The following is a 44691-nucleotide window of genomic DNA, read 5'->3' on the forward strand; positions in this document are numbered from 1 at the left end:
TTCTTTATCCCATCCTCAAAGCCTGCCGTAACGCCCTGCTCTTTTTGCTGGCCAAAAAACCATTGAAACACTCCTGACAGGCATCTCTTTGGTTTTTGCTCCAGGCATTCTGATTAACAACATTTTGAATTGCCTGTTTTTTGTTATCGCTTTTTATCTGATCAGACATCCGTTTTGCCAAGAAATAGCCTCCCCGGCCGCTTTTGTAACCTTGCGTAAGCCACGCCATTTTTGCCGTCATGCTTTGTTCATATCTACCCGTCAGCATCGGCGCGTTTTTAATGGGGGAGATCCTGATCATGTGGCGCATCTTTTTTCTCAGCATAGTGGCAACCCTGCTGGTTGCCTGCGGGGGCGGAGGGAGCGGCAGCAATAGCGCCCCGACACCCAACAGCCCGCAAAACCAAGCGCCTACGGGCAGCCTCACTGGCGGCAACACGTTGACGTCAGGCAGCAGTATCATTCTCCAGTTGCAGGCCAGTGATGAGGATGGCGAGGTCATCGACATCACCTGGTCCGTGGAAGGGCCGCTGACCATTGACGCCTCTACCGACGCGTTTATTCAGGTACGCGCCGATACGGTCAGCGCGAATACCTCCGCCACCGTAATCGCACTCCTGCGTGACGACGACGATGACACCACCAGCCTTCGCCATACACTGACCGTGACCCCGATCAGCACCGATGCGCCAACGGTGAACGCGGGCACTGATCAACAAGTGGAAGAGACAGCCACCTTCACGCTGCAGGGCACCGCCACTGCCACCGGCGGCAACACCATTCGACGCCTGCAGTGGACGCAGCTCGAAGGGCCTGCTGCCACCGTGGACGGGGCCAGCGACCAGAACCTGCTGACCGCCACAGCCCCACAGGTAGATAGCGATACCGACCTGGTATTTGAACTCGAAGCTGAAGACAGCGCGGGAAACCTTGGCCGCGACCCGGTGACCGTGACGGTCACCAACACCGTGAACAACCCCCTGCCCCTGGTTGATGCCGGCGCCGACCAGACCGCCACCAGTGGCGATGAGGTCATGCTGTCCGGCAGCGCCTCCGATGACGGTGCCATCGCCTCGGTGCTTTGGGAAGTTACCTCCGGCCCCGCCGTAACCTTCCAACCGGAGAGTGATCTGGACACCCGCTTCACCGCTCCCCAGGTAAGCGAGGAAACCAGCTTGGTATTGACCCTGACCGCCACGGACGACCTGGGTGCGCAAGCCAGCGACACGGTGACCATCACCCTGCTACCGCTACCGGACAATAGCGCGCCCACAGTGGACGGCGCCTATGCTGACCCCGGCGTGGCAACCAGCGGCGAGTCCATTCAGCTGATTGGTGAAGCCAGCGACCTGGAAGGCGATGCCCTCATGTACGTCTGGACGCAATTGGACAATGGCGCGCCGACCCTGGCCATCGCCAATGCCGGCGAGGCAACTGCCTCGGTAACGCTTCCCGAACTAAATATGTCCACCACCTTCGCCTTCCGCTTCACTGCCAGTGACGGCGCGCGGGATGCCCATCGCGACATCTCCCTGCAAGGCACGCCCACCACACAGCCGTCACCCAGTGTGTTGGAATGCCTGTTCCGGCCCCTACAAAGCGGCTGCCCACTGGCCATACTCGGCAACCTGTTGAACCCGGACAGCCTCAGCGCCTGTTTCAGTAACCCGGACTCGCCCAGCTGCCCGTTTTCCGGCCTGGCCAGCCTGGACGAAGACCTGGCTCATTGTTTTAAAAACCCCGCCGATGACGGTTGCACCAGCCTGCTGGGCAAAATCACCGACCCCTTATATGTACTGGAAACACTGCCCCCTCAGGCACCGGCCAATACCTGTACCCCGGCCTTCGACGAGCGCACTTTCGAGCAATATATCGGGGTACTGCATGCACACACCGGTTACTCCGACGGCGCACTCAACTCTCGGCCCGCTGATGTGTTCGCGCGTGTAAAAGCACAGGGGCTGGATTTCACCGGCATTACCGACCATTCCGATAATGTGCGGCTTCCCCTGACGGTGACCGGCGACTGCTTTTCCAAAGATTTTTTCCAGTGCCTAATTGCGGATGATGATGTGCCCTTCGATTCCTTCCGCAAGTGGGACGCTACAGCCGAACAGGCAGATGCCGCCAGCGATGAAAGCTACACCGCCTTCCGCGGCTTCGAATGGACCTCGGACCGTTTTGGCCACATCAACCTGTTCTTCGGAGACAACGTGATCAACGCCAAAACCGGCCCCGGCTATGCCGTTTCCATGGGTCTGTTCTGGCAATGGTTCAGCTACCCGGCGCAGTTCGGAGGGGGCGACGACGCTCTGCTGGTGTTCAACCACCCCGGCCGGGAGGACGCCATTGAAGGCATCGTGGAACCCCTGGGCGGCGACCCGGCCTACACCTTCAATGACTTCCGCTATGTGGCCGCCGCTGACCGTCGCGTGGTGGGGCTGGAAGTGTTTGGCAAGGGCTCCGAATACGATTCCGGTGGCCCCGGCGGCAGCTGGCTGTCCTACGCACTGGACAAGGGCTGGCACGTGGGCGCGGCCGGCTCGGAAGATCACCACGATACAGAATGGGGCGACCCGGACCTGCCCAAAACCGTACTGGTCGCCCGTTCACGCAGTCGCGATGATTTACGCGAAGCGATGCAGGCCCGTCGCTTCTACGCCGTGGCCCAGTTCTATAACGGCCTGCGCATGACCTTCACCGTAGATGACTCGCCCATGGGCAGTCGCCTGCGTCGTCCGGCGGGTAGCCAGCTGCCGCTGTCCGCCAGCCTGACCCGGGACGGGGGCGACTTTATCGGTGTGGTGGAAGTGGTCACCCGCAACAACACGGTGGTGGCGACCCTGACGGGCAGCCATGTGGAGACCCTGGTGCCGGTCACCGACGAGGAAAGCTACTACTTCCTGCGAGTACGAGATCCGCAAACCGGTCGCCCGGTGGCCTTCAGCAGCCCGGTATGGGTGATGCCCGGCGCCAACGCCCTGCCGATATGCGAGTCCATACTCTAAATCACCACAGTCAACGGATTAAAAAAGGCGCCGGAATATGGCGCCTTTTTTGACTCTTCAATAAACAGGCTACGACCCCACCCCCTCTCTTTAAAAAGTAGGTCGAATTAGCCTGAAAGGCGTAATCCGACACTCAACGGAAAAGGCAGCAGAAACCGCCGATAGTCTACGCATTAGCCGCTGATTCAGGCTTATTGCTCAAACAAACCTTTAATCAGCATCAAGTCTGGATATTCAGCCTGTTGTTTTTGCGCCTGGGCCTGGAACGTCAGCATCATGTCGTTGGGCCGGAACATGCCCGCCTGCCAGGTCGCCATGTATTTAAGGCTGTCTTCCACGCTGTGATCGCGGCTGAAATTGAGCATTTCCTTACAGCCGCTCACCGCCAGCGGGGAATTCGCGGCAATCTCAGCGGCAATCGCCATCACTGCCGTGAGCATGCTATCCGCATCATCGTAAACGCTATTCACCAGACCCTGCTCCGCCGCTTCCTGGGCACTGAATTTGCGCCCGGTGTAAGCCAGCTCCCGCACCAAGCCCTGAGGCATCAACTTGGGCAGGCGCTGCAGTGTGCCCACGTCTGCTGTCATCCCCAGCGGGGTTTCCTTGATGGTGAAAAACGCATCGCGGGTGCAATAACGGCTGTCTGCCGCACACACCAGATCCAGCGCACCACCAATACAGCCACCCTGAATGGCCGCCAGCACCGGGATACGCACCTGCTCCAGCACGCTCAGGCAGTCCTGCAACTGCAACACCACGCGGCGGAGGTTCTCTGCCATGCGCCCGGGATCGCCGCCCATGGGCACGCCATTGGGATCAGAGAACACCGCCAGATCCATGCCCGCAGAAAAATGCTTGCCGGTGGACGAAATCACTACCACGCGGGCGTCGGTACCGGTCTCGATATCACGAAGGCAACGCGGCAGTTCCAGCCAGAAGTCCTTGTTCATGCTATTCAGCGCTTCCGGGCGACTGAACTGCACATGGGCAATATGGTTTTCCACGACAACATCGAACGAACTGTATTCAGGTAATGCGGACACGGTGTTCTCTCCCATTTTTATAAGCACTCGCGGTATAAGCATCATTGCCGGCGTTTCCGGCATTTGCCTGACAGCCTTACCCAATCAGCCCACATTGAACAGCCCTGATCACGCACTAAACCATGCTCAAGACGACATACTTGCTCGGGGGTTTGCTGCTATCAGAGACACAACGCAACCTTGAAACAGCACACAGGCGCCTGGATCAAATAGACATAAAAAAACGGCGCACTGATGACAGTACGCCGTTTTTCTACCGTTTTCCTCTACAAGGATGAGACAGAATTACTTCAAATCAAAGCGTTCCAGCTCCATCACCTTGGTCCAGGCCGCCACGAAATCGTGAACGAACTTTTGCTGGGCATCGGCACAGGCATAGACTTCCGCCAAAGCGCGCAATACCGAATTGGAACCAAACACCAGATCCACTCGGCTAGCGGTCCATTTCACTTCGCCGCTTTTGCGATCACGCCCTTCAAACGCTTCTTCATCTTCAGAAACCGGTTTCCATTCGGTTCCCATATCCAGAAGGTTCACAAAGAAGTCGTTGCTCAGCGTGCCCGGTTTGTCGGTAAACACACCTTCCTTACTGCCACCGTAATTCGCACCCAGCACCCGCAGGCCACCCACCAGCACCGTCATTTCCGGCGCCGTCAGGGTCAGCAGTTGCGCCCGGTCAATCATCAGGTGCTCACCGCCCATGGAGAAACGGCTCTGCTGATAATTACGGAACGCATCGGCTTTTAGCTCCAGCGGCTCAAAGGACGCGGCATCAGTTTGCTCTTGGCTAGCATCGGTACGCCCCGGCGAGAATGGCACCGTGATTTCGACGCCAGCATCACTGGCCGCTTTTTCGATAGCAGCACAACCACCCAATACGATCAGGTCCGCCAGCGAAATCGCCTTACTGCCGCTGTTGAAGTCACTCTGAATTGCTTCCAGCGTTTTCAATACACGGGCCAATTGATCCGGCTGATTCACCTCCCAGTCTTTCTGGGGAGCTAAACGGATGCGAGCGCCGTTAGCACCCCCACGCTTGTCGCCGCCACGGAAGGTAGCTGCAGACGACCATGCGGTGTACACCAGCTCGCTAACGCTCAGGCCTGAGCCCAGAATTTTGCCCTTCAATGCAGCAATATCCTTGTCGTCCACCAGCGGGTGATCCACGTCCGGCACCGGGTCTTGCCAGATCAGCTCTTCACTGGGCACGTCCGGCCCCAGGTAGCGAGCACGAGGCCCGAGATCCCGGTGAGTCAGTTTGAACCAGGCACGCGCAAACGCGTCGGCAAACTGGTCCGGGTTTTCATAAAAACGCCGGGAAATTTTTTCGTACGCAGGATCAAAACGCAGCGACAGGTCCGTGGTTAGCATCATCGGCTTGTGCTTTTTGGTCTTGTCCTGGGCATAGGGCATTTGTGGCTCGGCATCTTTCGCCACCCATTGCTTGGCGCCAGCCGGGCTCTCGGTCAGCTCCCACTCAAAACCAAACAGGTTCTCGAAGAAGTAATGACTCCACTGTGTGGGCGTCTGTGTCCAGGTCACTTCCGGGCCACCGCCCATCGTGTCGTCACCCATACCTGAGCCCGTGCTACTGCGCCAGCCCAAGCCCTGCTCAGCCAAGCCCGCACCTTCAGGATCCTCAGCAACGTTCTCAGGATTACCTGCACCATGGGCTTTACCAAAGGTATGACCACCAGCAATCAGAGCAACGGTTTCTTCATCATCCATGGCCATGCGCGCAAACGTTTCACGAATGTCATGGGCAGCAGCGACCGGATCCGGGTCTCCACCTGGGCCTTCCGGGTTCACATAGATCAGCCCCATCATCGTGGCTGCAAGCGGGTTCTCGAGATCACGCTTGCCCGAGTACCGCTTTTCGTCGGTTAGCCATTCGGCCTCACGGCCCCAGTACACGTCCTGGTCTGGCTCCCAGGTATCTTCTCGCCCACCGGCAAAACCAAAGGTTTTAAAGCCCATAGACTCCAGCGCCACGTTACCAGTGAGGATCATCAAGTCAGCCCAGGAAATCTTGTTGCCGTATTTCTGCTTCACCGGCCAAATCAGTCGGCGTGCTTTATCCAGGTTTACGTTATCCGGCCAGCCATTGAGTGGCGCGAAACGCTGCTGGCCGCGACCGCCGCCGCCACGGCCGTCACCAATCCGATAGGTGCCGGCACTGTGCCAAGCCATACGGATAAAGAACCCACCATAGTGGCCGAAGTCCGCGGGCCACCAATCCTGTGAATCGGTCATTACCGCATTCAGATCTTTTTTTACCGCATCCAGATCCAGGCTGTTAAATGCCTTGGCATAGTCGAAATCCACGTTCATAGGGTTGGACAATGAAGAATGCTGGTTCAATAAATCCAGGCGGAGCTGGTTAGGCCACCAGTCCTGATTCTTGGTGCCTGCGCCCGCAGCATGCATCGGGCACTTGCTTGCGTCTGCCATGACTCTCTCCCTCTTATGAGTATGTGTTAGCTCTTGGTTATTTATATCCCTTAACCCTTGCTATCGACTAGTTGGGTTTGGCGAATGAACCGATAGCTTTTATCAAACACTACATTTGTAGTCATAGCTTGAATAGCAATATCCCGTTATCACTGTGTACAGCTACCCCCTCTCTCTACCCCCCTTGACTACCTCTTCACAACGTCATTCTCTCACCCCGTTATGGTGGTATGGTGACGATACACACGATAAAAAAAGGGAACCGGTTGCCACGCGTGGCGGCCTGCCACGGAGATTTCAGCCCCATGCGTTTCATTCGTTTTGGTTTGCCCGCCCTGTTTCTTGCTCTCACTGCCTGTGACGAGCCACCCGCCCCCGAAGCACCGCCCACGGAAGTATTTGTGGTCACCGCCAGCGAGCAGCCTTATCAGCCCGGGCGCACCTTTACCGCACGGATGGAATCGCGCAGCGACGTGAACATTACCGCCCAGGTGACCGGCAAGTTAGTGGCGGTGCATTTTCGCGAAGGGGATGTGGTGGAGGCTGGCGCCCCGCTGTTCGATATCGATCCGGCCCCCTACAAGGCGGCCCTGTCCCAGGCCAAGGCCGAACGGGACCGGGCTCGGGCCAATCTGAGTGAAGCCAACAGTAACCTGACCCGGGCCAGCAAACTGATCGACAAGGGCTACATCTCCGATTCCGAATACGACACCCTGCAATCGCGCAAGCAAGAAGCGCAAGCGGCGGCAAAATCCGCCGAAGCCGCACTGGAAAGCGCTCAGGTTGACCTGTCCTACACCCATATTGCCGCCAGCCAGGCGGGCCGGGTAGCGCGCTCGGTCGCGTCGGTGGGCGATGTGGTCAGCCCGTCTTTCGGCACCCTGACAACCCTGGTCGGGCAGGGCAACATGCAGGCGGTATTCCAGATTCCCGAACGCCTGCTCACCGAAGCGGCTACCTCACCCGATCAGCCCGAGCTTTCCGAAATCGAAGTGGGCCTGGTGATGCCCGATGGTAGTACCTACCCGCAAACCGGCAACATCGTCTACGTGTCCAACCGGGTCGCGATCAACACCGGCACGGTGGAAGTCCGCGCTGCCATGCCCAACCCAAACGACCTGCTGCGCCCAGGCATGTTTGTGCAGGCCCAGGTGCGGCTGAAGGAAAGCATTCAAGGGCTGATGCTGCCCCAGGCCGCCTTGCAGGTGGACCAGCAAGGCACCTATGTGTTCGCCGTGAACGAGCAGGACACGGTTATCCGCCTTAACCTGCAAACCGGCGAGCGCATCGGCGAAAACGTGTTGGTCGACGATGGCCTGCCGGCCGGCACCCGGGTCATTCTGCGCGGCATTCAGAAAGTCCGCCCCGGCTCTGTGGTGACCGCCACCGCATTCAAGCCTGCCACCCAGGCCCATGAGGGCTCACCGGACACCCAGGCAGCACAGGACGCAAAAGAAGGGGCAACCCCGTGATCAGCAGCACCTTTATTCAGCGGCCCAAGCTGGCCATGGTGATCGGGCTGGTGATCACCTTCACCGGCTTGCTGGCCATGAAACTACTGCCCATTTCCGAATACCCGGAAGTGGCGCCCCCACAAATTTCCATCAGCGCCAGCTGGCCCGGCGCCTCGGCGGCGATCATGGAAGAAGCCGTTGGCCAAGTCATTGAAGATGTGGTCAACGGCGTGGAAGGCATGGAATACATGTCATCCAGCTCGTCCAACAGCGGCAGCTACAGCCTGAACATTACCTTCGGGGTCGGCGACGACCCGGATATGGCGCTGGTGCGTGTCCAAAATCGGGTGAAACTGGCCGAACCCTCATTACCCGCCGAGGTGCGTGCCCAGGGCCTGACCATCGACAAGCGCTCCCCGGATATTTTGTTCACCGTTAACCTGTATTCCCCGGATGGCTCTCTGGATGAGCTATTCATCGCCAACTACAGCCTGCTCAATGTGCAGAACCCACTCAAACGCATCGAAGGGGTGGCCGATGTCAGTGTGTTCAGTGCAGCGGACTATTCCATGCGCCTGTGGATGGATCCGGCGCGCATGACCGCCCTTGGTATTACCGCCGATGACGTCAGCGCGGCCCTACGCGAACAGAACGTTCAGGCCCCGGCGGGCAAGATCGGCGCCCCGCCATTCGATGGCAACCTCAGCACTGAGTATGCCCTGCAACTGGAAGGCCGCCTGAGCAGTACCAGCGAATTTGAAGATATCATTCTTCGTGCCGACCCCGAAGGCGGCATGGTGCGCCTGGGTGACGTGGCGCGCGTGGAACTGGGCCAGCTTTCCTACAGCACCGCCGCCGATTTCGACAATCACCCCACCACGGTCATGGCCGCCTACCTGTCCACCGGTGCCAACGCCCTGGCCACCGGTGATGCAGTCAAGCAGGAGTTGGAGCGGCTTAGCCAGACCTTCCCCGACGGCCTCGCCTATGAAGTAGGCTACGACACCACCCGCTATGTGGAAGTGGCCATTTCCCAGGTCACCGGCTCCCTGCTGATGGCAGTGGGACTGGTGATCCTGATTACCTTTGTTTTTCTCGGCGACTGGCGCCCGACCCTGGTGCCCACGGTGGTCATTCCTGTCTCCCTGATCGGCACCCTGGCGGTGATGCTGGTGGCCGGCATGACCATCAATACCGTGACCCTGTTCGGTTTGATTCTGGCCATCGGCATCGTGGTGGACGACGCGATCCTGGTGGTGGAAAACACCGACCGACATTTGCAGGAAGACCCGGACATCAGCACCCGCGATGCGGTCACCCGCACCATGGAGGAAGTTACCGGCCCCATTATCGCCACCACCCTGGTGCTACTGGCCGTATTTGTGCCGGTGGCCCTGATGCCGGGGATCACCGGGGTCATGTATAACCAGTTTGCAGTGACCATTTGTGTGGCCGTGGTGCTGTCCTCCGTATGCGCCCTAAGCCTGAGCCCGGCAGTAGCCAGCCTGGTGCTTCGCCGCCAAGCAAAAACCCCGCGCTGGTACCAGTACTTTAACAACGGCTTCGACCGCATCACCCGCGGCTATTCCCGCATTGTCGGCGGCTTGCTGGGCCGCCGTACCCTGACCCTGCTGATTTATGCAGTGATCATGGTTGGGCTGTTTGTCGGTGCCCGCAGCATTCCTTCCGGTTTTGTTCCCATGGAAGACAAGGGCGTGCTGTTGGTGAATGTACAGCTACCGGACGCGGCCTCCATCAACCGCACGGAAGCCGTGATCGAGAAACTGCAGGCCATGCTGGAAGCCGACCCGGCGGTGCAATCCGCCACCATGATCACCGGCTTCTCCATGCTCAGCGGCGGCTTGCAGAGCAATGGCGGCACCGGCTTCGTGGTCCTCAAACACTGGGACGACCGCCCGGACTTCAAGGACATTTCCCTGGCCGTGGCGGCGCGGATTACCCAAAACGCGTACCAGCAAATCCCTGAAGCGGAAATTCAAGCATTCCCTCCCCCGTCAGTCCCCGGCATGGGCGCCGTGGGCGGGCTGGAAATGGTGCTGGAAGACACCCTCGGGCGTAGCCATGCGGAACTGGCCGGCGTCATGCAAACCCTGGCCGCCGCCGCCAATGAATCGCCGCTAGTGGACAACGCCTACTCCAGCTTCCGGGCCAATGTGCCCATGTACAAAATCGATATCGACCGCGACAAGGCCAAGTCGTTGCAGGTACCGCTGACCAACATCTTCTCCACCCTGCAAAGCCAGCTGGGCTCCAGCTATATCAACGATTTTTCCCTGTTCGGCCGCACCTTTCGGGTAATGATGCAGGCCGCCCCGGAATACCGCTCCGACCTGAAAGACCTGCAACGGCTCTACGCCCGCAGCAACAACGGCAACATGGTGCCGCTATCCACACTAATTAACGTGGAGCCAGTGCTTGGCGCCGATATCAGCACCCGCTTCAACCTCTACCGCTCCGCCATTCTGCGCGCCAGCCCGGCCAGTGGCGTGTCCAGCGGTGACGCCATTGCTGAACTGGAAGGTATTGCCGCCAAGACCCTGCCCGATGGCTATCAGGTGGACTGGACAGGGCAGAGCTACCAGGAGAAACAGGCCGGGGGCCAAATCGGCATTGCCTTCGCCCTGGCCATGGTCTTCATCTATTTATTCCTGGTGGCGCAATACGAGAGCTGGTCGATACCGTCCGCCATTATTCTGGTGGTGCCCATTGCCGTGGCCGGCGCCATCGGCGGCCTGCTGTTGGTTGGGCAAATCGGTATTCCACAACTGGGCGCCCTGGATTTATTTGCCCAGGTGGGGCTGGTGCTATTGATCGGCCTGGCTGCCAAAAATGCCATTCTGATCGTCGAGTTCGCTCGGGAGCGACGCGAAGAAGGTGGGCTCTCAATCATTGAAGCGGCTGCGGAAGCAGGACGACTGCGTTTCCGCGCAGTGTGTATGACAGCCCTGTCCTTTGTGCTCGGCATTCTGCCGCTGGCCTTTGCCAGCGGCGCCGGCATGTTCAGCCAACTGTCTCTGGGCCATACGGTCATGTGGGGCATGCTCGCCGCCCTGCTGATCGGCACACCGATGATCCCGGCGTTTTATGCGATTGTGCAGGCCCTTCGCGAAAACCTGAAAAGACGCATGAAAAGATAAGTCGCGGGCGGGGGTGAGGGATGCGTCAGCCCTTGCTCCCGCTTGGAGACAACGCATTCTTTTCTTTTTACGCCGGCAAGGAAAAGAGGCCGGCGCCCACTCCGTCACACATCCACCACAGCGACGACTTCACGGTGGCACCTGCACACATTTTCTCCTAGTATCGAAGAGGCTTGGCCTTGCGCTGAACCATACGCAACACAAGGCCCTACAATAAAGACAGGGGAGTGCAATATGAATAAGGATGTTCCCGGCACGCTGATGCCTGCCGCTTCGTTAGTGCGTTTCAGCCGATCTCTTCTCGCCCTTCCGCTCGCCGCACTGATTGCTGGCTGCGCCACCACCGCCACAGATACCCGCTCTGCCAATGAGCGCACGCTGGAATCACTCAAACAGCCCAGCGAGCAGCAGATCTGCTACGACCGCGAGGCGGAACCTTACACTCCTCTGGTCGACGCCCATTTCCACCCCCGTCCCTTTGGCGGGCCGGCAATTCCACCGGAAAAACTGCACGCCATGCTGGAAGGCCAGGGCGTGAGGTTCGTGAACTATTTCGGTATCGGTCAGATTCTTGAGCTGGATTCCGGCTGTGACTATTACCTGGACTGCCCCGGCGTCACCGCCGTACCCAGTATCAAGAACGATTTCGTCAACGGCATGGAGACCGTGGCCTACCCCAACGACAATCTGCACATCACCCTGTCCATGACCTTCATGGATCTGGCACACCCGGAAAACGTGGTGGAGTTGATCGAACTGTATGACCAGGAGTACCCGGGCATGTTCAGCTGGAGCGGCGAGCTTAATGTGGTGAAACAAGCACTCCTGAAGAATAATCACGAACCGGCCACCATGCAGAGCATCGACCAGTGGGCTCCGTTCATGGAAGTCCTGGAAGAGCGCGACATTCCGGTAACCTTCCATTCCGATCTCGGGAACGACGCCAACCCCACCGAGCACCTGCCATTGATGAAACATATTCTGGCAACCTACCCGGACAACAAGGTCGTGTGGGCGCACATGGGGCTGTCAAAAGAACTGGGCAAGATGAACCCCGTCCAGCATGTCACCATTCTGAAAAGCCTGCTCGACAAGTATCCCAACCTGATGCTGGATATCTCCTGGGACGTGCTCTACAACGAATACCACCAGTGGGGCGACATCTACATCCCCTTCTTTAACGAATATTCCACTCGCATCCTGCCCGGCACCGACTTTGTCGCCGCTGCCTCCAAGGCCGACGACCAGTATGGCAAGGAACTGGACGTGACCAGCCGCGCCCTGAAAGCACTGGACGACGACGCTTTCCATAACATTGCGCTTGGCGCCAACTATTTCCGCTTGATGGACCTGGATTACAACGCCCCCCAGGTATGCCCATCGGATGACAAGACCCAAACCCAATAATTACCCAGGCTTGCAAAGGGGATCGGAATGAAAGGAACCAGCACCAGCATGGTTGCGCTTTGCGCAGCCATGCTGACACCGGCAATCGGTCAGGCCGAAGACAGTACACCGTCGGCGCCATCCCAGGATGTGGAACAACAACTGCAGGAACTGAAAAGCCTCCGCCAGGATCTGCAACAGCAGAGTCAGCAATTCGACCAGCGCATCCACCACTTGGAAACCCAGTTATACGGTGACGATGCACCACCGGCGACGGGCCAGCCGCAAGCCGGGGTCAGCAAGGGCTACCGCCCGGGCAAAGGGTTCAACCTGTTCAGCTCAGACATGGGCGAAGTCAATTTCAGCGTTTTCAGTTATACCCGCTATCTGAACCAGAAAGATTTTGACCGCACCTATACGGATTCATTCGGCCGCAGTTCCGAGATCGATCCCCGCAATGATCTCCAGTTTCAGAAGGTAAACCTTTCATTCAAAGGCTGGATCTTTGATCCCAAGCTGCATTACCTGTTCTATACATGGACCTCCAACACCAGCCAGGGCGACCCTGCCCAGGTGGTGGTGGCGGGTAACCTGAGTTACCACTTCAATAAGTCCTTCAAGCTGTACGGCGGCATCGGCGCGCTGCCTTCCACCCGCTCCACCAATGGCACCTTTCCCAACTGGCTGAAGAACGATCACCGCACCATTGCTGATGAGTTCTTCCGTGGGTCGTATACCACCGGGATATGGGCAGAAGGGGAAATTGCCGAGGGCGTGCAGTACCGTGCAATGCTAGGTAACAATCTGAGCCAGCTCGGCGTGGACGGCGCCCAGCTTGATGATGGCCTTAATACGTTCTCCGGCGCCCTGTGGTGGATGCCAACGACCGGAGAGTTTGGCCCCGGAGAAGAGTTTGGTGATTATGCCTTCCATGAAGAAATTGCCACCCGCTTCGGCATTCACTTCACTCACAGCCGTGAAGATGCCCAGTCACAGCCAGGGGTGAATACGTTTGAAAATTCCCAGATTCACCTATCTGACGGAACGCTGATATTCAGTGCCGACCCTTTCAACAATGGCACCCAGATCAACCAGGCCACCTACCAGATGGCCGCCGCCAATGCGGGGATAAAATACCGCGGCTGGTACCTGGAGGCCGAGTTCTACCATCGCTGGGTGGACAAGTTTGACGCTACCGGCCCACTCCCTGTTGATGAACTCGATGACAAGGGTTATCAGATCCAGGCATCCATGATGGCAATTCCCAAGGTGTTGCAACCCTATGTGGCTTACTCGGAAATTCAGGGTGAGTACGGCACACCACATGACATCAGCGTTGGCGCGAACTGGTTCCCCTTCAAGCGTAAGGAGTTCCGTTTTAGCGTTCAGGGGCTTTACCTGCAGGATTCCCCGGTGGGTTACAGCAGTGTCCCGTTCCAGGTGGGCGGCAATGGCTGGGCCATTACCACCGATATGGTTCTGGCATTCTAAAAAAATCCGGCAGGCCTCCCTCTGCATGGCCTGCCGTTTCTTACTTGGCCCTTCGCTTACCTTCCCGTTTACCGCCAAGCGAAGTTTCTTCCCAAGGCCTCATTGTAGGAGCGGTGGTTCCACCGCGAATAGCTTCACTAACGCGCGATAGAGCATCGTGATCGAACGATCACTCCCACCACAAACCTAATCTTTTCTTTGTCGCGCTAATCCACGATGAACCTTTATTCAGGATCCGATCCCGTTCGCCGCTTTTGCCGCGTAAACCGGTGCAGAGAGCTTGTCCGCATGGCGCGGCGTCGCTCCCGCAAAGTGCGAGTAGATTTGCTGAAGATCTGCCTCCATGTCGTCGCCGGGATAGATCACCACAGGAAATGAGAAGGTTTTTTTCTTATAGTCCGCCAATGCCAGAATAATCGGCACATTGGCCTGACGGGCAATATGATAGAAGCCCAGCTTCCACTGGCCCGCATTACTGCGGGTGCCTTCCGGGGTCACCGCGATCAACAAGGTTTCACGGGCTGCAAATGCCGCTACGGTTTGCTCAACCATGCCCCCGGCCTTGCCTCGCTCAATCGGCATGGCACCCAGTTTACGCAACAGCACGCCCAGTGGCCCCTTGAACAGGCTGCTTTTGATCATCACGTTCACGTCTTGCTGCAACGCGGAACGGCTCACCAGTGCCAGTACACCGTCCCAGTTGGAGGTATGCGGCCCGCCGGCAATCACAGCCCGGTCGATATCCGGGAAAGGGCCCGCCGTCCAGCCGGTAAGCCGCAGCAATACCTGCCCGATTCGCTGCCCCAATGGCACACGGGATGGCCCGCCTGTGGACTGGTTCTGCATACCCTAACCTCAACGTTGTGTCGTATTCCCGCCCTGCGCGGCGCTGCCGCAGCGCAGCACAATCTCGCAGTATATCGGATAGCCCCCCGATACCGCATTGACGACGACCACCCCGACTTGCCCCGCCACCGGTTTGCCTCTGTATAATTGCCCTATTCAGACACGCCCATTACTGCCGACAGGACCCCTTATGCCGTCTTTCGATATTGTTTCCGAAATTGATGAAGTCGCCCTTCGCCACGCGGTGGACAACGCCAACCGCGAGCTGTCCACCCGATTTGATTTCCGGGGTGTGGAGGCCAGCATCGAGCAGAATGGCCTGGCCGTCACCCTGAAAACCGCATCCGACTTTCAGGTGCGCCAGCTGGAGGAGCTGTTCGGCAAAGCCTGCCTGAAACAGAACATTAGCGCTGCCGGCGCCGACAAACCCGACGAGCCGGAACACAGCGGCAAGACATTTTCCCTGACACTGACCTTCCGTCAAGGCATCGACCAGCCCGTGGCCAAGCAGATCGTCAAGGAAATCAAGGAAAGTAAAATCAAGGTACAGGCCTCCATTCAGGGCGACCAGGTTCGCGTTAACGGAAAGAAACGCGATGACTTGCAAGCCGTGATGACCCTGCTGCGCGCATCGAAAATCGAAACCCCGCTACAGTTCAATAATTTTAGAGACTGAGAGACAAGACGTTTCAAGCCACAACGCTACAAACGAATAAGGCCAGGCTCTAGGCGTTCGGCGTTGTACACCCTCAGCCACTATCCACAGGAAGCTGTTTATGTCCGCCTCTACCTCAGCCACTCAACGCCTCAACATGTTCTGGTTTCTGGTGCTCTCCGCCCCCATGCTGATAGGCATCGCCATCGCCGGGCTGGTCTGGTTTGGCAACTACACCGCGTCACTTGATCTACTGCCGCAAGACACCCTGCGGATGGGGGCGATGGGCGCCATGGGCTTGATGCTGGTGGTGGCCCGGCCGCTCCGCAATGCACTGCTGTCACCCACAGCCATTGCCCGCCGCCCGATCCAGACTTCCACCCCCGCCGACCCCTCTGGGGACCATGCGGTACTCAAGGTGCAGGCCAGTATGTTCCTGCTGCTGGGCATTCTGGATGCCGTTTCCATGGTGGTTATCGCCCTCAGCCTGATGCAGGCAGACCCCCTGCTCGCACTGCTCAACGGCGTCTACACTTTGGTGCTGGCTGTGATCGCTCGCCCGGATTTTGCTGCGCTGATCGATGCCACGCGTAAGCAACTGACCCATAACGGGTAATCCCAGATTCATGTTCTATTGAACACCTTGCGACATGTCTTGTTAATGAACACTGTTTAACAAAATAAACGCCAACGCGTACAACGTAACCCATGACCGATAACAAGGAGAATCCTCATGGGTTTCAGGAATCGTTTCCACCGTCTTCTCGCCACGCTGGCGCTGACACTCAGTGCCCTGACAGCCACTCAACACAGTGTTGCCGCAGGCCTCATGGCGCCCGCCGACAGCAACTTGCCACCGCTACAGATTCGCGAGCAGCATGTCACCGTGGATGTGGAAGACGGCTATGCCATCACCGAAGTAGAGCAGGTGTTTCACAACCCTAATGATCAGGATCTGGAAGCTTACTATCGCTTTCCGGTTCCCGAAAAAGGCACCGTGGCCGAGTTCACCGTCTGGATCGACGGCAAACCGGTGATCGGCGAAGTGCTGGAAAAAGAACAGGCTCGCCAAGTGTACGAGCAGGAAAAAGCGGCTGGCCGTGACGTCGGGCTCACCGAGAAAGACAATTTCAAGGCCTTCGATGTAAAAGTGAATCCGGTGCGCGCCGGCCAGGATACCCGGGTACGACTGGTCTACATGCAGCCCGCTTCCGTGGATACCGGCATCGGCCGTTATGTTTACCCGCTGGAAGAAGGCGGCGTGGACGAACAGAAACTTAATTTCTGGACGGCCAATGAAAGTGTAGAAGAGCACTTCACCTTTACCCTGAATCTGCGCAGCGGCTACCCGGTGGACGCCCTACGGCTGCCCAAACACCCCCAGGCACAGATTACCCAACAAGATCCGCAGCAATGGCAGGTAACGCTGGACAATCGCCGCAGCGCGACCGCCGTGAATACAAACGATGAAATCGCTGAAATCACGCACAGCAGCGAGGACAAAAAAAGCGAAAGTGCCAATGTCGCACCACCCACCAATAACGGTCAGCCGGCCAGAGCCTTTACCCTGAATCAGGACATCGTCGTTTACTGGCGCCACCAGCAGGACCTGCCCGGCAGCGTGGACCTGGTGGCCTACAAGGAACCGGGCGAGGACCGCGGCACCTTTATGCTCAGCATCACTCCCGGTGATGACCTTCCAGCGATCACCACCGGCAGCGACTGGGTGTTCGTACTGGATATTTCCGGCTCCATGAGCGCCAAACTGGCCACCCTGGGCGATGGCGTCAGCCAGGCACTGGGCAAACTGCGCGGCGGCGACCGCTTCCGCATTGTGCTGTTCGATGACCGGGCCGAGGAACTCACCGGCGGTTTTGTGGATGCCACGCCCAACAACATTCGTCAGTACACACAGAAAGTCATGCAGCTACAGTCCCGTGGCGGCACCAACCTGTTCGGCGGCCTTAGCCTGGCCCTGAACCCGCTAGACGCCGACCGCCCCACTGGCATCGTGCTGGTCACTGATGGCGTCGCCAACGTCGGCAAAACACAGCAAAAAGACTTTATCGAGCTGCTGGAAAGCCACGACGTTCGCCTGTTCACTTTTGTAATGGGCAACAGCGCTAACCGGCCCATGCTCACCGCCATGACGGATGCCAGCAACGGCTTTGCCATTAGCGTCTCCAATAGCGATGACATCGCCGGACAGATTCTCAATGCCACTGCCAAGCTGACACACCAGGCAATGAATGATGTGGAGATCGACATCGACGGAGTGCGTACCGCCGACCTGCAGCCACAACAGATTGGTAGCATTTACCACGGCCGTCAGATTATTTTGTTAGGTCATTACTGGGGCGATGGCGCCGCCGATGTCACCCTGCGTGCAGAGGTGGCTGGCCAGAAAAAAACCTACAAGACCCGGTTTGAATTTCCCGCTCAAGGCGGCGATAACCCGGAGCTGGAACGGCTATGGGCCTACGCCACCATTCAGGACATGCAGCAGGAGATAAACTATTTCGGTGAAGAGAAAGACTTACAGCAGGGCATTACCGACCTGGGCATAGAGTACGGCCTAGTCACCAACTACACCTCCATGGTGGTGTTACGCGATGAAGTGTTCGAGCAATACGGCATTGATCGTCGTAATGCCAAACGTCGCGAGATTGAAAAACTGGCAAAAGCCCAACGCCAGGCTAGCGCACCCACCAGCAACCGTGTGGACAATAGCCAACCCATGTATAACAGCAATCGCCCGTCCTACAGCGGCGGCAGTGGTGGGGGCGGCGGCGCCTTCGGTATCGGCGCACTGCTGCCGTTCCTGATCTTGCTGATTGGCGGCGGGCTTCGTCGCCGCCGCTAACCTAACCAACGCCAGCAATTCCTCCCGGACAGCACACTGCTGCCCGAGAGCAACTCCACTTAAGGTGGCCGCCAGAATTGTCTTCATCTTCAGTCGGAAGCGACACTTGCATCGCGAAGCTTCTGGACTGCTCTTGAATATTTATTCAACAATTTTAACACCCAGCCAAGACCTTTTAGTTACTCCTGACGCCCTTCGATGGCAGACAGCAACACGCCAGCCGCAATACCCAATCGCTTGTCGAATCGACCCTCCCGGTCAGCACTAAAATCCACATCCAGTTTCAGAATGAAGGGATTGAATCGCTGGCGGTACTCCGCAACGGGGTTGTCGTCCATGGTCGCGTGGTAGTGCTGAGGAAAGAAAAAAGCCAGCGACTCAATATAGCGACGCACCAGCGCCTTGAGCATGGAGTCTTCTTCCAGCGAGCCAATCTCCGTGCCTTTGTTATCAAGCAACGTCCAGTGGTCGCGCAAGAAAGAAGACTTGAACCCAGCACGGCGCAGCGTCCCCACATGCTCACCGGTTTGCGAGTCATGCACATCGTAGGCACCGGCAAAATCAAAGATACTACGGGTTGAGATACGCAGCAGCTCTTGCTCCTGGCTATCGTCCGCGTACAACCGAATATCCTCGCGCAGACGAAAGCGTTTCATATTGGAATAAAGCGCCAGTTCACCTTCATCGGTATAAAGATGAAACGCATCGCCGAAGAAACGGAAAAATTTGCGGCGAATAGTATAGCGAGGATGCTGAAAACGGACTTCGTGCGTCATGGCTTGCCTTATCGTATTTTTGATTCATCGCGAACCAGGAAATGTCTAAAAAACCCAACGTCTTGATGTTCTGTGGGAAACGCCGCCCCTCACCAGGGCAACGCACTGCCATCGGAATGCCAGAAGGTGCCGCTGTTTTCCAGGGTCAGGGCATCCATCCGCGCGATCAGGTTTGACGCGGCCTCATCCACCGTCAGGTTGCCGCTCTGTCCAGTCATGTCGGTCTGCACCCAGCCCGGGTGAAGAATGGCCACAGCAATACCGCGGCCATGCAGATCTACCGCCAACGACTTACCCGCCGCATTAAGCCCCGCTTTGCTGATCCGGTACCCATATTTTGCTCCCGATGTGTTATCGGCAATGGACCCCATCCGTGATGTCATCAAGCCCACCTTGCTGCCTTCGTGCAGATTCTCCAGTAAGGCCATTGTCACGCGCAGCGGCCCCAGCGTGTTGGTCTCGAACTGCTCTCGAATCTGCTCGAAATCCATGGCATCCACGGTTTCACTGCACATGATGCCGGCATTGTTATAGAGCACATCCACAGGGGTATTACCCAGCGCACTCTTCAGGTTCATCACCCCATCCGGTGTGCCCACATCCACCCCGTCGATAACCTTGGCGCCACTGTCCAGCAATGCCTGTGAGGGCTGCCGGCAAGCCGCAAAGACCGTATCCCCGCTGGTGCACCACTGCTGCACCATGGCAAGGCCGATTCCACGGTTGGCCCCGGTAATGACAATAGTTTTTCCCATGGCCGCCTCCTTTTTGTCTGGTTCGCCGAACACTTACCCTGAACCCTTACTCCTCTCAATACCAGTGCGCAGGCCCCTGGTGCCCGTCTTGCCTGTAAAACAACAATCGCCTCCCCCTAAATTGCGCAATCACCCTTTTTTGTCTCTGCGTCTTTGTTACAGTGATTATCCATTCTCAAGCCAAGGACGCGAATCATGAGCATTGCAGTTGGCGACACCCTTCCCGACATTACCCTGAAAACCAACGGTGCCGATGGTCCGGAAGATCTCAACACCGGCGAATTTTTCAAAGGCCGCAAAGTGGTGCTGTTTGCCGTTCCCGGTGCCTTTACTCCCGGTTGTTCCAACACCCATATGCCCGGCTTTGTGGTGAATGCGGATGCCCTGCTGGAAAAAGTCGATGCCATTGCCTGCATGGCAGTGAATGACGCTTTCGTACTGGATGCCTGGCAAAAAGACCAGAACGCTGAGCGCCTGACCATGCTGGCAGACGGCAATGCGGAATTTGCCAAGGCACTAGGTCTGGAACTGGACGCTACCGGCGGCGGCATGGGTATTCGCAGCAAACGCTTCGCCCTGATCGCTAACGATGGTGTGGTGGAATATATCGGTGTAGACGCCAAAGGCGTGGACAAGAGCAGCGCCGACACCGTGCTGGGCCAGCTTTAATTCAGTTCTTCGCGGATTAGAGGGAATGCTCTGAACGGAGAGTCTTTCCCTCAGAATTTTGCCCAGATGGCCCCATGCCTGAGGAAAACCTGGCGGCGCGGTTTGTCTGCATGATGCATCGCCAGCAATTCACGGCGATGCCGCTAGGAAGCCTCTGAAAAAAGCTCGAGGCACTGCGAGAAACGTTGCCTGCATCGCGAAGGCGCTTGTAACCCACCGTCGTCATTCGTGATGCAAGCATCGCTTGCTCAACATCTCTTATATTTCCAGGGCTAACCCCAGGGTGGCAGTAAAGTCGTCTTTTTCCGGGGTAATGCCGCTGCTGTCCGGTTGCGGGCTTTCAATCCGCTTCCAAGTTCCCGCCAGTCTCAGATCCAGGCGGCTGGTCAGGTCCACGTCCAGCGCCATATAAAAGTCATGCTTGGCACGACCTGCTTCTTCTTTCGTCAGCGTCACTTGGTAATCAATCTGGAAATCGATGTTGTCGGTAATGTCCTGGTCGTAATAGGTACCCAGCAGTAATGCCGGCGTGGACACGGTTCGGTCTTCTCCCGGTGCCACATCCACGTATTCGGTACGCTGATAACCTGGGCCAACCGAGACCGTCCAGTCCAGTTTCGGGGTATCAAAAATCTGGTACCCAGCACCCAAACCCACGGTCCATTCTGCGTCACGGTTCTGGAACGGATCGCGGTAGTATTCCGCCTGAATCGGTCGGAAAAACCACTTGTGGCTGATGCGATAATCGTGGGTAAGGCTGGCCGTGTGGTTATTGGCCAGTTCTTCGGATTCGGACTCAGAATAGTTACCTGTATAGCTCATCCGGGTATTGTTCTTCACCGTACGGCGTTTCAAGGCAACCTTGGTATTCAGGTCTTTCTGCTCCACGTTACCGCTGCGGAAATTCAGGCCCACAGAAATATCGGCAGACCACAAATCAAATTCCCGGGGTGAAGCGGAGGCAATGCCAACCACCCGGGGAAACTCCACTGGCTCGCCCCCTACCATTAGCTTGCCGCTCTCTGTAGTCAGGCGCCCCAGTATCACTTCACCACCCTCCAGCAGTACCGACATGACACGGCCCGTACGAATATAGGCCACGTCACCCCAGTCAATCGAAATCAGGTCGAAATGATCACTGTCTATCTCAACGGACTCTTCGTGCAAAACCTTGATTCGCCCTTTCACCCACTCGCCGGTGTCCAGCTGAATCCAGTCCCATTGCTGCACATCAAAAGATGGAGGCTGCCATATTTCCGGGGGTATTTTTGCGGTATCGAAGGTCTGGTCGGCCAGTGTCATTCCTGGCAAGCTGCCCGCCATAAAAGAGGCAGCCATCAAGGCTGCCTTTACTGTCTGGCCACGCATGAGATCAGACCGATTGGCCAGCGGGAGGATCCGCTGGCCCAAGACTGCTTTTTTCATTACTTACCGTAAGGGGTTGCCTCGTAGGGGTTGCCGCCCAGGGCTGCAGAAATATCCGCAATGGCTTTCTGGGCACGCACGCTATTACCAGCTTCATCCAACGGCGGTGAAATGGCCGCGATGCCGAACTTGCCCGGTGAAACGGCGATGATACCACCACCCACACCACTCTTGGCAGGCAGGCCGGTCTTGTACAACCACTTGCCCGCATCGTCATACAGCCCGGCTGTGGCCATGACCGCCAGGATTTCCGGCATGTCTTCCGGCTTCACCAGCGCCTTGCCCGTAACCGGGTTAGTGCCAGCGTTGGCCAACGTTGCCGCCATGGTGCCCAGGTCCTTGGCGTTCACACCCACAGAACACTGACGGGTATAAATATCGGTGGCCTGCAGCGGGTCGCCTTCGATATGGCCGTAGGCATACATCAGGTGTGCGATCGCCTGGTTACGCTGGTTGGTCGCCGCTTCGGACTTGTAGATATCTTCCAGCACGGTAAGTTCCCGGCCAGCAAACCCGCTGTAGTAACCGAGAATCTTGTTCCAGATTTCGTTGTAGCTCTTGCCCTGCACCATGCTGGTGGTGGTGATCGCACCGGCATTCACCAACGGGTTCATTTCATGGCCCTGGTTCTGCTCAATGGCATAGATGGAATTGAACACCTGGCCTGTGGCGTCCACACCCACGTTCTTGGGCAGCGCGCCAATACCTTTTTCTTCAGTCACCTTGGCCATGGTGAAAACCTTGGAGATCGACTGAATGGACACTTCGGACTTGATGTCGCCCACGGTGTAGACCTTGCCATCGACGGTCACCAGCACGATGCCAAAGATGTTGGAGTCGACCTTGTCCAGCGCCGGGATGTAGTTAGCGTTGGCGCCTTCCTTCAAGCCTTTGTACTTGTCGTAGGCTTTTTTCAGGGCGTCGTTGATGTTCTTTTCGGTCAGCTTGCTATCCACCGGCGACGCCGCTGGCGCCTCGGATTCCGCCGAGCAGCTGGCGCTCGCCATGGCCAGCATGCCGGCAAAAAACAGGCTGAAGAACTTACGTGAATATTGCATTACTCATGCTCCCTCTAAGAGATTCCGGCTTCCGCTTAAAGCAGGTTGCCACTGGAAAAGCTGTATTTGACGCTAAACTGGACGCGGCGGTCGTAGCCGGTGGTGCCGTCGTTAGCCGTGCGCTTGCCAAACAGATACTCCATCCCCATTAACACCTTGTCGTTAGGGGTGTGCAGTAAGTTCACGGAAGCATATTCACCCTTGTTGAAGGCATCCGCCGTCTGGAAATCCATATTGTCGATTTCCGTAGAGCTATAACCGACGGAAGAGCTGTAGGTATCGTTCCAGTAATGGTCGTAATAAGCGATGAGACCGGTGAGAGGTACAACCTTGTAGTCCGGGTCGGCCGCATTACCATCCGGTGCCATATCCACACCACCGTCATTCATGTAATTGGAAATGCCGTTACCGTGGACGACGCCTAGAATGATGCGGTCTTTTTCAAACATGTTGATGGTGGAAGTCAGGTTCACCCCCCAACCCAACTCACTGTCGTCGGGGCTACCGTCCGGCCCACCGGGAGTGTCGTAACCCACCTGCCGTAAAATACCGGCCACCTGAAAATGCCCCCAATCGCCGACCTGTCGGAAGTGGGCGGTAATGTCCGGATATTCATCATCGCCGGCAGTGCCCGGATCAAGACCGCTATCCACGCCGCTGCCCGGATTCTCGATTGCCACAGCAACAGTGGAATCATCACCCTTCACCGGCGTCCAACGGATCTGCGGGTTGCGCAGGAAAACCATGCCAGAGGGCCCCCAATAATCGATCACGTTAGGGAACACATCTCCATCCATAAACACACTATTGGTTTGCCCAGCAAGGATAGACTTCCATTCCCCATAGGCATGGCGCAAACGAATCGTCGTTTGCCCTTCATCTGGGCCAACGCCAAACATGTCAAATTCAAATTTGGTTGTCAGCTCACTGTCACCAGCCATGGTGCTGGCATTCACACCCAAACGGCTCTGGCGGACACCAATGACAGCTTGGCCATCACTGCCTACCGTATCTTGATCATAAGGAATGCGGCCAGGCCTCAGAGTGTCTTCCCATTCGGGCGTTACCCGATCGAAACCCTGCACATAATCCACCATCCCGAAGCCATAGATTTCGAAAGAGGAATCCGCCAGACAAGAAATAGGAGCCAAGAGCAGCGCAGCACCGAGGGTGCGCCGGGAAGCGAGAGTACCCATGATCATCATCCCTGTTCATTGTTGTAATAACCGCCACTGTCCCCGGGCAGAGTGTTGCGCATCCCGAAACGGCAACGTTTAATCAGTCATTCGTTCTCGATAGAAGCATATTTTTTTTAAATAGTCATCATAGTGAGACTCAAACCTTTTCAAATAGTGATACGGGCAGCACACTCTTAAAAAGCCGCACCACTTACCGATACTTACGGCCATGTGGCCATATATAGCAGCACGACAATATGACACAGGCATAACAGTCATCTACAACGCTCCGGCAAGGTCATCATGAGCATTCTGCAACTGCCCCATGCCCGCCCCGATGTCATTCTTATCGACTGGCACGCCACTTTGGTGGACACCCATGACGCCATGTACCACGCGGTAGATGACATCCTCCCCCAGCTGCAGGATCTCGACCTGTGGGACCGGCTACTCGACCCGGACGACTCCAAAACCATCGAAGACGCCAAGCTGTTGATTTATGTGAAAGATCACCACCGCCTGCACCCGAAAATCGTCTCTCAACGGAAAATTTCCCGCACCGATATTTTCGAAGTACTGTTCGGCAGCGATCAGGACGCCAAGGGGCGTGCCCACCAGGCCTTTGACCAGGCTTACCGAAAATATGTGGCCGAAGTCCACCCGCTGGAAGCGGACATTCGCCCGCAGCTGGTGCACCTGCGCGAGCTAGGCGTAAAAGTCGGGCTGATCTCCAACCGCAAGCGGGAATTTCTGGAACATGAACTGGCACTGGTGGACAACACCGGCTGGGAAGACCTGTTTGATGTGGTGGTATGCGGCAGCGATGTGGAAAAGCGCAAACCGTCACCACAGATGCTATTGAAGGCCATGGACATTCTCGACAAGCAAGCCAGCGAAAGCTGCTGGTACGTGGGCGATAGCACCACCGACGTGATTGCCGCCAAAGAAGCCGGCGTTACCTCTATTTTCTATAACGGCGCGGGGTGGGAGCAGGCCTGGCTGGACAAGATTTTCCCGCATACCGTCAAACACCCGCACCGCCCGGATGCCGTGGTGGGCAGCATTGCCGAACTCACCGGCCTGGCCCGGCATCTGCTGGCCCAGCACAAGCGCGTGGAACGAGCGCGCCCCTGAACACCTCCGCCCCCAGCCCGATTGGCCCGATCCGCCCCTGTCGTGCCCGCGCCAAATTGGTACATTCGTGCAAAATAACAACCTGCCCGCGAGACACCATGACACAGCATACGCTTCACGCCTTCACCGATGACGCCCTGGGCACCGATGATGCTACCGCCCTGGCAGAGCGCCTGCAGCGCGGCGACATCAGCACCACCGACGCTACCGAAGCCGCCATCGGCCGCTTGCAGCGGGTCAACCCCACCCTTAACGGACTGGTGCTGGACACTTATACAGAAGCGAGAGAACGGGCCAGCAACAAGAACTTTGAAGGCTTTTTCGCTGGCGTTCCCAGCCTGATCAAGGACAATATCGACCTGGCGGGCCTACCTACCCGCCATGGCAGCGCCGCCGTGGGCGCCAAGCCGATGAAGAAAACCAGCGTACTGGCCAAGCAGTATCTGGCCCAGGGTTTTAATCTGCTGGGCAAGACCACCCTGCCCGCTTTCGGCTTCACCGCCTCCACCGAGTTGGCTCACGCCCCGGCCACCCGCAACCCCTGGCACCTGAACCATTCCGCCGGCGGCTCCTCCGGGGGCAGCGCAGCGCTGGTCGCCGCCGGCGCCGTGCCCATTGCCCATGGTAACGATGGCGGTGGCTCCATTCGCATACCTGCGGCGGTCTGCGGCCTAGTGGGCCTGAAAAGTACCCGTGGGCGCCTGATCACCCAGGAAGCCGCCAAAGCTTTGCCGGTCAACATCATTAGCGATGGCGTGCTCACGCGCAGCGTGCGCGACACCGCCAACTTCTTCGCCGAAGCCGAAAAGTATTACCGCAACCGCAAGTTACCCGCTATTGGGCACGTCACCGGCCCCGGCAAACAACGGCTACGCATCGGTCTGATGCTGGACTCCATCACCGGCGACCCCACCTGCCCACAAACCCGCGCGGCCGTGGAAGCCACCGCCAAACAGCTGTCTGATCTGGGACATCATGTGGACGTGGCCCGCATCGACCTGCCCCAACGGTTTGTGGACGATTTCCTGCTTTACTGGGCCATGCTGGCTTTCTTCGTCAGCAAATTCGGCCGCGCCCTATTCCCTCAAGGGTTCGATAGTCAGCAGCTGGATCCGCTTTCACAGGGTCTGGCCCGCCATTACCGTCAACGCTTCCTGAAAACCCCCGGCATGCTGCGCCAGCTTCGCCAGAGCCAGGCCCGTTACGCAGAGGTATTTAACCAGTACGACGTGGTGCTCACCCCCGTGCTCGCCCACACCACGCCGGAACTGGGCTATCTGGGCGCCGATGTGGACTTCGACACCCAGCTGGAACGCCTGCTGCGTTACACCACCTTTACCCCGGCCAACAACGCCTCCGGCAGCCCGGGTCTGTCCCTGCCGCTGGGCCAGGCCGACAACGGCCTGCCCATCGGCGTCCAGCTCAATGGGCGTCACGGCGAGGAGCGCACCTTGCTGGAGCTGGCGTTTGAACTGGAGCAGGTACAGCCGTTTATCCGGCTTGATCAACGCTGATACACAAGCAGCCAGACACGCCTTGCACACACACCGGCCAACAGAATACGGGAAAGGATAACCATGACGCTTTCATCAACATTCAATCGCAACAGCACTGCCGATCAGGTTCTACAAGGGCAAGACCTTTCAGGGAAAATCGCCATGGTGACCGGCGCCAATGGCGGCATTGGCTATGAAACCGCCCGCTCTCTGGCTGCAGCCGGAGCGCTTGTTATCCTGGCCTGCCGAAATCCAACCCTTGGCGAAGACGCCGTTTCCCGCATTCGCCGCGACCACCCCGATGCCCAGGTTGAGCTGGTCTCTCTGGACCTTGCTGATCCAGCCAGCATCCAAACCTGTCTGGGGGATATTGCCCAACGTGAGCACATTCCTCATCTGGACATACTCATCTGCAATGCTGGCTCCATGTCGACCAAATACCTGCTAACCGATCAGGGAATCGAGCGAACCGTGGCCGTCTGCCACCTGGGCCATTTCATGCTGACCAAAGGGTTGCTCGACACGATCCTCAAGGCACCAACCCCTCGTATTGTGATGGTCTCCAGCGAATCACACCGGTACCCCTTGCGGCTGAATTTCGACAACCTGCTTGTGGCCAAAAAACAAAACCGCATAACCGCCTTCAATGCCTATGGCCAGGCCAAGTTGTGCAATGCCCTGATGGCGCTGGAACTCCAGCAGCGCTATGGCAGCCAGGGCCTCACCGCCTGCGCCGTACACCCCGGCGCGCTGGTCACCACCGGATTCGGCCGTGAATCCTGGCTGACCCAGGCGCTCTTCACACTGGTCAGCCCCCTTACCAAAACACCGCATCAAGGCGCCGCCACCAGCGTTATGTGTGCCACTCATGGCAATGCTGAAGGCATCGCGGGCGGCTATTTTTCCCATTGCCGGGCCGCACGGCCTTCAGCAGAAGCGGGCAATACCGCCGTCGCAAAAAAACTGTGGGATTTTTCAGAGCATCATCTACAGAATTATGCCAACGTCTGAAAACATGCAGACGTAGCACCAACCAGCAAACCGGGTAACCGTGGCGGCAACAGGGAGGAGGCCATCATGAAAAACAGCACCATCAGCGGTGGCGTCGTCCACGCCTTGCCCGACGACTTACGGCAAACCCTGCAAACCGATCCAGACATGCTCGCCCAATGGGAGGACATCACCCCACTGGCGCGCAACGAATGGATCTGCTGGATAGAAGACGCCAAGAAAACCGACACCCGACGGGGCCGCATTACCCGAGCCCAGGAAAATCTCACCGCCGGCAAACGCCGCCCCTGTTGCTGGCCGGGCTGCCCCCACCGTGAACGCACCGGCAAGCCTTGAAAACGCCCACCTGCGCATCAAAAATCCGGGCACCTTACGGCGATCGAACCGGATGCAGGAGAAACCCCAAGCTGCCTGATAGTGACGGCTTACCAACATACAGCCCACCTTGTACGAGTTTTTTGTTTTCAGCGGAAACGGCGCGGCTTGAGCATCTCGCTCGAGATCATTTCTTTTAAATCAATCACCTTGCCTCATCGAACGAGAATACGGGCTCCAGGAGTTATGTAGAACGCTCCTCATAACTCCGTGTAGGAGATTGGCTATAGCATCCCAACCTGTTGTTATGGCAGGCTTTTCCTTCTGGTAAGGGGAAGACGGTTCCAAAGTTATGAGGAACAGAGTTATGCGGAACGTTCTAACTAATACGCTGTTAAATGCTGAAGGAGTTGCGTGGATATTTTTAACAATCGAGAGATTGCAATAGGGTTTTGGCTGCTAGCAATTTCAGCTTATGTGCTTCTGTCTCCCAATATGATTGAAGTCAGAAGTTCATTTAGACACTTACTATCGGCGTTCTTTGTAAAGCAGATTATGTTAGTGCTCGGCCTAATGGTCGCGTATATGATGTTTGTTGTTTACTTCCTGTATGAAATGGACTTGTGGAATACTGACCAGATAAAAAATACCGTTTTTTGGTGCACATCTGTTGGTTTTATGTCACTTTTTAAGATCGAATCGATTAAGAAAGATAAAAGTTTCTTCAAGCATTCAGTGCTAGATAATTTGAAATTATTGGCGATCCTTCAATTTGTTGTGGGTGTGTATACTTTCCCTGTTTGGATTGAGATTCTGTTGGTGCCAGCATTGGTGTTGATCGGTGCCATGACAGCTATCGCTGAAACGGACAAAAAATATCATCAGGTCAAAACGCTACTTGAGTATTGCCTATCTATATTTGGCATTATCTTGATCGTATACACGCTATACATGTTGGCCACGAATTTTGGTGAGTTTGGTAACGAGAAGACGGCTTACGACTTCTTTGTTCCACCATTGCTTACGCTCTTCTATTTGCCATTTGTCTTCTTTATGTTGGTTTATTCAACGTATGAACAGGTTTTTATTCGTTTACAATTATCCATTAAAAATAAGCTGTATAGAAATTTGGCGAAAATATATGCGCTAATTTTGTTTAACTTTCGAATGAGTTTACTTGACCGTTGGGCACACCATGTCGCGAGGATAAACGTTGAATCACACGATGATTTAGTAGAGTCTTTTCGTCACATGTTCAAGGCAAGGAGAGCGGAATCAAATCCTATGGATGTGCCAGTTGACTTAGGATGGAGCCCCTATCAGGCAAAGGAATTTCTTTCATGTGAAGGGCTGAGTACTGGGTTTTACAATAACCTATTCGAAGAAGAGTGGTTTGCTTCATCTCCAATGGAAGAATTTAGTGATGGCGTTATCCCTGACAATATTGCTTATTATGTTGAAGGTTCTGAAGATATCGCGAAGCTTCTTAAGCTTAAAGTTAACGTGAATGACGCTGCCAGAACTCGTCAGGCATGTGATAAGTTAAAATCGATGGCGGAGGTTTTGAGTGTCTCTAGCTTAGGCCGATCTTTATCCGAAGAGATGAAAAGTGCTATTTCAAGTTGTAATTCATATGCTGAGGAAGTGGAGGGTAAAACAGTCGCGTTGGAGGTAGAAAACTGGCCGAATCATAAGTCTAACGGGTTTGATCTCAAGTTCATGATATCAAGCATTTAACAAAGCGCGGCTGTCGAACAAAATTTCCGCTGCGCCCCATTTTTGCCGCAGAGCGCGGCGTTATATGGAGTAAGTAATGGTGCAGTGGATATTGTCCTTTTTGATCTTCGTTTCTGCATTCATTGTGGGGGTTGGCGCTGTTCCGCTGTACTGGATAGCTGGCACCGTTGTGGCCGCTTATGTGAAGGCCATTTTGTCCGTTGGCGAGGTGGTTCCCGGACAGGATTTTCGTGGGCTATCTTCGGAAGAGTTTCTAGGCTCCGAGAAAGACGTAAAAGCTATATTTATCGGCCTATTAGTAATAGTTTTTGTGGCATTTGGATTGGGGAAGCTGGTCGCGTGGATTTTTTAATCAGGTGAGCAGCATATAACAAGCAGAACCAGTAAAGACCCTTCGCGAGTAACGAGGGTCAGGTCTTGCCCCTTGCCCCAATTAACAAAAGGCAATACCTGCCCCCCACTGCCCATATTTCCGTCTCATCTATTCGACAAATGTCCAGGCCAACACTCTGGCAACCTTGTTCCCCTGCTTCATCTCTATTTCCCGTACATCAACGGCACCGACCTTGAGCATCAATTTCTTTAACGGCCGGACATTGTCGGATTTTGAAACCAGGCTGGTAAACCAGCGGCATTGCGATGAATACACCTGACTTTCTCTTACCATTTTCTTGAGAAACAACAGCTCTCCGCCCTTGCACCAAAGCTCAGCGCCCTGCCCACCAAAATTAAGATTCGACGCCTTTGTTTTCGTCTTTGCCTCGCCGCGATTGCGCGCCAGGTTCGTAACTTTACGTTGGGTACTTTTCAGTGCCTCATCCTGCGAAGTATGGAAAGGCGGATTGCATACGCTGACATCGAAACACTCTCCCGGCTGGATGATGCCTTCAAAAATATGGTTCTTGTCGTTTTGCGCTCGCAGGGTAAAACGGCCTTCGAGGTCGGGATTGCTGGCAATAATCGCCTTCACATTCGCAATCGACTGGGTGTTTATGTCACTGCCGACGCACTGCCAACCGTAAATCCGGCAGGCCAATAGCGGGTATATGCCGTTTGCGCCCGTTCCGATATCGAGCAGCTTGATGTCGAGATTTTCAGAGCCAACCAGGTCCGCAATGTAATGGATATAGTCAGCCCTGCCCGGAATGGGAGGGCAAAGTGCACCGTCCGGAATATCCCAGCTGGCAATGTTGTAGTGTCGGTTTAGCAAGGCGGCGTTGAGGGTTCTGACTGCCAGCGGGTTTGAGAAATCAATGGAGAGATCGCCGTAAGGGTTCGGCTTCACATGGGAGGCCAACGCCGGGTAGCTTGCTGCCAGAGCAGGAAAATCATAACCCTGATTGTGCAAGTTTCGCGGATGCAGACCTTTGCTAACCGGGGCGGGCCGGCTTTTCTTCTTTTGATGGCGGGTGTTCACAGTCATAGGCCTGAGGCAGGGAGTTAACATTAGAGCCGATAAAGATTAGCCCGTGATTATAATGTTTTTATATCTCATGGGCATACTCGACTATCAGGATATCGCGGCAAGCCTGAAGCTAACCGTGCAGCAGACCCCGGAGGCAGGTCTTGCCCCGTGCTTTCGCATAATCACGGGTGCGATGGCCTCTGCACGATTCAAGACCTGCCGCAATGTTCAATGCGCCGGGTTACGCCTACGGCTAACCTGACCTACAAAATCCTTTTCCGCCCAACATTATCGTAGGTCGACTTAGCCGCAGGCGTAAGCCGACATCGACCTGTCGATAAAAATTAATCGTCAGCGTGCCGAAAGAATGCCTGAATGCTGGAAAAGTCCTTATCCGAATAGCCATGATTACCATGGGCGGCGTACAGGGATTTCGCCAGGTTCCCCATGGGCGTGGCGGACTGAGTGCTAAGGCCTGCTTGTAACGCCAGGCCCAGATCCTTGTTCATCAACTTGACCGCAAAGCCGCCCTCGTACTCTTTGGAGGCCGGCACATTATCCATAACACCGGGCCAGGGGTTGTACTTATCCAGTGACCAATTATCGCCGGAGCTGGCTTTCATGATGTCGGACAGCACTGCCGGGTCGAGACCATGGTCAGCGCCCATCTGCAACGCTTCGGCGGTGCCAATCATGTGGATAGCCAGGAGCATGTTGTTGCAGATTTTTGCCAGCTGCCCGGCACCGTTATCACCGGCACGAAACACCTGGGCGCCCATGCATTCCAGCACCGGGCGGGCCCGGTCAATAGCCTCTTCCTGGCCGCCACAAATAAACGTAAGCGTGCCGGCCTTGGCACCACCGACGCCACCGGATACCGGCGCATCGATCATTACTCTGCCCTGCTCTTTGGCAATGCTCGCCACATCACAGGCGGTATCAGCATCAATGGTTGAGCAGTCGATAATCAAAGCGCTTTTATCAATGTGCGATAGCACGCCTTCCTCGCCCAAGTACAAACCACGAACCGCACCTGCTGACGGCAACATGCTGACAACCACCTCAACGCCGGCGACTGCGTCGGCCGCACTGTTCGCCGCTTTAGCGCCTTCCTGAACGACGGTGTCCAGAAGAGCGGGCATCAAATCAAAGGCCACCACCTCGTGGCCCGCTTTGACCAAATTGATAGCCATGGGCCCACCCATATGACCGACACCGAAGAATCCAATTTTCATAGCGCACTCCTTTTAATTATCGCATCACGCTTCAGGCATTCTGCATGCAAGCGTGATGCGTGTTGCTGTTGCGTCTCTTATAGAAACGACAAATCCTTGAGCACATTGCGCGCGATGATCACGCGCATGATTTCGTTGGTGCCTTCCAGAATCTGATGCACTCGTGCATCGCGTACATACCGTTCCAGCGGGTACTCACTGATATACCCATAGCCACCGTGCAGTTGCAGTGCCTGGTTACAGACGTTGAAACACAGGTCAGTTGCCATGCGTTTGGCCATGGCACACAGCATGCTTTTATCGCTGTGATTCTGATCCAATTTCCAGGCCGCCAGGCGTACCATTTGCTGTGCCGCCACCAGCTCCGTGGCCATATCGGCAAGAGTAAATTGCACGGTTTGGAAATCGCCAATCGCCTGGCCAAACTGTTTGCGCTCCTGCACGTATTGCTGCGCGTTTTTCAGGGCCGCCTGGGCCGCCCCCAGCGAACAGCTGGCAATATTGATGCGACCCCCATCCAGGCCACCCATGGCGATCTTGAAGCCCTGCCCTTCTTCGCCGATCAGGCACTCCGCGGGAATCCGCACATCGTCCAGAATCACCGCGCGGGTGGGCTGACTTTTCCAGCCCATCTTCGCTTCGTTGCGGCCATAGCTAACGCCGGGAGCATCCGCTGGCACCGCAAAGCAGGAAACGCCGCCGGCACCGGGGCCACCGGTACGCGCCATCAGCACCAGCACGTCGGTATCCCCAGCGCCAGAAATAAACGCCTTGGCGCCGTTCAGCACATAGTCCTCACCGTCCTGCTTTGCGGTGGTGGCCAGGGCAGCCGCATCGGAACCGGCATTGGGTTCCGTGAGGCAATAAGACGCCAGTTTTTCACCACTCATTAACGCATCAGCCCAGCGCACTCGCGTCGCTTCGTTGCCGAAACGGGTAAGCATCCAGGTGGCCATGTTATGAATGGTGATAAAAGCCGTGGTGGACGTGCAGCCTTGCGATAGCTGCTCGAATACCAGCGCGGCATCGAGACGGGACAGCCCCATTCCCCCGTGTTCCTCTTCGCAATACAGAGAGCAGAAACCCAGTTCGCCAGCCTTGCGAATAGCCTCCTTGGGGAAAACACTTTTGGCATCCCATTCCGCAGCAAACGGCGCCAATTCTTTTTCAGAAAACTGTCGTGCCGTTTCGCGGAAAGCCAACTGCTCTTCAGTGAAAGAAAAATCCACAATTTTTCTCGCTGTAACTATTCTTGTTTCGCACCCTTATATGGGAGCTTGCCTGCAAGCGGGAAATTCTCATTCAAGCCCCATTCGCTTGCAGGCAAGCTCACACAAAGTGTAGCCAGTTTATTTCAAATTAATGCTCATATTCGGCCCTGCCGCCGCAGGAATATCAGAATCGAACCAGCGGCTGGTGACGGTCTTGGTTTCTGTATAGAAACGCACGCCTTGCTTACCGTAAGCATGTTGATCGCCATAGAAGGAACCTTTCCAACCGGTGAAGCTGAAGAACGGCAGCGGCACCGGGATCGGCACATTGATACCCACCTGCCCCACTTCCACTTCGTGTTGGTATTTACGCGCGGCGGCACCGTTGGCGGTAAAGATCGAAGTGCCGTTGCCGTAGGGGCTGTTATTGACCAGCTCCAGGGCTTCATCCAGGGAATCCACACAGACGCAGCACAACACCGGCCCAAAAATTTCTTCCTGGTAGATCGCCATATCGGCGGTCACATCGGTGAACAGCGTTGGCCCCACCCAGTTTCCGTCCGGCAAGCCGTCCACGGTGCAATCCGAGCCATCCAGCAAACAGGTGGCGCCTTCTTTCTTGCCCTGCTCGATCATTTTTAATACCCGCTGTTTTGCTGCCGGGCTAATCTGCGGGCCATACGCCGCATCCGGGTCGTTCCAGGCACCGGGGCGAATTTGCCTAAACTGGCCCGCCAACTCATCGATCCAGGCTTTGGAGTCGCCCACGAACACCGCCACGCTAATGGCCATGCAACGTTGTCCTGCTGCACCGCATGAAGAACCCACGAGACTGCTTACCACCTGATCCTTGTTGGCATCAGGCATGATCACCATGTGGTTCTTGGCACCAGCAAAACACTGCGCGCGCTTCATGTTGTCGGTGGCGGTGCGGTACACGTGCTGCCCTACCGGCACCGAGCCCACAAACGAGACAGCCTTGATGTCCGGGTGCGACAGCAAGGTATCCACCTGCTCCTTGCCGCCGTGCACTACCTGCAACAGACCCGGCGCCGCGCCAGCTTCCTGAAACAGTTCTGCCAGACGGGTCGGGGTCATGGGGTCCTGCTCAGAGGGCTTGAGCACAAAGGTGTTACCGGCGGCGATGGCCAGCGGGAACATCCACAGGGGGATCATCGCCGGGAAGTTGAACGGGGTAATCCCGGCACACACACCCAACGGCTGGGTCCAAGAATGGGTGTCGATGCTGCGCGCCACGTTCTCCACGGTTTCGCCCATCATCAACGAGGCAATATTAGCGGCCTGTTCAGCCACTTCGATGCCTCGCCACACATCCCCTTTGGCGTCCTCGAAGGTTTTGCCGGTTTCCTGGCTAAGGATCTCGGCAATCTCGTCGTGGTGTTCTTTCAACAACGCCTGGTAGCGCAACATCAAGCGGGCGCGCTCGGACACCGGCACTTCTTTCCAGGTCTGGAATGCCGCCTTACCCGCCGCAATGGCCTGCTCCATTTCCTCGGCGGTGGCCGCCGGGGCTTCACACAGAATGTCCTGAGTCGCCGGGTTGGTTACCGCAATCCACTGGTCAGTCTGGCTGGCAATAAATTCGCCATTAATCAGTAAAGGTATTTGGTGGGCCATCGAGTTCTCCATGATTGTCCGTACTCCCGGCTGGCGGGCCAGCGTGGAGCGTGTCTGCGTGCAAGCGTTGTCACAGTTGTAGCACAGCTTTTCTGCCATGCAGATAGCCACTTTTAAGATTAGATGGATTATATTGCTGTCTATGAGCACTGAAGAACGCCAAGCCGCAGAAACCTCCCACTGGCCCCTTCCTGAGAGCGGGCAGCGCACCGTGATTCCACCCGCGGTGCTCTCACGTGTCAGTCAGCACCCGCTTTGCGCAGGCTGTATGCCCCATGGTGTGGGCTTTTACCCCCAAGCACGCGGGCATCGCATGGCGCGCCAGCAACCAGCGGATGATCTGCTGATTTATTGTGTGGCGGGCGCCGGGGAAGTGACTTACGAGGGCCGGAGTCACCCGGTGGAAGCCGGTGAGCTATTGCTGTTCCCGGCCGGGCTGGCCCACCACTACCAGGCCAACGCTCTGCACCCCTGGAGTATTTACTGGGTGCATCTGGGCGGAGATGAGGTGCAGGGGTATTTCGACGAAATTGCCGGGCAACCGCAGAGCGGCATCCGCAAGGTCAACGTGGGCGTGCACTCACGGCTGGCGGAGGACTTCCAGGCGCTGATGGCCGCAGCCACCAACGCCCAGCCAGAACACCTGATGTATGCGGCCAACCTGCTGCGCAGCCTGCTCGCCTACGCTGCACTGATGCGCCGCCAACACCAGGTGCGTCACGCCACGCTGGATGTAAACCGGATAAACAGCTATCTGCAAACCGCCATTGATCGGCGCCTCAGCCTGGATGCCCTGATCGCCGCCACCAGCGACCTGTCCCGCTACCATTTCATTCGTGAATACAAACGCCAGACGGGACAGACTCCCATGCAGGCCTTCCTGCGCATCAAGGTGAGCCATGCCTGCTATCTATTGGATATCAGCGACCAAGAGGTGGCCGCTATTGCCCTGCAACTGGGCTATGACGATCCCTATTATTTTTCTCGTTTATTTAAAAAAGTGATGGGCGTATCGCCGCAGCAATATCGACAGGAGAGAGGAAAAAATTAATTTTATTTAAAATTTTTATTTAATTTTTCTGAAATCAGGGACGACCTTCCCAGCTCATAGTTAGCACTTTAGGGTTATTTTCACACTGAAAAACATAGGCGCAACCGCTGTTACCAAACCAGAAGGGCAGGGTGTCGGTGGAGTCAATCTGAAAAATAAATTTCATTGGTTTATGGCAACAAGAACAGGACGGGTAACCCACCTCCGTCACCCAATGCGGCCAGCCAAGAAATTTATCGCCAGGGTGCGGGGCAGGGCGGTGGGCCTGGAGCAGGGCGACCATCCCTTGGGGCACGTCATCGTTGAGGGCCGCTGTTTCCTGGCGGTCGGGAAAGTCCGTCACGCACTGCCAGCCGGTCAACGCCTGCTCGGTAAACGCATCCGGTATACCCACTGGCAAGGCATCAAAACCATCGGCCTGCCGACGTGGAATCACCCGCACCAGATTCGCGTCCGAGAAGGGCAGGTGCGCATGACCCAGCACTTCACAGTCCTCTTCCCCGTTGGTGCAGTAGAACACCTGCAACACCCCATCGCCGAACCCCGTGCGGGCATCCACCGGCAGATCCTGAGAATCGAGCTGCACAAACAGCTGCATAGGCTGATGACAATGGCCACAGCAGGGCCAAGCCTCGTCCGCTTTCAGCAGTGGCAGCCCGCCAAACTTGGAGCGCGCGCCCGGCACGGCCGGGCCGACCCGGGGGCGCCAGCCGGGACGGGACAGAGTGGCCAGCTTGTGTTTGATTTCTTCGGGTAACATGAAACGTCCTCGTACGGTCGTTTCATGTTCGCCTTCACGCAACTTTGGCGCAATGAACCACCTTCAGTTACCCGCTGCCAGGCCGATTTTTCCGGTTAAGCGGCGTGCAATTATCTGCCTGACCCTTGAAAAGACTGTAACTGCCACTGAGCAAATGCCTGCTGGGCCAACTCCAGTTGCTCAATCAGCCGCTGGCGTTTACTGGGGTCAAAACGGCGGCTGGCCAGGGCCTGCAGGCTTTTTTGCAGTCCATTACGGTGGCTGCGTTCCATCTGTTCCAACCAATGATCCTGCGCACCGGTGACCACCAGCACATCGCGGCCGGCGTGGTTGCGCTGGCTAACCTGATACCCATGCACCAGCGCCCGGCCCAGCACCACATAGGCAAACTGCGGGTCACGCAGGGGGCCGTAGACCGCTTCGCGAAAACCACCACTGAGCGGCCCGAATTTCAGTTTGGTGAGTTTGTCACTGTAGTAGTAACTGCCCGCCGCGCCCAGCAGCCCACCGATCAGCGCACCGGCGCCCAGGGAATGCCCCAACGCCACCGCATCGATGCCGGCGCCACCCACGGCCCCGGCACCAAAGCCGGCAGCCGACAGCTGGGCCTTGCTGATGCCCCACAACTGACGGGTGCGCTCACTGAACAGGTCGCCGCCTTCCGGGGTCACCAGCGCCTCTTCCTGACGCTGCAGGCGGCGATGCTGGTACAGGTCTTCCACCGCTACGCGCAGGCGTTGCTCGCGTTCACGCTGCCAGGCCTGCCAGCGTTGTTGCAGCTTGGGCAACAAGGGCTTGGCGTCTTCAAACTCACTGAGCCGGGCGGTCTCCTGGTGCCCGAGCATGTCGATCAAGGCGTCGGCGATGCGCTCCAGGGCCTGGCTGTCCCGGCCGAACTTGAGGGCCTGCAGGTATTCCAGCGCGGCATCCAGCGGCTCGCGCCAGTGGGGCGCCAGCTGACCAAAACTGCGCAGCAGATCCAGGTGTTTTTCAAATGGAGCGCGCACCGCGTCGAAGCGCCGCACGATCTGGAAATACTGGCCCAGCGCCGCCTCCCAGGCGGCACTGTGATCATCCGGGCCAATCTGGTTGATCAGTGCCAAGCTGGGCCGGCCGGTCCAGCGCAGGATATTCATTTCCGCTTCGTGCTCGCGGTTGTAGGGCACCGAACCGTCCACCACATAGATAATCCCGGCGCCCTCCACGATGGGCCGCAGCAGCTCGCATTCATCGTGGTAACGCGGCTCATCACGGTGCTGCGTCACAAACGCGGCCACCGTCTCCGGCCGGTCCGAGGCGGACAGACTGTGGCCCTGCAACCAGGCCAGCACCTTGCGTGGGCGTTGAAAACCGGGGGTATCAATCAGCTCATACAGGGTCACGTCATCCACTTTCATGGGGTAACGGTGGCTGTCGCGGGTGGTGCCCGGCTCCATGGCGACAGCGATACTGTCGTTCTGAGCGAGCGTTGCCACCACGCTGGACTTGCCCTTGTTGGGATGACCCACCACAGCGAACCGCGGCTGATCCACGGCGGTTTGTGATAACGGGCTGTCAGGCTCGTGCATCAGGCTTCCTGCTCCTTCTCTACCGCCGCCGGGGCGCACAGCAGTAGCTGGCTGTCGCGCTGGCGATCCGCAAAGCGTTGCCACTGCGCGAGCAAGCCTGAGTCAGCCAACGCGGTGCCGTCTTCGTCGGCCAACGGCACCAGCGCCAGCAACGTGGCCGCCGGCCATTGCTCACGAGCATCCAGAATAAAATCGCTTAGCTCGCCAGTGGGCGGCTCCCAGCCACGGGCCACCAGAATCACCGGTTGCCCGGATTCTCCGGCCCGTGCCAGCACCTGGGCGTCTTCCTCCAGGCGGCTATTGCCTCCGGCGCGCAGCTGCAGCGGCGCCGGATCCACCGACAGGCTCGCCCGCAAGGGCGCCGATTGCATGCCCGCCCCGGCCCAGTGAATAAGGATAGTACTGGCGGGCAGCGGTGACAGGGCCGTGCGTGCCGGTGCTGGCGCCGCCTGACCTTCTTCATCGCCACGGGTATCCACCCAGGGGGTATCGAAGCGGTAATGCAGCGGCTGCCAGCCCGGATGAGCGCGCAGGGCGCGGTGGCTCTGCCAACGCAATTGCAGCGCCGCCAGCATCAGTAACACGCAGCGAGGCAGCAACACATAGACCAGCCACAGCATCAACACGAACGGCCACCAAGTCCCCAGCAAGGCCGGATCGGCCACACCGCTACCTTGTTGTAACCGGTAAAACTGGGATGCCTCCACCAGCGCCGGCGAGGGCACCGCGTCGGGCCACAGGGATTGCCAGGGCAAGGCCAGCGCGCTGACCCACTGGTGATAACCGGCGGCTGACGCCTGCAACGTGGTGCTCCAGCCAAAGGCCAGATCCTGCACCGCCACAAGTAACAGCAAGGTAAGCAGCCCGGCAAGGGCGAACATCAGCCCACCGGTGTGGGCCACCCTGGAGGACAGCACCGAGCGCAACGGCGCCAGCGCATCATCCTCACCGCGCCACCGCCCCAGCAGGGTGCGCCAGGGCTGCCAGCCCAGCCAGGCCTGCACGCTGGTGAACAACGCCAATAACCCTTGCAGGCCCACCAACGCGACCAGCAACGTCACGTTGATCTGCTGACCGCCATCGTAATAGAGCAGGCCGAGCATAAAGATCACGCCCAGCACCGCCCCCAGACCCGCAAACACCCAGCGCGCCTGGCGCCAGCCACGCAGCCGCGGGTCGGTGCCACTATCCACCTGCCGCTGGCCGTTGAGGGCATGCAGAGAGGCCAGCCAGGCAGGCACCGTGAGTGGCTGCCGCCGCTCCTGTTGCTGCTGGGCAAAACGCCGGTCGCGGCGATGCAGGAACGCATGGTTCTGGTCCACATCGCGGCGGTACTGGTCGTCAAAATCCAGCAGCAGGGTCAACGCGTTGGGCAAAGTGACCTCGGATCAGGATGGATCAATAGCGGGAAGGCGCGGCAGGGGCCGCTTCTTCCGCCGGTGCTGCTGGCGCGTCGGACACTGGGCCCGGCTGGTTCGGATCGTCCTTGGGCGAGGAGTACATCACCCCTTCGGTGGCGCAGGCGCCGCACGCGTTGGAGAACTCACCGAGAATGCCACCCTGGTCGTCATACCCAAACACCGGACGGTAATCCATGGTGCAAACTTCCGGCGGATCTTCCGGGCAGGTGATGGTGTCGTCCGGCAGGCCCATGGGGTAATCGTTATCGTACGATGAACTACAGCCCGCCAGTACCAGGGCCAAGCCCGTTGCAGCCAGAACGGCAGCTTTCATATTGCTCTCCTTGTCGCGTGTGCCGCGTGCATGAGCGCACGCATGAATGCGCTTTTTCAGTGAGGAATCTCTGAGCCCCCAAGCATAGATAAAGTTCGCGACGAACGCAGCCTGCGTTTACCCGGACCCTGCGTTAAACTGCCGCAGCTGTTAACGTTTTCTGCTGTCCGCGAGGCTTTCCATGCACCCCACCCACCGGCCCATCGACTGGCGCCACACCCCGGCTGCAATCTGGCGCGGCCGCTCACAGACCCTGCGCCCGGTGCCCCATCCGGACCCGGTACGCCTGGATGACCTGCTTGGCATCGACACCCAGAAAGGCAAGCTGGTGCAGAATACGGAACGCTTTCTGGCCGGCCAGCCCTGCAACCATGTGTTGCTGTGGGGCAGCCGTGGCACCGGCAAATCCTCCATCGTCAAAGCCTTGCTCAATGAATATTCCCCTCGCGGTCTGCGCGTTATCGAGGTGGACAAGGATGATCTGCATGACCTGCCCGATATCGTGGACGATATCCGTGATCGCAGTCAGCGATTCATTATTTATTGCGATGACCTGTCTTTCGAAGACGGTGAAAACCAATACAAACACTTGAAGAGCGTACTGGAAGGGTCACTGGAATTGCCGCCGGAAAATGTGCGCATCTATGCCACCAGCAACCGCCGTCACCTGCTCCCCGAGTACATGAAAGATAACGAGCAGACACAGGTGGTGAATCGGGAGTTGCACCATGGCGACGTGGTGGAAGAAAAGATCTCCCTGTCTGACCGGTTCGGCCTGGGTTTGAGTTTTTACCCGATTAACGAAGCCCGGTATTTCGAAATCGTCGAGCATTTATTCGGAGAGGTACGTGACCGGGAAGAACTGCACGTGCGAGCCCGGCGCTTCTCCATGGAGAAAGGCGTGCGCTCCGGGCGCACCGCGCGGCAGTTTTATAACCAGTTTGTAGGGGAATTTTAAAATCAGGAGCGAGTTGAAAGTTTAAAGTTGAAAAGCGCGAGGCAGGCCATCACCGCGTTGACGCTTGTGCCCGCGTTTTCCGCTAACGATAAAACGCGGGCACGGATCCATTCATATGGCTACGATTTCATCCGCGCTTTTAAACTTTCAACTTTGAAATTTCACTAACTCACAACCGCTGCTTCGTCTCATCACAGATGTCATTCAACGCCTTGCGGGCTGCCGGAATCACCCCGCCCATGGAAATAAATCCATGCACCAGTTCCGGGTAATCCAGTGAGGTCACGGCGCCACCCGCCACACGCAGTTTTTCGGCGTACTCCAGACCTTCATCCCGCAACGGATCCGTCGCGGTAATCACAATTGCCGGGGCCTGACCGGCCAGATCCGGGTTGCGCAGGGGCGAGACGCGATAGTCTTCGATCAGTGCCGGGTCCTGAATAAAATGATCACGGAACCAGTGCAACAGGGCCAGATCCAGGCCGAAACCCTGCCCCAGAGACTGCACGGAAGGGTGGGTCAGCGCACCGTCGGTGGTGGGGTAAATCAACACCTGTAACGCCGGTTGGGGCAGACCTGCCAGCTTCGCCTGCTGCGACACTACCGCGCTCATGCAGCCACCGGCGCTATCGCCCATTACTGCCAATCGCTGCGGGTCCAGGCCCAGTTGAGCCGTGTTATCCAGCAACCAGCGCCAGGCGGCAAACGAATCATCCATGCCGGCGGGAGCAGGGTGCTCCGGGGCTAGCCGGTAATCCACACTTAGCACCACCGCATTGGTGCGATCGGCAATATAGCGGCACAGCCGGTCGTATTCTTCCACGCCACCCACGGTAAAGCCGCCACCGTGAAAAAACAGAATCGCAGGAGCAACGCGCGGCGCATTAGCCGGCCGATAGCGGCGCACCAAAATTTGGCTGCCATCGTCCACCGTGACCTGGTGATCCACCACCACGGGGAGACGAACTGGCGCCACATCCAATAAGGCGATCATGTCCCGGTAGGTACGCCGGGCCTGCTCCACCGTGCCTGAATTCAGGGTCGGCTTGGCGGCACTAAGCGCCAACAGAAAACGCAGCCGCGAATCCAGGTGTGAGCGGCTGTGGGTTTCCAAGCCGGCGGCAAGCCGGGCCAGCACGGCACCGGGCAACGTCATCAGGGCGCGCACTGTCGCCCGCTCAAAAACAACAGGATTCATCGGTTCTCCTTAAATACCGCAACAAGCGTCATGCATCATGCATCACGCTAAAATCGGTAACCGTGTTGCGTGCAGCGTGAAGCCTGCCGCGCTATCAAAAATACCACTCAAGGCCACCTTCGATACCGGTGACGGTGAGATACTCTTCATCAATGTACTGCATGTACTGCAAGGTCAGTCCCAGATTGAACTCCGTGCGCAGGCCAATCCCCGCGCCAAAAGCCAGGCTGGTGTCATCATTGCGGGCCGTATCGTCCCGGCAGCCACGAGTGTTGCACTTGCGCGTAACCGTTTTCACTTTCACATCGGCAATACCGGCAAAGCCCTGCACAAACAGGCTTTCTACATAGGGCAAAGCCACCGGCGATTTGAACGGGAAACGCCCGGTGGCCAGCAAGGCGCCCACATGGTCTACGGTATAATCCACCTTGCTGCGGCTATTCTCCGGCCGGTAGGTGTCCGGCGACGGCCCCGTTGCCGCGCGCAGTTCCACCCCCCAGTACGGGTTGATCATGCCCCCGAGGCGGATACCCACCCCGGTAGGGGTAACGTCGCGGCTGTCATAATCGAGATTGAGGTGCATCAGGTTGCCGGCCACATAGGCGGAACGCTGATCTTGATAGTGGGCCACCGGGTCCGCCCACAAAGCGGGACTGAACAACAACCCGAAAAGCATCCAGTAACGCATTGCCTGTCGTCCTTTTTGTTATTGTTGGAATTATGCGCTTTGCTAAGGAGCCTCTAGATAACGCCCTGCATACGCATCGACGGCCTGTTATACCATTGCCTGCCTGCAGAGTCCGGTCATCTGCGGCCTTTTTTCATCAAGCAAGAGGATTGTGATGTCGGTGTACACCCCGCTCAGCCCCACCCAGTTGGCAGAGGTGCTGACGCCGTTCGGTTTCCAGCTGCGTGATTATCACGCCGCCAGCCACGGCATCGAAAACAGCACCTTTCTGATCAAGGCCCAGGATCGCCATGGGCAGCCCAGCCCACTGGTACTGACCGTGTTCGAATCCCTGGACCCAACGGCCTTGGCGCCATACCTGACCCTGCTCGAACAGCTGGCAGAACAACACCTGCCGGTGCCCGCACCGCTGCCGGATGCCGACGGCAACGACCAGATTACCGTGGCTGGCAAACCCGCCGTGCTAATGCCCCGGCTGCCCGGCCAGCACGATTTTGCCGTGGATGCGGATCGCTGCCGACAGGTGGGCACCTTGATGGCCCGACTGCACGCCAGCGACACTGCCTCGTTACACCCCTTACCCAGCGAACGAGAGCGCCTGCGCGGCTTCACCGACCACCTGGATAAACTGCCCCCGGCCGAACGCGACACCGCCGCCGCCTTACTCCACGACTGGCTGGCCCAGCCCGCCGGGGCCACATTGATCCACGGCGACCTGTTTCGCGATAACCTGTTATGGGAAGGCGGGAAGATCAGCGCCCTGCTGGATTTCTACAACGCCTGCCTGGACCACCCGGAATACGACCTGGCCGTGGCGCTCAACGATTGGTGTGTGGACCCCCAAGGACAGATCGTGCCCGAGCGGGAACTGGCCCTGTTGTCTGCCTACCGGGATCATGGCCGCACGGTGGACGACAGCCGCCTGTGCGAAGCCCTGGCCGTAGCCGCCCTGCGCTTCTGGTTATCGCGACTGGCCGGCCCGGTGTCCGACGACAGCGAAGGGCAGGGCAGCAAGGACCCGGAGGAGTTTGCGCGGATTTATCGGCAGCGGCTGAAGGCGTTGGCGGTTTAGGAAGAAGCTTCTAGCTTTGATCGTCCTGCGGACGATGTCCTCGCTTCGCTCGGTTCGCACCCTAAATGGTGCTCCTACAGCGGCTTCGTAGAAAAGCAGATGCTGAGGAACTTTCCCGCCTTTCTTTATCGAATCGAGCGTAGCTCGTAGCTCGTAGCTCGTAGCTCGTAGCTCGTAGCTCGTAGCTCGTAGCTCGTAGCTCGTAGCTCGTAGCTCGTAGCTCGTAGCTCGTAGCTCGTAGCTCGTAGCTCGTAGCTCGTA

The 44691-nt window shown here is 57.3% G+C and carries 37 protein-coding genes (1 of these 37 running past the window's edge); 19 read left to right on the forward strand and 18 right to left on the reverse strand.

Annotated elements, in window-relative coordinates; all coding sequences use genetic code 11:
* Positions 1-77, forward strand: partial view of a thiol-disulfide oxidoreductase DCC family protein gene (locus tag ABNH18_RS16595; RefSeq protein WP_349383903.1) — the final stretch only. Its footprint begins 313 nt before the window's first position; the window shows 77 of its 390 coding nt (coding positions 314-390); its start codon lies off the left edge, out of view; the stop codon is at positions 75-77.
* 204 nt (positions 78-281) lie between these two features.
* Entirely contained in the window at positions 282-3008 is a 2727-nt protein-coding gene (locus ABNH18_RS16600; RefSeq protein ID WP_349383904.1) for a PKD domain-containing protein, read from the forward strand.
* A gap of 191 nt (positions 3009-3199) precedes the next feature.
* Here ABNH18_RS16600 and ABNH18_RS16605 read toward each other — a convergent pair whose 3' ends face one another.
* Both ABNH18_RS16605 and katG read right to left on the reverse strand, forming a co-directional pair.
* A complete protein-coding gene (locus ABNH18_RS16605) occupies positions 3200-4054 on the reverse strand; it encodes a crotonase/enoyl-CoA hydratase family protein (RefSeq protein ID WP_349383905.1) in 855 nt (284 codons plus the stop codon).
* Between the two features lie 285 nt (positions 4055-4339).
* A complete protein-coding gene (gene katG, locus ABNH18_RS16610) occupies positions 4340-6505 on the reverse strand; it encodes a catalase/peroxidase HPI (RefSeq protein WP_349383906.1) in 2166 nt (721 codons plus the stop codon).
* 305 nt (positions 6506-6810) lie between these two features.
* Here katG and ABNH18_RS16615 point away from each other — a divergent pair, with 305 nt between their 5' ends.
* The 4 genes from ABNH18_RS16615 to ABNH18_RS16630 all read left to right on the forward strand — a co-directional run bounded on the left by ABNH18_RS16615 (position 6811) and on the right by ABNH18_RS16630 (position 13994).
* On the forward strand, positions 6811-7977 hold the full coding sequence (locus tag ABNH18_RS16615; RefSeq protein WP_349383907.1) for an efflux RND transporter periplasmic adaptor subunit: 1167 nt from the start codon (positions 6811-6813) through the stop codon (positions 7975-7977).
* Positions 7974-11117 (forward strand): efflux RND transporter permease subunit, encoded by a 3144-nt coding sequence (locus ABNH18_RS16620; RefSeq protein ID WP_349383908.1) that lies wholly within the window; start codon positions 7974-7976, stop codon positions 11115-11117. Before ABNH18_RS16615 ends, ABNH18_RS16620 begins: the two co-directional genes overlap by 4 nt.
* Positions 11118-11351: 234 nt before the next feature.
* Complete coding sequence (locus ABNH18_RS16625) at positions 11352-12524, forward strand: amidohydrolase family protein (RefSeq protein WP_349383909.1); 1173 nt, start codon at positions 11352-11354, stop codon at positions 12522-12524.
* 27 nt (positions 12525-12551) lie between these two features.
* A complete protein-coding gene (locus ABNH18_RS16630) occupies positions 12552-13994 on the forward strand; it encodes a porin family protein (protein ID WP_349383910.1) in 1443 nt (480 codons plus the stop codon).
* 228 nt (positions 13995-14222) lie between these two features.
* Here ABNH18_RS16630 and ABNH18_RS16635 read toward each other — a convergent pair whose 3' ends face one another.
* Entirely contained in the window at positions 14223-14840 is a 618-nt protein-coding gene (locus tag ABNH18_RS16635; RefSeq protein ID WP_349383911.1) for a lysophospholipid acyltransferase family protein, read from the reverse strand.
* Between the two features lie 190 nt (positions 14841-15030).
* Here ABNH18_RS16635 and ABNH18_RS16640 point away from each other — a divergent pair, with 190 nt between their 5' ends.
* The 3 genes from ABNH18_RS16640 (at position 15031) to ABNH18_RS16650 (ending at position 18358) form a co-directional block, all read left to right on the forward strand.
* Complete coding sequence (locus tag ABNH18_RS16640; protein WP_349383912.1) at positions 15031-15516, forward strand: YajQ family cyclic di-GMP-binding protein; 486 nt, start codon at positions 15031-15033, stop codon at positions 15514-15516.
* Between the two features lie 100 nt (positions 15517-15616).
* A complete protein-coding gene (locus ABNH18_RS16645) occupies positions 15617-16111 on the forward strand; it encodes a hypothetical protein (RefSeq protein WP_349383913.1) in 495 nt (164 codons plus the stop codon).
* 117 nt (positions 16112-16228) lie between these two features.
* Entirely contained in the window at positions 16229-18358 is a 2130-nt protein-coding gene (locus ABNH18_RS16650) for a VIT and vWA domain-containing protein (protein WP_349383914.1), read from the forward strand.
* A 179-nt stretch (positions 18359-18537) separates the two neighbouring features.
* On the opposite strand, the gene ABNH18_RS16655 is transcribed toward ABNH18_RS16650, so the two are convergent.
* Both ABNH18_RS16655 and ABNH18_RS16660 read right to left on the reverse strand, forming a co-directional pair.
* Positions 18538-19134, reverse strand: coding sequence for an LURP-one-related family protein (locus tag ABNH18_RS16655; RefSeq protein ID WP_349383915.1), 597 nt, complete (start codon positions 19132-19134; stop codon positions 18538-18540).
* A gap of 89 nt (positions 19135-19223) precedes the next feature.
* The gene (locus ABNH18_RS16660; protein WP_349383916.1) at positions 19224-19889 is read right to left on the reverse strand and encodes an SDR family oxidoreductase; all 666 of its coding nucleotides are present in this window, start codon (positions 19887-19889) and stop codon (positions 19224-19226) included.
* A 195-nt stretch (positions 19890-20084) separates the two neighbouring features.
* Here ABNH18_RS16660 and ABNH18_RS16665 point away from each other — a divergent pair, with 195 nt between their 5' ends.
* A complete protein-coding gene (locus ABNH18_RS16665) occupies positions 20085-20558 on the forward strand; it encodes a peroxiredoxin (protein WP_349383917.1) in 474 nt (157 codons plus the stop codon).
* Positions 20559-20816: 258 nt separating this feature from the next.
* On the opposite strand, the gene ABNH18_RS16670 is transcribed toward ABNH18_RS16665, so the two are convergent.
* Genes ABNH18_RS16670 through ABNH18_RS16680 form a run of 3 tightly spaced genes read right to left on the reverse strand, consistent with a single transcriptional unit; the run spans position 20817 to position 24237 of the window.
* Complete coding sequence (locus tag ABNH18_RS16670; RefSeq protein ID WP_349383918.1) at positions 20817-21983, reverse strand: DUF481 domain-containing protein; 1167 nt, start codon at positions 21981-21983, stop codon at positions 20817-20819.
* A complete protein-coding gene (glsA, locus tag ABNH18_RS16675; protein ID WP_349383919.1) occupies positions 21983-23041 on the reverse strand; it encodes a glutaminase A in 1059 nt (352 codons plus the stop codon). The genes ABNH18_RS16670 and glsA overlap by 1 nt, the downstream gene beginning before the upstream one ends.
* Before the next feature lie 35 nt (positions 23042-23076).
* The gene (locus ABNH18_RS16680; RefSeq protein ID WP_349383920.1) at positions 23077-24237 is read right to left on the reverse strand and encodes a DcaP family trimeric outer membrane transporter; all 1161 of its coding nucleotides are present in this window, start codon (positions 24235-24237) and stop codon (positions 23077-23079) included.
* A gap of 285 nt (positions 24238-24522) precedes the next feature.
* Between ABNH18_RS16680 and ABNH18_RS16685 the strand changes: the two genes are divergently transcribed.
* The 6 genes from ABNH18_RS16685 to ABNH18_RS16710 all read left to right on the forward strand — a co-directional run bounded on the left by ABNH18_RS16685 (position 24523) and on the right by ABNH18_RS16710 (position 30264).
* On the forward strand, positions 24523-25353 hold the full coding sequence (locus ABNH18_RS16685) for an HAD family hydrolase (protein ID WP_349383921.1): 831 nt from the start codon (positions 24523-24525) through the stop codon (positions 25351-25353).
* Between the two features lie 98 nt (positions 25354-25451).
* Complete coding sequence (locus tag ABNH18_RS16690) at positions 25452-26867, forward strand: amidase (protein WP_349383922.1); 1416 nt, start codon at positions 25452-25454, stop codon at positions 26865-26867.
* A 63-nt stretch (positions 26868-26930) separates the two neighbouring features.
* Positions 26931-27860, forward strand: coding sequence for an SDR family oxidoreductase (locus ABNH18_RS16695; protein ID WP_349383923.1), 930 nt, complete (start codon positions 26931-26933; stop codon positions 27858-27860).
* A gap of 66 nt (positions 27861-27926) precedes the next feature.
* Complete coding sequence (locus ABNH18_RS16700) at positions 27927-28196, forward strand: YdeI/OmpD-associated family protein (RefSeq protein WP_349383924.1); 270 nt, start codon at positions 27927-27929, stop codon at positions 28194-28196.
* A 393-nt stretch (positions 28197-28589) separates the two neighbouring features.
* Complete coding sequence (locus ABNH18_RS16705; protein WP_349383925.1) at positions 28590-29912, forward strand: hypothetical protein; 1323 nt, start codon at positions 28590-28592, stop codon at positions 29910-29912.
* A gap of 76 nt (positions 29913-29988) precedes the next feature.
* A complete protein-coding gene (locus tag ABNH18_RS16710) occupies positions 29989-30264 on the forward strand; it encodes a hypothetical protein (RefSeq protein WP_349383926.1) in 276 nt (91 codons plus the stop codon).
* Positions 30265-30393: 129 nt separating this feature from the next.
* Here the strand turns inward: ABNH18_RS16710 and rlmF are convergent, their stop codons facing one another.
* The 4 genes from rlmF to ABNH18_RS16730 all read right to left on the reverse strand — a co-directional run bounded on the left by rlmF (position 30394) and on the right by ABNH18_RS16730 (position 35401).
* Positions 30394-31329: a 23S rRNA (adenine(1618)-N(6))-methyltransferase RlmF gene (gene rlmF / locus ABNH18_RS16715; RefSeq protein ID WP_349383927.1), complete on the reverse strand. Its 936-nt coding sequence runs from the start codon at positions 31327-31329 to the stop codon at positions 30394-30396.
* A gap of 332 nt (positions 31330-31661) precedes the next feature.
* Positions 31662-32552: a 3-hydroxyisobutyrate dehydrogenase gene (gene mmsB / locus ABNH18_RS16720; protein ID WP_349383928.1), complete on the reverse strand. Its 891-nt coding sequence runs from the start codon at positions 32550-32552 to the stop codon at positions 31662-31664.
* Positions 32553-32629: 77 nt separating this feature from the next.
* The gene (locus ABNH18_RS16725; protein ID WP_349383929.1) at positions 32630-33781 is read right to left on the reverse strand and encodes an acyl-CoA dehydrogenase family protein; all 1152 of its coding nucleotides are present in this window, start codon (positions 33779-33781) and stop codon (positions 32630-32632) included.
* Positions 33782-33901: 120 nt separating this feature from the next.
* Positions 33902-35401: a CoA-acylating methylmalonate-semialdehyde dehydrogenase gene (locus ABNH18_RS16730; RefSeq protein ID WP_349383930.1), complete on the reverse strand. Its 1500-nt coding sequence runs from the start codon at positions 35399-35401 to the stop codon at positions 33902-33904.
* A gap of 142 nt (positions 35402-35543) precedes the next feature.
* On the opposite strand from ABNH18_RS16730, the gene ABNH18_RS16735 reads away from it, so the two are divergent.
* Entirely contained in the window at positions 35544-36452 is a 909-nt protein-coding gene (locus ABNH18_RS16735) for a helix-turn-helix domain-containing protein (RefSeq protein ID WP_349383931.1), read from the forward strand.
* Between the two features lie 34 nt (positions 36453-36486).
* Here the strand turns inward: ABNH18_RS16735 and ABNH18_RS16740 are convergent, their stop codons facing one another.
* The 4 genes from ABNH18_RS16740 to ABNH18_RS16755 form a co-directional block, all read right to left on the reverse strand.
* Complete coding sequence (locus ABNH18_RS16740) at positions 36487-37212, reverse strand: DUF1963 domain-containing protein (protein WP_349383932.1); 726 nt, start codon at positions 37210-37212, stop codon at positions 36487-36489.
* Positions 37213-37322: 110 nt separating this feature from the next.
* On the reverse strand, positions 37323-38780 hold the full coding sequence (locus ABNH18_RS16745) for a GTPase/DUF3482 domain-containing protein (protein WP_349383933.1): 1458 nt from the start codon (positions 38778-38780) through the stop codon (positions 37323-37325).
* A complete protein-coding gene (locus ABNH18_RS16750) occupies positions 38780-40156 on the reverse strand; it encodes a DUF2868 domain-containing protein (protein WP_349383934.1) in 1377 nt (458 codons plus the stop codon). The genes ABNH18_RS16745 and ABNH18_RS16750 overlap by 1 nt, the downstream gene beginning before the upstream one ends.
* 22 nt (positions 40157-40178) lie before the next feature.
* Complete coding sequence (locus ABNH18_RS16755) at positions 40179-40514, reverse strand: hypothetical protein (protein ID WP_349383935.1); 336 nt, start codon at positions 40512-40514, stop codon at positions 40179-40181.
* Between the two features lie 181 nt (positions 40515-40695).
* Between ABNH18_RS16755 and ABNH18_RS16760 the strand changes: the two genes are divergently transcribed.
* A complete protein-coding gene (locus ABNH18_RS16760) occupies positions 40696-41472 on the forward strand; it encodes an ATP-binding protein (RefSeq protein WP_349383936.1) in 777 nt (258 codons plus the stop codon).
* Positions 41473-41641: 169 nt separating this feature from the next.
* Here ABNH18_RS16760 and ABNH18_RS16765 read toward each other — a convergent pair whose 3' ends face one another.
* Positions 41642-42670 (reverse strand): alpha/beta hydrolase, encoded by a 1029-nt coding sequence (locus ABNH18_RS16765; protein WP_349383937.1) that lies wholly within the window; start codon positions 42668-42670, stop codon positions 41642-41644.
* Positions 42671-42764: 94 nt separating this feature from the next.
* Entirely contained in the window at positions 42765-43358 is a 594-nt protein-coding gene (locus ABNH18_RS16770) for an outer membrane beta-barrel protein (RefSeq protein WP_349383938.1), read from the reverse strand.
* A 154-nt stretch (positions 43359-43512) separates the two neighbouring features.
* On the opposite strand from ABNH18_RS16770, the gene ABNH18_RS16775 reads away from it, so the two are divergent.
* A complete protein-coding gene (locus tag ABNH18_RS16775; RefSeq protein WP_349383939.1) occupies positions 43513-44430 on the forward strand; it encodes a homoserine kinase in 918 nt (305 codons plus the stop codon).
* Positions 44431-44691 lie beyond the last annotated feature (261 nt).

Origin of the sequence: Alcanivorax sp. (genome assembly GCF_040118815.1) — a bacterium.
Lineage (GTDB): Bacteria > Pseudomonadota > Gammaproteobacteria > Pseudomonadales > Alcanivoracaceae > Alcanivorax.

Bases quoted from the DNA above. Each gene is read 5' to 3' on its own strand.
- ABNH18_RS16600 (WP_349383904.1), top strand. From the start codon at position 282: ATGGGGGAGATCCTGATCATGTGGCGCATCTTTTTTCTCAGCATAGTG.
- katG (WP_349383906.1), bottom strand. From the start codon at position 6,505: ATGGCAGACGCAAGCAAGTGCCCGATGCATGCTGCGGGCGCAGGCACC.
- ABNH18_RS16615 (WP_349383907.1), top strand. From the start codon at position 6,811: ATGCGTTTCATTCGTTTTGGTTTGCCCGCCCTGTTTCTTGCTCTCACT.
- ABNH18_RS16625 (WP_349383909.1), top strand. From the start codon at position 11,352: ATGAATAAGGATGTTCCCGGCACGCTGATGCCTGCCGCTTCGTTAGTG.
- ABNH18_RS16630 (WP_349383910.1), top strand. From the start codon at position 12,552: ATGAAAGGAACCAGCACCAGCATGGTTGCGCTTTGCGCAGCCATGCTG.
- ABNH18_RS16635 (WP_349383911.1), bottom strand. From the start codon at position 14,840: ATGCAGAACCAGTCCACAGGCGGGCCATCCCGTGTGCCATTGGGGCAG.
- ABNH18_RS16640 (WP_349383912.1), top strand. From the start codon at position 15,031: ATGCCGTCTTTCGATATTGTTTCCGAAATTGATGAAGTCGCCCTTCGC.
- ABNH18_RS16645 (WP_349383913.1), top strand. From the start codon at position 15,617: ATGTCCGCCTCTACCTCAGCCACTCAACGCCTCAACATGTTCTGGTTT.
- ABNH18_RS16650 (WP_349383914.1), top strand. From the start codon at position 16,229: ATGGGTTTCAGGAATCGTTTCCACCGTCTTCTCGCCACGCTGGCGCTG.
- ABNH18_RS16655 (WP_349383915.1), bottom strand. From the start codon at position 19,134: ATGACGCACGAAGTCCGTTTTCAGCATCCTCGCTATACTATTCGCCGC.
- ABNH18_RS16660 (WP_349383916.1), bottom strand. From the start codon at position 19,889: ATGGGAAAAACTATTGTCATTACCGGGGCCAACCGTGGAATCGGCCTT.
- ABNH18_RS16665 (WP_349383917.1), top strand. From the start codon at position 20,085: ATGAGCATTGCAGTTGGCGACACCCTTCCCGACATTACCCTGAAAACC.
- ABNH18_RS16670 (WP_349383918.1), bottom strand. From the start codon at position 21,983: ATGAAAAAAGCAGTCTTGGGCCAGCGGATCCTCCCGCTGGCCAATCGG.
- glsA (WP_349383919.1), bottom strand. From the start codon at position 23,041: ATGCAATATTCACGTAAGTTCTTCAGCCTGTTTTTTGCCGGCATGCTG.
- ABNH18_RS16680 (WP_349383920.1), bottom strand. From the start codon at position 24,237: ATGGGTACTCTCGCTTCCCGGCGCACCCTCGGTGCTGCGCTGCTCTTG.
- ABNH18_RS16685 (WP_349383921.1), top strand. From the start codon at position 24,523: ATGAGCATTCTGCAACTGCCCCATGCCCGCCCCGATGTCATTCTTATC.
- ABNH18_RS16690 (WP_349383922.1), top strand. From the start codon at position 25,452: ATGACACAGCATACGCTTCACGCCTTCACCGATGACGCCCTGGGCACC.
- ABNH18_RS16695 (WP_349383923.1), top strand. From the start codon at position 26,931: ATGACGCTTTCATCAACATTCAATCGCAACAGCACTGCCGATCAGGTT.
- ABNH18_RS16700 (WP_349383924.1), top strand. From the start codon at position 27,927: ATGAAAAACAGCACCATCAGCGGTGGCGTCGTCCACGCCTTGCCCGAC.
- ABNH18_RS16710 (WP_349383926.1), top strand. From the start codon at position 29,989: ATGGTGCAGTGGATATTGTCCTTTTTGATCTTCGTTTCTGCATTCATT.
- mmsB (WP_349383928.1), bottom strand. From the start codon at position 32,552: ATGAAAATTGGATTCTTCGGTGTCGGTCATATGGGTGGGCCCATGGCT.
- ABNH18_RS16730 (WP_349383930.1), bottom strand. From the start codon at position 35,401: ATGGCCCACCAAATACCTTTACTGATTAATGGCGAATTTATTGCCAGC.
- ABNH18_RS16735 (WP_349383931.1), top strand. From the start codon at position 35,544: ATGAGCACTGAAGAACGCCAAGCCGCAGAAACCTCCCACTGGCCCCTT.
- ABNH18_RS16740 (WP_349383932.1), bottom strand. From the start codon at position 37,212: ATGTTACCCGAAGAAATCAAACACAAGCTGGCCACTCTGTCCCGTCCC.
- ABNH18_RS16745 (WP_349383933.1), bottom strand. From the start codon at position 38,780: ATGCACGAGCCTGACAGCCCGTTATCACAAACCGCCGTGGATCAGCCG.
- ABNH18_RS16755 (WP_349383935.1), bottom strand. From the start codon at position 40,514: ATGAAAGCTGCCGTTCTGGCTGCAACGGGCTTGGCCCTGGTACTGGCG.
- ABNH18_RS16760 (WP_349383936.1), top strand. From the start codon at position 40,696: ATGCACCCCACCCACCGGCCCATCGACTGGCGCCACACCCCGGCTGCA.
- ABNH18_RS16765 (WP_349383937.1), bottom strand. From the start codon at position 42,670: ATGAATCCTGTTGTTTTTGAGCGGGCGACAGTGCGCGCCCTGATGACG.
- ABNH18_RS16770 (WP_349383938.1), bottom strand. From the start codon at position 43,358: ATGCGTTACTGGATGCTTTTCGGGTTGTTGTTCAGTCCCGCTTTGTGG.
- ABNH18_RS16775 (WP_349383939.1), top strand. From the start codon at position 43,513: ATGTCGGTGTACACCCCGCTCAGCCCCACCCAGTTGGCAGAGGTGCTG.